Origin of the sequence: Delftia sp. K82, assembly GCF_002193035.1 — a bacterium.
Lineage (GTDB): Bacteria > Pseudomonadota > Gammaproteobacteria > Burkholderiales > Burkholderiaceae_C > Comamonas > Comamonas acidovorans.
Map to the genome: position 1 here is coordinate 1,404,182 of NZ_MYFL01000003.1, position 45,413 is coordinate 1,449,594.

At 68.5% G+C, this 45,413-nt stretch carries 37 protein-coding genes, 1 tRNA gene and 1 pseudogene; 21 read left to right on the forward strand and 18 right to left on the reverse strand.

The annotated features are described in order from the left end of the window. Positions 1–14: 14 nt before the first annotated feature. Together KDK82_RS23220 and pdxA are read right to left on the reverse strand one after the other, a co-directional pair. Entirely contained in the window at positions 15–2,210 is a 2,196-nt protein-coding gene (locus tag KDK82_RS23220; protein ID WP_256974533.1) for an SdrD B-like domain-containing protein, read from the reverse strand. Between the two features lie 1,146 nt (positions 2,211–3,356). Beyond that, positions 3,357–5,063, reverse strand: a complete 1,707-nt coding sequence (pdxA, locus tag KDK82_RS23225; RefSeq protein ID WP_256974534.1) for a 4-hydroxythreonine-4-phosphate dehydrogenase PdxA — start codon at positions 5,061–5,063, stop codon at positions 3,357–3,359. Between the two features lie 162 nt (positions 5,064–5,225). On the opposite strand from pdxA, the gene KDK82_RS23230 reads away from it, so the two are divergent. Further along, complete coding sequence (locus tag KDK82_RS23230; protein WP_063327993.1) at positions 5,226–6,128, forward strand: LysR family transcriptional regulator; 903 nt, start codon at positions 5,226–5,228, stop codon at positions 6,126–6,128. A gap of 17 nt (positions 6,129–6,145) precedes the next feature. Here KDK82_RS23230 and KDK82_RS23235 read toward each other — a convergent pair whose 3' ends face one another. Further along, complete coding sequence (locus KDK82_RS23235) at positions 6,146–7,057, reverse strand: LysR family transcriptional regulator (RefSeq protein WP_012203907.1); 912 nt, start codon at positions 7,055–7,057, stop codon at positions 6,146–6,148. Between the two features lie 142 nt (positions 7,058–7,199). Between KDK82_RS23235 and KDK82_RS23240 the strand changes: the two genes are divergently transcribed. From KDK82_RS23240 to KDK82_RS23260, 5 genes are all read left to right on the forward strand, one after another. Next, complete coding sequence (locus KDK82_RS23240) at positions 7,200–7,406, forward strand: DUF3311 domain-containing protein (RefSeq protein ID WP_012203908.1); 207 nt, start codon at positions 7,200–7,202, stop codon at positions 7,404–7,406. 13 nt (positions 7,407–7,419) lie between these two features. Further along, the gene (locus KDK82_RS23245; RefSeq protein ID WP_088166297.1) at positions 7,420–8,802 is read left to right on the forward strand and encodes a sodium:solute symporter; all 1,383 of its coding nucleotides are present in this window, start codon (positions 7,420–7,422) and stop codon (positions 8,800–8,802) included. Positions 8,803–8,815: 13 nt separating this feature from the next. After that, positions 8,816–10,480 carry an amidohydrolase gene (locus KDK82_RS23250; protein ID WP_088166298.1) on the forward strand — a complete coding sequence of 555 codons (1,665 nt, stop codon included), beginning with the start codon at positions 8,816–8,818 and terminating at the stop codon, positions 10,478–10,480. Further along, the gene (locus KDK82_RS23255; protein WP_088166299.1) at positions 10,477–11,487 is read left to right on the forward strand and encodes a GTP-binding protein; all 1,011 of its coding nucleotides are present in this window, start codon (positions 10,477–10,479) and stop codon (positions 11,485–11,487) included. Before KDK82_RS23250 ends, KDK82_RS23255 begins: the two co-directional genes overlap by 4 nt. A 75-nt stretch (positions 11,488–11,562) precedes the next feature. Beyond that, a tRNA-Gln gene (locus KDK82_RS23260) sits at positions 11,563–11,639 on the forward strand. A 46-nt stretch (positions 11,640–11,685) separates the two neighbouring features. Here KDK82_RS23260 and KDK82_RS23265 read toward each other — a convergent pair. After that, a complete protein-coding gene (locus KDK82_RS23265; protein ID WP_088166300.1) occupies positions 11,686–12,672 on the reverse strand; it encodes an NAD-dependent epimerase/dehydratase family protein in 987 nt (328 codons plus the stop codon). Between the two features lie 101 nt (positions 12,673–12,773). Here KDK82_RS23265 and KDK82_RS23270 point away from each other — a divergent pair, with 101 nt between their 5' ends. After that, positions 12,774–13,667 (forward strand): LysR family transcriptional regulator, encoded by an 894-nt coding sequence (locus KDK82_RS23270; RefSeq protein ID WP_088166301.1) that lies wholly within the window; start codon positions 12,774–12,776, stop codon positions 13,665–13,667. A gap of 19 nt (positions 13,668–13,686) precedes the next feature. On the opposite strand, the gene KDK82_RS23275 is transcribed toward KDK82_RS23270, so the two are convergent. The 4 genes from KDK82_RS23275 to xsc form a co-directional block, all read right to left on the reverse strand. Then, on the reverse strand, positions 13,687–13,896 hold the full coding sequence (locus KDK82_RS23275; RefSeq protein ID WP_256974535.1) for a hypothetical protein: 210 nt from the start codon (positions 13,894–13,896) through the stop codon (positions 13,687–13,689). A gap of 242 nt (positions 13,897–14,138) precedes the next feature. Next, the gene (locus KDK82_RS23280) at positions 14,139–15,185 is read right to left on the reverse strand and encodes a YeiH family protein (RefSeq protein WP_013803832.1); all 1,047 of its coding nucleotides are present in this window, start codon (positions 15,183–15,185) and stop codon (positions 14,139–14,141) included. Beyond that, the gene (locus tag KDK82_RS23285) at positions 15,182–16,153 is read right to left on the reverse strand and encodes a bifunctional enoyl-CoA hydratase/phosphate acetyltransferase (RefSeq protein ID WP_088166303.1); all 972 of its coding nucleotides are present in this window, start codon (positions 16,151–16,153) and stop codon (positions 15,182–15,184) included. The genes KDK82_RS23280 and KDK82_RS23285 overlap by 4 nt, the downstream gene beginning before the upstream one ends. A 189-nt stretch (positions 16,154–16,342) precedes the next feature. Beyond that, positions 16,343–18,154 carry a sulfoacetaldehyde acetyltransferase gene (xsc, locus tag KDK82_RS23290; RefSeq protein WP_065346922.1) on the reverse strand — a complete coding sequence of 604 codons (1,812 nt, stop codon included), beginning with the start codon at positions 18,152–18,154 and terminating at the stop codon, positions 16,343–16,345. 131 nt (positions 18,155–18,285) lie between these two features. Between xsc and KDK82_RS23295 the strand changes: the two genes are divergently transcribed. From KDK82_RS23295 to KDK82_RS23305, 3 genes are read left to right on the forward strand one after another with little or no spacing between them, the layout of a single operon-like run. Continuing rightward, on the forward strand, positions 18,286–19,113 hold the full coding sequence (locus tag KDK82_RS23295; RefSeq protein ID WP_012203918.1) for an IclR family transcriptional regulator: 828 nt from the start codon (positions 18,286–18,288) through the stop codon (positions 19,111–19,113). After that, a complete protein-coding gene (locus KDK82_RS23300; protein WP_034390945.1) occupies positions 19,106–20,083 on the forward strand; it encodes an AAA family ATPase in 978 nt (325 codons plus the stop codon). The genes KDK82_RS23295 and KDK82_RS23300 overlap by 8 nt, the downstream gene beginning before the upstream one ends. Further along, complete coding sequence (locus KDK82_RS23305) at positions 20,073–21,764, forward strand: cobalt chelatase (protein ID WP_088166304.1); 1,692 nt, start codon at positions 20,073–20,075, stop codon at positions 21,762–21,764. The genes KDK82_RS23300 and KDK82_RS23305 overlap by 11 nt, the downstream gene beginning before the upstream one ends. Before the next feature lie 94 nt (positions 21,765–21,858). Here KDK82_RS23305 and KDK82_RS23310 read toward each other — a convergent pair whose 3' ends face one another. Further along, positions 21,859–22,623, reverse strand: coding sequence for an alpha/beta fold hydrolase (locus tag KDK82_RS23310; protein WP_063327009.1), 765 nt, complete (start codon positions 22,621–22,623; stop codon positions 21,859–21,861). A gap of 103 nt (positions 22,624–22,726) precedes the next feature. Here KDK82_RS23310 and KDK82_RS23315 point away from each other — a divergent pair, with 103 nt between their 5' ends. From KDK82_RS23315 to KDK82_RS23330, 4 genes are all read left to right on the forward strand, one after another. After that, on the forward strand, positions 22,727–23,095 hold the full coding sequence (locus KDK82_RS23315) for a DUF2946 family protein (protein ID WP_088166305.1): 369 nt from the start codon (positions 22,727–22,729) through the stop codon (positions 23,093–23,095). 124 nt (positions 23,096–23,219) lie between these two features. Next, a complete protein-coding gene (locus KDK82_RS23320; protein ID WP_088166306.1) occupies positions 23,220–23,885 on the forward strand; it encodes an SCO family protein in 666 nt (221 codons plus the stop codon). Beyond that, positions 23,882–25,924, forward strand: coding sequence for a TonB-dependent receptor (locus tag KDK82_RS23325; protein ID WP_088166307.1), 2,043 nt, complete (start codon positions 23,882–23,884; stop codon positions 25,922–25,924). The genes KDK82_RS23320 and KDK82_RS23325 overlap by 4 nt, the downstream gene beginning before the upstream one ends. 139 nt (positions 25,925–26,063) lie before the next feature. Further along, positions 26,064–27,902 carry a diguanylate cyclase gene (locus KDK82_RS23330; protein ID WP_088166308.1) on the forward strand — a complete coding sequence of 613 codons (1,839 nt, stop codon included), beginning with the start codon at positions 26,064–26,066 and terminating at the stop codon, positions 27,900–27,902. A gap of 182 nt (positions 27,903–28,084) precedes the next feature. Here the strand turns inward: KDK82_RS23330 and KDK82_RS33295 are convergent, their stop codons facing one another. From KDK82_RS33295 to KDK82_RS23345, 3 genes are all read right to left on the reverse strand, one after another. Further along, on the reverse strand, positions 28,085–28,762 hold the full coding sequence (locus KDK82_RS33295) for a hypothetical protein (protein WP_256974536.1): 678 nt from the start codon (positions 28,760–28,762) through the stop codon (positions 28,085–28,087). A 269-nt stretch (positions 28,763–29,031) separates the two neighbouring features. Beyond that, positions 29,032–29,391 (reverse strand): hypothetical protein, encoded by a 360-nt coding sequence (locus tag KDK82_RS23340; protein ID WP_256974537.1) that lies wholly within the window; start codon positions 29,389–29,391, stop codon positions 29,032–29,034. 22 nt (positions 29,392–29,413) lie between these two features. Further along, entirely contained in the window at positions 29,414–29,878 is a 465-nt protein-coding gene (locus KDK82_RS23345) for a low molecular weight protein-tyrosine-phosphatase (protein WP_088166309.1), read from the reverse strand. On the opposite strand from KDK82_RS23345, the gene KDK82_RS23350 reads away from it, so the two are divergent. Continuing rightward, complete coding sequence (locus KDK82_RS23350) at positions 29,877–30,212, forward strand: hypothetical protein (RefSeq protein ID WP_256974538.1); 336 nt, start codon at positions 29,877–29,879, stop codon at positions 30,210–30,212. The two genes, KDK82_RS23345 and KDK82_RS23350, sit on opposite strands and share 2 nt — an antisense overlap. A gap of 121 nt (positions 30,213–30,333) precedes the next feature. Here KDK82_RS23350 and KDK82_RS23355 read toward each other — a convergent pair whose 3' ends face one another. The 6 genes from KDK82_RS23355 to KDK82_RS23380 form a co-directional block, all read right to left on the reverse strand. Then, positions 30,334–30,657: a hypothetical protein gene (locus tag KDK82_RS23355; RefSeq protein ID WP_034390963.1), complete on the reverse strand. Its 324-nt coding sequence runs from the start codon at positions 30,655–30,657 to the stop codon at positions 30,334–30,336. Between the two features lie 25 nt (positions 30,658–30,682). After that, positions 30,683–31,093, reverse strand: coding sequence for a GNAT family N-acetyltransferase (locus tag KDK82_RS23360; RefSeq protein ID WP_043823658.1), 411 nt, complete (start codon positions 31,091–31,093; stop codon positions 30,683–30,685). Between the two features lie 90 nt (positions 31,094–31,183). Continuing rightward, positions 31,184–32,788 (reverse strand): hypothetical protein, encoded by a 1,605-nt coding sequence (locus KDK82_RS23365; RefSeq protein WP_051940564.1) that lies wholly within the window; start codon positions 32,786–32,788, stop codon positions 31,184–31,186. A gap of 129 nt (positions 32,789–32,917) precedes the next feature. Next, positions 32,918–33,259, reverse strand: coding sequence for a nitrite reductase small subunit NirD (nirD, locus tag KDK82_RS23370; RefSeq protein ID WP_013803814.1), 342 nt, complete (start codon positions 33,257–33,259; stop codon positions 32,918–32,920). A gap of 48 nt (positions 33,260–33,307) precedes the next feature. After that, entirely contained in the window at positions 33,308–35,824 is a 2,517-nt protein-coding gene (nirB, locus tag KDK82_RS23375) for a nitrite reductase large subunit NirB (protein WP_088166369.1), read from the reverse strand. 242 nt (positions 35,825–36,066) lie between these two features. Then, entirely contained in the window at positions 36,067–37,074 is a 1,008-nt protein-coding gene (locus KDK82_RS23380) for an AraC family transcriptional regulator (RefSeq protein WP_088166311.1), read from the reverse strand. A 162-nt stretch (positions 37,075–37,236) separates the two neighbouring features. Between KDK82_RS23380 and KDK82_RS23385 the strand changes: the two are divergent. The 6 genes and pseudogenes from KDK82_RS23385 (at position 37,237) to KDK82_RS23410 (ending at position 44,996) form a co-directional block, all read left to right on the forward strand. Then, a pseudogene (locus tag KDK82_RS23385) lies at positions 37,237–38,085 on the forward strand (TauD/TfdA dioxygenase family protein). 29 nt (positions 38,086–38,114) lie between these two features. After that, on the forward strand, positions 38,115–39,173 hold the full coding sequence (locus KDK82_RS23390; RefSeq protein ID WP_088166312.1) for a 3-keto-5-aminohexanoate cleavage protein: 1,059 nt from the start codon (positions 38,115–38,117) through the stop codon (positions 39,171–39,173). A gap of 14 nt (positions 39,174–39,187) precedes the next feature. After that, entirely contained in the window at positions 39,188–40,156 is a 969-nt protein-coding gene (locus tag KDK82_RS23395) for a tripartite tricarboxylate transporter substrate binding protein (protein WP_063327991.1), read from the forward strand. Between the two features lie 39 nt (positions 40,157–40,195). Further along, a complete protein-coding gene (locus KDK82_RS23400) occupies positions 40,196–41,167 on the forward strand; it encodes a quinone oxidoreductase (RefSeq protein WP_088166313.1) in 972 nt (323 codons plus the stop codon). 20 nt (positions 41,168–41,187) lie between these two features. Continuing rightward, entirely contained in the window at positions 41,188–42,399 is a 1,212-nt protein-coding gene (locus KDK82_RS23405) for a porin (protein ID WP_088166314.1), read from the forward strand. 62 nt (positions 42,400–42,461) lie between these two features. Next, positions 42,462–44,996: an ABC transporter permease gene (locus tag KDK82_RS23410; protein WP_088166315.1), complete on the forward strand. Its 2,535-nt coding sequence runs from the start codon at positions 42,462–42,464 to the stop codon at positions 44,994–44,996. The last annotated feature ends 417 nt before the right edge of the window (positions 44,997–45,413 follow it).

The window sequence follows — 45,413 nt, forward strand, 5'->3', positions numbered from 1 at the left end:
ACTCACTCACTCACTCACTCACCCACCTTGACCACGGCAATCGACGCCGAGGCCTGGCCGCGCAGGGGCACGTGCACGCTGCTGGTGTTGTCGCCGGAGGCGCCCCAGGGCAGCGGTACGCTTTCCTGGGTGAGCGACAGCCGGTGGTGGCCCGTGGGCACCACCGGGAATTCGAACTGGCCATCGCGGTCGGTCACCGTGCGGTAGCGGCCGTCAAGCACCACCTCGACGCCGGCCACGCCCACCTCGCCCGCCTGCTGTTCGCCGTCGCGGTTGGCGTCGTAGAACACGCGGCCGGACAGGCTGCCGCCGCCCACGCCTTCGCCGGGTGCGCCTGCGGCCGCATAGGCCGTGCCCGCGCTGCCTTCCCAGCGCAGGTAGACATAGGCAGTCTTCTCGTCGCTGCGGTAGAGGTTGGGCAGGGAAGAGGGCGTGGGCAGCAGCGAGGACCGGGCCTGGTTGAAGTGCGCCATGACGCCCATGCGCCAGCCCCGGCCCAGCTCCTTCTCGGCCGACAGCGAGCCCGACAGGCCCCGGCTGGTGTAGAGGCTGCCGCTTTGCGAGGTGTAGCGCAGGTTGCCGGCCAGCTGCAGCCCGCTTTCCAGCCAGTAGCGCCATTGCAGCCCGGCCGTTGGATAGTTGCGCGACATGCCGCCGCTACGGTCGCGCGCATAGCCCAGCGTGGTGGTGAGCTCGGACCGCAGCGTTGCCTGGCGTGCACCGGCCCAGTCCTGCTCCCACTGCACCTCCTGGCCCGTGGCGGAGGAGTCGCCCAGCACGATGAGCTCGTTGCGCCGAACGGTCAGCATGAAGCGGCTGCGCGGCCAGTCGAAAAAGCGGGTCTGGTAGAACGCGCTGCCATAAAGGCTGCGCGATTGGCCGCCGCCTGCGGTACCCGCATCGTTGCGCGTCTGGTAGGCGCTGAAGCTGCCGCCCACGGCCGTGTGCCGGTCGAACTGGTATTGGGCGTTGCCATTCGCCCCCAGGCGGCGGTAGCCCGACAGTTGAAAGCCTGCATCCTGCGCCGTGGTTTGCGGCGTGCGTTCGTAGTCCAGCCCCGTGCCCCAGCTCAGGCGGGTGACATGGCGGTCCACGCGCCAATAGGCGCCGCGCGCCGCGCTGGACAGCGCGTAGTCGCCAAAGTGCAGCTGGGGCTGGGCTGCATGCAGGCCGAATTCATGGCGGTAGGCGCCCGCGCGCGCGCTGGCCTCGATGAACAGGCCCTGGGCGCTGCGGCCCTCCATGCCTGCGGTGCCTGCCGCTGGAGAGAACAGGGGCGCGCTGGTACGGCTGCCCAGCAGCGTGGTGCGGAGCCTGAAGTCGCCATCGCGCAGCACGCCGCGCCCGTAGCCCAGCGAGGCGGCCCAGCTGGTCACGCGCTTGCTGCCCAGGCCCAGGGCGGAGCCGGGGTCGTATTGCGTGTCATCGCCGGGGTAGTGCCTGGGACTGTAGTAGGCGGGAATATCGTCGGCCTGGTCCAGCTGGAAGGCGGCAAACCAGGGGCCATCCAGCCGCACGGTGGCGCCCAGCCAGCCCAGCGTGCCCCGGTTTTTCTCGAACCCGGGGTAGGGCCCTCCCGTGAGAAGGCCGCGCTGGCCGTAGCCCGCGCGCAGGTCCAGGTCCGGGCGGAAGATGCGCGCCGAGGCGCCGCGCACCGTGGTCGAGCCCAGCGACAGCCGGTAGTTGCGCGCCAGACCATCGGTCAGCTCGCTGTAGAGGTCGCCCACGGCCGTGTCGGCGAAGGTCTGCGTGGTCAGCGGAAAGGCAAGGTTGCGCAGCGTGAAGCGCTCGCTCGTGGCCTGCCGGGCATAGCCCAGGCCGCCAATGCTCAGGCCGCCAGTACTCAAGCCGCCCATACCCAGGCCATTGCCAAAGTTGTCGCCGCTCAGGTGCCGGCCTTCGGCCTGCAGGGTCAACTCGCCGTAGTTCAGTGTCTCGCGGCGGTATTCGAGGCGCTGGCCGATTTCGGTGGCGCGCTGGCGGCCATGGCCGGTGGTGCGGGATTCGCCCAGGCCCAGGCGGCTTTCCACCACCCAGGCGCGAAAGCCCTCGGGCTGCTCGGCTTCGGGCTCGGCGGCAGCGGACTGTGCGATCTCGTCCGGACCCATGAAACGGTCCTGGTAGGCGGGGGCGGCCCCTTCGGAGAGTGCCTTGAGCCGGGCCTGCTCGGCCTGGTCGCGGTCCAGGGATTCGATGCGTGCCTCAGCCATGGAGGTACCGGCAACGGCCGCCGAAGAAGGTGTTTGCGCCTGTGCGCTGCACAGGAAGACGGGAGCGGCTGCCAGGCTCCACCCAAGGCACGCGAGCGGCAGGCGCGACCAGACTCCAGCGGGGCCGGCAACGGTCCGCGGCAGCGTTCGAATCATCAACCAAGATCCCTGCTTTATTCATCGGATGCCAAGCCATCTGGCCAAAACAACTGATCACAAAACCGCGGAAAATGGCTGAATGCGTGCAGCCATCGATTGGGCCCTGCAAATACCGTCGCTGCACTTCAAAGACCGGCCGTTGTCAATGGTGTGCCGAATGAGAGGTATTCAGGGTGAATATCATCGTTCCCTAAATGGCATGGTTTATCCAGTAGGACGACATGCTGCCGGATGGTAGGGGAAAGGGTGATGCCATTCGATGTTCATCTGTGGAGCTGCGGTGCCTGGCTGGCATTGCCCAGAGGGCGGTTGGCGGGCTTTGCTTTTTGGCCATGGATGGGTTTCAGGTTTTCTATTGATATTAATGAATCATTTGTTTTTCATGCGGCAATAGAGGCTGCTGGGCGTTATCTCCGTATTCAGGCAATGCATCTGTTGGAAAACGAGGGTTCTCATCAGATTCCGGCTGCTGGAGAATCAAGGAATGGCGCAACTGAAGTGCGCCAGGTTCTGATTGGTTTTTGGACTGGTATCAGGCCAGGTTCATTGATGCAGGCTAAAGCACCTGCACCAATGCAAGCTGCCGCAATCATTTGCCCTGTCTTCATGAACTCTCAGGCGCATCACAGGCAAGGCCAACGCAGACCCCGGGCACCCTGGAGGGCGCTCGTGGTCATGGCGTTGGCTGTCGTTGTGACCCTGGTGGCAGGCCTGTGCCCCTGGAATGCCCCGCAGCATGGCAAGGCGGCAAGCCGCATGGAAGGCTTTGCAGGCGGCGCGTCCCTCATGACCAAGAAGCGCCAGTTCCATGTGGTCCAGCGGCTGAAGGCCCACCGCCTGGCCGAAGCCGAGCGGCGCCAGTTGCTGGCCCATGACACCGGCGCGCGGAATGTGCGGGAGGCGTGGCAGGCACGGGAGGTGCGAGAGTTGCGTGCGTTGTCAGAGTTGCGGGAGGTGCGGGAGGTGCGCGCGGTGGCCGGCCCGCTCTCAGTCCACCAGCGCCTGTATGGCCTGCAACTGCGCCGCCAGCCCGGGCCGCGCGGCTGGAAAAGTCTCCTCGAAGGCGGCGGTGCCTATCGTGAAACCCGCGGCACCGCTGGCAAGTACGGCCGCGATGCGTTCGCTGCGATCAATGGAGCCGGCCACGACCACGGGCTTGTCCACCGCATCGCAGACCGCCTTGATCAGGGCCGGCACGTCGCCCCGGAAACGGTAGGCCAGCAGGTCCAGGCCATGAACGCCCTCCAGCCCCGCGATGCGGCGCGCGCTGGCCACGATGTCCTCGGCCGGCCCTGAAAGCACGCTCGGATGCCCGCTGATCCTGCCGGGGAACGGATAGTAGGCAATGCCGCTGCCGCGCAGCACGGGCAGCACCGCCTCGGGGCGCGTGCCGCCCATGAGAACGTCCACACCGAGCTCGACCGCCGCGCGGGCCGAGGCCACCTCGCTGGCCTCGTCCAGGCTGACGACTTCCAGATAGACCCTGGCACCGCCCGCGCGGATGTCCCGGGCCAGCTCGCGCAGCTGTGGCAGGGGCAGGCCTATGTCCTTGAAGCCCACATGGCGCACGCCCTGGGCCAGCACTTCGCGCAGCCGCTCGCGCGCATCGGCAATGGTCTTGTCCTGCTGCGTGAGCATGAAGATGAAGTCCGGGCGCTGCGCCTGCCCGCTGGCGCCGGAGCGGCCCGCCTGCACCATGGCCGCCGCCTGGCGCAGCGCGCAGGCCAGGCTGGCATGGTCCGCACGGCCCGTGCCGGCGATGTCGAAGGCCGTGCCGTGGTCCACCGAGGTGCGCACGAAGGGCAGGCCCACGGTAATGTTCACGCCCTGCTCGACGCCCAGGTATTTCACGGGAATCAGCCCCTGGTCATGGTATTGGGCGACCACCACGTCGAACTCGCCCCGGCGTGCCCGCATGAAGACCGTGTCGCCCGGCCAGGGGCCGTTGGCGTCTATGCCTTCGGCCCGTGCGGCCGCAATGGCGGGGATGATCACCGAGCGGTCCTCGTCCCCGAACAGCCCGTTCTCGCCGGCATGCGGATTGAGACCCGCCACGGCCACACGGGGCCGGGCGATGCCGAACGCCCGGCAGGCCCGGTGCGCAAGGCGGATGGCACGCAATTCGTTGTCCGGCGTGACTGCGGCAATGGCCTGCTGCAGCGGCACGTGGATGGAGACCAGCAGCACCCGCAGCTCGTTATTGGCGAGCATCATGGCGAAGTCGCGCGTGCCCGAGCGCTCGGCCAGCATCTCGGTATGGCCGGGGTGGGGGCAGCCCGCCGCGCGCAGCGCCTCCTTGTGGATGGGGGCGGTCACCAGGCCTGCGACTTCGCCGGCCAGGGCCAGGTCGATGCCGCGCTGTATGTAGGCATGGCAGGCGGCCCCGGCACGCGCATCGATGCGTCCCCAGGCCAGGTCCTCGGGCAGCCGGTGCCCGGTCTGGAGCACGAAGAGGGTGGCGGGTGGCACGGTGGCGGGAACCTGGGCCGGCGTATCGATGGCGTGGATGCGCGGGTGCACGCCCAGCATGTCGGCTGCCCGCTGCAGCCGCCCCGTGTCGCCGATGACGAAAAAAGGCGCATGGGGCCGGGCAGGGTCCATGGCCAGTTTGACGATGATCTCGGGGCCTATGCCCACGGGATCGCCCATGGTGATGGCCAGGGGTGCGGGGGCGATGGCGGGGGCTTCATTCATGGTCATTGCTGAAAGCTCAATCGATGGAGGTACTTTGCATGAAAATCGCACTGCAGAAAATCGATATGGATTCAGTATTCAGTTGATCAAAAGTCAATTGAAATCTCTCCCCACTCCCTTTCTTCGATGTGTCCGATGTGCCCGATGCCGCCCTCCAGTCCCATGGCCCCACCCACCCATATGCCGCCGCTGTCCGCCCTGCGCGCCTTCGAGGCCACGGTGCGCCACGGCAGCGTTTCCAAGGCCGCGCGCGAGCTGCACCTGACCGATGGCGCCGTGAGCCGCGCCGTGCGCGACATGGAAGAGGCGCTGGGCTTTGCGCTGTTCCAGCGCAGCAACCGCAGCATCATTGCCACTCCCACGGCACGTGTGCTGGCCGAGGAGGTGGCCCTGGCGCTGGAGCGCCTGCGCGGCGCGCTGGGCCGAGCGCGGCAGGCCGCCGGGCCGGACCGGCCGCTGGTGCTGTCCTGCGAGCCCACCTTTCTGATGCGCTGGCTGATTCCCCGCCTGGGCGGTTTGCAGGAAGCGATCGGCACGCAGCGCGAGCTGCGCCTGGTGTCGGCCGGCGGCTCGGTGCCCTTTGCGCGTGAGGGCATTGATCTGGCCATACGCCGCGCGGATTTCGACATGGGCGCCGATGTGGTTGCCGAGCCCTTTTTGCAGGAGCACGTGGGTCCAGTCTGCAGGCCTGCACTTGCGAAGACGCTGGCACGCTCCGGGCCGCTGGGCGGCGTGCTGCTGCACACGGCATCGCGCCCGGACGCATGGCGGCATTGGAGCGAGCTGACCGGCGTGCCGCTGCAGCCCGGGCGCGAGGCCCGCTTCGAGCATTTCTACCTGAGCCTGCAGGCCGCCGTTGCCGGGGCGGGCATTGCCATCGGGCCGCTGGCGCTGGTGGCCGACGATCTGGCCAGCGGCACCCTGTGCGCGCCGCGCGGCTTTGTGGCCGACGGCTCGCACTACGTGCTCATGTCACCCAGGCCGGTGCATGACGAGGCCCGCTTCGCCCTGGTGCTGGAGTGGCTGCGCACGCAGACATTGCCGCTGGCGCGGGCCGATGCATGACTTGCGCCTGCCCGGCTTCACTGGTCGTGCTCGGACAGCTCCCGCCAGTGCGTGCGGGTGAATGCATAGACGGTTTCCAGCGCCGGTGACAGGCTGCGCGCGCCCATGCGCGCCATGCCGTAGCGGCCGCAGCGCCGGGGATCGGCGGGCAGGGGCACTTCGGCCATGGTGCCGCTGGCGCGCTCCTGGCGTGTGATGGACAGCACGCCGAACAGCAAAGTGTCCGTGGCCAGGGTCACGCTGCGCAGCAGTTCCAGGTTGTTGCAGTGCAGGGTGAACAGTTTGTCGGGCTCGGCGCCCTCGCCCCACAGCTCGGCCAGCTGCCGCGCCATGGCCGTGCTCAGCGTGGTGGTGGCCAGGGGGTAGCGGCGGATCTCGTCCATGCCGGGGTTTTGCAGCACGGGGTGGCCCGCGCGGCAGACCAGGCCGGCGGGCAACTCGCCCAGCAGCTCCATGTCCACGTCATCGGCGGCGCGCAGCACATAGGCGTCGCCGACGATGGCGTCTATCGACTCATTGCGCAGCAGCTCCAGCAGGGCGCTGGTGGCGCCCATCTCGGTGCGCACCTTGATGCGCGGATGCGCCTGCGCCATGTGGATCAGAAAGGGCTTGAGCAGCAGTGCCGCCGGGGCCGGCGCCACGCCTATGGCCAGTGCGCCCTCCTGGCCGCCGCGCAGCAGCTCCAGGTCGCGCCGCAGCTGGGTTTCCTCCAGCCGCATGCGGCGTGCGCGCTCGGCCACCAGTTCGCCGAAGACCGTCAGCCGGGCACGCCGCGCGCCCCGGTCGAACAGCTGCGCCCGGAGCTCGTCTTCCAGCGCGCGGATGCTGCGGCTCAGCGCCGGCTGGGTCAGGTGCACGGCGCGCGCCGCGTCTGAAAAAGTGCCGTGCTCGACGATGGCCAGCAAGTGCCGCAGCTTCTGGGTATCCATGCGTGATCCTCATGGTTTGTTGGCTAATTTCTCATTTGAATTATAGGTAGGCACTTCCTAAGATCGCATCCATGGACATTGAAACGTCCTATAGAGCGGCCACAACCGCCAACTCTTTCATCGGAGCAAAAGGAGACAAACCATGCTCAAGCTGTTCATCGGCATAGGCATCCCGTACATCGCGGTGATCGGCCTGCTTCCCTGGGTCGCGTCCGTCGATCGCCATCTGCTCGGCGTGCCCTTCATCTACCTGTGGATCTTCATGTGGTTCGTGCTGACGTCGCTGTGCATGCTCGTGTGCTGGCTGATGTTCGACCGCCACGAAGCCGACGACGTGCAGTCGGCCTGAAGGGAGCACCGCCATGACCACCACAGTCTTTCTGGGCTTCATCGCACTGTCCCTGTACCTGGCCATCCGCTCGCGCACGGGCAAGGGTGCGCAAAGCGTGCATGACTTCTTCGTCGCCTCGCGCCAGTTCGGCGCCTACCTGGTGTTTTTCCTCGCCGCCGGCGAGATCTACAGCATCGGCACCATGGTCGGCTTTCCGGGCGGCATCTACGCCAAGGGGCCGACCTATGGCGTCTGGTTCCTGGGTTACATCCTGCTGGCCTATCCGCTGGGCTACTTCCTCGGCCCCATGATCTGGAAGGCCGGCCTGCGCCACAACGCCATCACGCTGCCGGACCTGTTCAAGGGCCATTTCGGCAGCCGCGCGCTGGAGCTGATCGTGGCCGGCTCGGCCATCCTGTTCCTGCTGCCCTGGGGCCAGCTGCAGTTCACGGGGCTGGTGGCGGCGCTCAAGGGGCTGGGCTGGAACTTTCAGCCGCTGCACCTGCTGCTGATCTCGGCGGGCCTGGCCTTCACCTACATCGCCATCTCGGGGGTGCGTGCCTCGGCCTACATTGCCATCCTCAAGGACATCCTCATGGTGGTGGCCATCATCGCCACGGGCGTGGCCGTGGGCTGGCATGCCGGGGTGGGCGATGTGTTCGCCGCCGCCAGTGCCAAGGTCAGCAACCACATGACCGATACGCAGCTGCGCTTTTCCATGAGCACCATGCTGTTCCAGGCGCTGGGCTTTTACATGATGCCGTTCGCCGTGCAGAACTTCTTCACGGCCAAGAGTTCGCACACCATCCGCCGCACGCAGATCGCCATGCCGCTGTACATGCTGATGTACCCGTTCCTGGTGCTGGCCTCGTACTACGCCATCAGCCAGAACCTGGAACTGGCATCGCCCAACGAGGCTTTCTTCGCCGCTGCCGTTCGCCTGCTGCCCGACTGGCTGCTGGGGCTGGTGGCCGCAGGCGCCGCGCTGTCGGGCCTGCTGGTGCTGGCGGGCATCTGCCTGGCCATCGGCCCCATCGTGGCGCGCAACCTGCTGCCCGGCCTGCCCGAGGCCAAGCAAAAGCAGGGCGCCAAGGTGGTGATCGTCATCTACCTGCTGCTGTCCATCGTGATGACGCTGCTCACGCCCAACCTGATGCTGACCCTGATCAACACCACCTACTACGGCGTGACGCAGTTCTTCCCGGGAATGATGGCCATCCTGTTTGGCTGGCGCATCCGGCCCCTGGCCATTGCCCTGGGCATCGTCTGCGGGCAGGCGCTGGCCATCGTGCTGTACCTGCAGCAGCCGGACTTCGGCGGCATCAACCTGGGCTTCATCAGCCTGGCGCTGAACCTGCTGGTCACGGCCATCGTCCACTGCCTGCCGCGTGCGGCGCACGTCAAGACCGCCTGAGGGAAACATCCCCATGAACCACGAAACCAGCGAGCGCGTGCGCATCTTCGCGGCGCGCACCATCCTCACCATGAACCCGGCCCAGCCACAGGCCACCCATGTGGCCGTGCGGGGCAGCACGGTGCTGGCGGTGGGCGGGGAGGCCGACATGGCCGCCTGGCCCGAGGCCGAGCGCATCGACCGCTTGCGCGACAAGGTGCTCATGCCCGGCTTGATTGAGGCCCACAGCCACCTGATGGAAGGCGCCATGTGGGATGCGGTCTACCTGGGCTACTTTGACCGCCGCGATCCCGACGGGCGGCTGTGGCCCGGCCTGCGCACGCTGGACGCCGTGCTGGCGCGACTGGCCGAGGCCGAGCGTGCCCTGCCCGACGCGCAGGCCACGCTGCTGGCCTGGGGGTTCGATCCCATCCTCTTTGGCAGCAGCCGGCTGTCGGTGCGCGAGCTGGACCGCGTCTCTGCCACGCGGCCCATCGTCATCCTGCACGCCAGCGTGCACCTGATGAATGTGAACTCGGCCATGCTGGCGCTGGCCGGCATCGACGAGGACACCGATATCGACGGCATCCACAAGGACGCCGAGGGCCAGCCCACGGGCGAACTCCAGGAATTCGCCGCCATGTACCCCGTGCAGAAGGTGATCGGCAGCGCGCTGTCGCTGGCCGCTGCCGAGCAGCGCGAGGCGATCTGGAAGTTCGGCCGCGTGGCCCAGCTCGCGGGCGTGACCACGGCCACCGACCTGGTCAGCGATCTCTCGCCCCAGGGCCTGGCCGCGCTGCGCGAGGTGACGGGCGACGCGGCCTATCCGCTGCGCATCGTCCCGGCCTTTGCGCCGCAGCGCAACCCGGAAGGCGGCGCCGCGCGCGTGCACGCCGCTGCCGCATCGTCGGCCAGCGACAAGCTGCAGTTCGGCCCCGTCAAGTTCATCGTGGATGGCTCCATCCAGGGCTTCACCGCGCGGCTGCGCGCTCCCGGCTACGCGGGCGGGCAGCCCAACGGCCTGTGGCTGATTCCGCCGTCGCAGCTGCCCGCGCTGTTCGAGCCCTTCCACCTGGCCGGCCTGCAACTGCACATCCACACCAATGGCGACGAAGCCACCGAGGTGGTGCTGGATGTGATCGAGGACCTGCTGGCCAGGCACCCGCGCGCCGACCATCGCCACACCCTGCAGCACTGCCAGCTGGCCAGCAGCGCCCAGCTGCAGCGCGCCGCGCGCCTGGGAATGTGCGTCAACTTCTTCTCCAACCACCTCTATTACTGGGGCGATGCGCATGCCGGGCAGACCGTGGGCATCGAGTGGGCGTCACGCATGAATGCGGCGGGCACGGCGCGACGCCTGGGCATGGACTTTTCCATGCACTCCGATGCGCCCATCACCCCCATCAACCCCTTGTTCACCGCCTGGTGCGCCGTGCAGCGCGAAACCGCGTCAGGCCGCGTGCTGGGCGAGGCCGAGCGACTGTCGGTGGACGATGCCCTGCACGCCATCACCATGGGCGCGGCCCGTACCCTCAAGCTGGAGCAGCGCGTGGGCAGCATCGAGCCCGGCAAGCTGGCGGACTTCGCCGTGCTGGAGGACGATCCCCGCACGGTGGCGCCCGCCGCCCTCAAGGACGTGAAGGTCTGGGGCACCGTGCTGGGCGGCCGCATCTTCCCTGCGCCCGGGTCCCAGCCATGAGCACGCCGGCCGTCGCGGCGCAGCGGGCGCCCATTCCCATGGTCGTCGTGGGCGGCTACCTGGGCGCTGGCAAGACCACCTTGCTCAACCGGCTGCTGGAGCGCGCCGATGGCCTGCGCGTGGCCGTGCTGGTCAACGACTTCGGCGAGATCAACATCGACGCCGCCCTGATCCGCACACGCAGCAGCGACGTGCTGCAGCTGGAAAACGGCTGCATCTGCTGCTCCATCGGCGGGCGGCTGGCCGAGGCCCTGGCAGCCGTGGGCGCGCGGCCCGACCGCCCGGACCTGTTGGTCATCGAGGCCAGCGGCGTCTCCGACCCCGTGCGCATCGCCCAGGTCGGCATGCTCGACCCCGCACTGCAGCTCAACGCCATCCTGGTGGCGGTGGATGTCCAGGACGTCGATGAGCAACTGTGCGACCCGCTGGTCGGCGACATGGTCCGCCGCCAGATCGCCGGCGCGACGGCGCTGGTGCTGACCAAGGCCGACCTGGCCGGCGCGCCGATGATCGGCAAGGCAAGGCAGCGCCTGGCCGAGATCGCCCCGCACACCATGGTGCTGACCGCACAGTGCGGCGAGATTCCCTTGGCCGTCTTCCTGGATGCCGTACCCCTGCCACGACACCCGCAGCACCCGCAGCGCCTCCTGGGTGCGCTTGCGGGTGAAGGTGGCGCCTGGAAGAGGGCCGTGGATGGCACGGCAGGTCTCGCCGGGATGGCAGGAATCACCAGTTTCTCGTACACCACGCACCGGCAATTCGACAAGCAGCGCCTCAGGCAGGCACTGCGCACTCTGCCGGTGCCGCTGCTGCGGGCCAAGGGCATCGTGCGGCTGCGGGGGCCGCAGCCTTTGCAAGAAATCCATGTGGTGGGAGGCCGGCTGCGCGTGGCGGATCTGGGCGCGGCGCAGGTTGCCGGGTCCGCCTTTGTCTTCATTGGCTGCTTCACGGCGGCGGGGCAGCAGGCGATTCGTGGCCAGCTGGATGCCGCGTTGGCGCCGGAATGATTGAAGAACGTTTTGGACCAAATTTTCTGAATTTTGGATTTTGGTCCAAAAAACGTATTAGAATTTACGTCTTCTAGGGGAGTCGCCAAGTTGGTAAAGGCACCGGATTTTGATTCCGGCATGCGAGGGTTCGAGTCCTTCCTCCCCTGCCAGATAGACAAAAGCCCTGACAGTTCTGCTGTCAGGGCTTTTTTGTTTTCAGGCCGTGGCCCGCTGCGGGCTGGAGTTCACTGCTGAGCCCGAGCCCGCCCTGGCGGCATCCAGCGTGGCGCGTATGCCCTGGGCGTAGGGGGTCTTGGCTATGGGGCCCAGCAGGGCGTGCAGGGCCGAGTCGTCCATGATCAGCGGATCGGTCAGCAGGTAGTGCATCTCGGCCAGTTCGCGCATCAAGGGGCTGAACAGGCCGGCCAGGCGCAGCGCGGTCTTGCCCGCGATGCGCAGTTTCAACGGCCTGCCGCTCAGGCGTTCGATCTCCGAGACGATGTCGCGCTGCGTGGTCGCCCCCGCGCCAGCCAGGTGCCAGACCCTGCCGAATGCCTGCGGCGTGTCGATGAGGCGCGCCACGACGGGGCCCACATCAGGCACATAGACAAACTCGTGCGGCCTGTCCAGCGGGCCGATCATGTCGGCCCGGCCGCCGTGGGCCGCCGCCTCGAAGGCGCCGTGCAGCAGGCTGTTGTGCACTCCGGGGCCGTAGAAGTCGGGCAGGCGCAGCACGGTGGCCTCGATGCGGCCCTGTGCATGGGCTTGCAGCAGCAGGTCCTCCTGGGCTTTGCGCATGCGGCCCTTGAAGGTATGGGGCTCGCGCGGATGGTCTTCTGCCACGGGCAGGGTGCGGGCCTTTCCGTAGGGATAGACGGTGCCGATCAGCACGATGCGGCGCACGCCCGCGGCAATGGCGCCTTCCAGCGTCTTGCGCATCAGTTCGGGATGCAATTCAAACTGCCAGTAGTTCACGCCCACCAGGTAGATCAGCGTGTCCACGCCGTGGGCGGCAGCCTCGATGGAGCCGGCGACATCCGGGTTCCAGGTGGCAATCTCGGCCAGGGGATCGGCGCCGAAGGTCTGGCGCAGGCTGGCTGCGTTGCGGCCGACCACGCGATAGGCGCGGCCCTGTTGTCTGAGCGCGGCGGCCAGGCTCTGGCCGATGGCGCCTGCGGCGCCGAAAAGTGCAATGGATGGCATGGTGCGGGTCCTGTGGTGACCACGCCAGTGTCCGCAACACGCTGCAAAAGGAAAATTGCCTAGAATCTTCTGGTGTCCATGCATAAATGAATGGATCAGTGATGTCGGAACCCCATTGGGAGTGGTATCGCAGCTTTTTGCAGGTGCTGGAGTCTGGGTCGCTGTCAGCGGCGGGCCGGGCCATGGGCTTGGCACAGCCAACCGTGGGCCGGCACATCGACGGGCTGGAGTCGGCGCTGGGCCTGCAACTGTTCACCCGTTCGTCCGATGGCTTCGCGGCCACCGAAGCGGCCTATGAATTGCAGCCCTATGCGGCCAGCATGGCCGCGACGGCTGCCGCGCTGCGCCGCGTGGCGGCCAGCCATGGCGCGGGCGTGCGCGGCACGGTGCGCCTGACGGCCAGCGAGGTCGTGGGCGTGGAGCTGCTGCCGCCCGTGCTGGCGCAATTGCGCGCGGCCCATCCTGAACTGCGCATCGAACTGGTGCTGTCCAACGCGGTCGATGACCTGCTGCGCCGCGAGGCCGATGTGGCCGTGCGCATGTTCCGGCCGCAGCAGGAGGCGCTGGTGGCCCGCCATATCGGCGCCATCGAACTGGGGCTGCATGCCAATGAGAGCTATCTGGCCAGGCATGGCGTGCCGGCTTCGCTGCAGGAGCTGGCCGGGCACTCGCTGATCGGCTTCGACCATGAGAACGCCTTCATCCGCAGGTTTCAGCAGCAGTTTCCGATGTTCACGCGCGAGGCCATGGCGCTGAGCTCGGACAGCGACCTGGCGCAGCTGGGCGCCATCCGCGCTGGCTTTGGCATCGGCATCTGCCAGTCGGCGCTGGCGGCCAGGGACCCGTGCCTGGTGCGGGTGCTGCCGCAGGCATTCTCATGGAAGCTTGATACCTGGGTCGCCATGCATGAGGACCTGCGCAAGAGCGAGCGCTGCGCCGTGGTCTTCAAGGCGGTCGCGCAGGCGCTGACGGCCTATGCCAGCAGCGGTGGCTGACGACCCGGGCGCCTGTATTTCATTGGGCGTGCAGCAGGCAGCAGCGCGCGAGATGGCGCAGCGTGGACTTCCTGCGCTGGGATGCAACGAAAGACTGGCAGTTGTGGGCGATGTAGCCCGCCATGACCCCGGTCAGGCCGGCGACGGCCCACAGCGGGATGGGCACCAGGGAGTCCAGCAGCACGGCGCAGCCGGCCAGCAGCAGCAGGCACGGAAGCAGCCGCAGCAAGGCTGCTTGCAGGGGTTGTTGCCTGCGCAGGAGGGCGAGGACCTGGATGGCAGTCCTTCTGCGGAATCTGCCGGCTTGCTTGCGAAGAACGTTCACGGCTAGTGTCGGGCGTTGATGTGCGTCAAAAAATTGTGTGCAAATGTATCACCTCGATGCGCGAACATCAAATGCGCCGGTTCCATGAGAAATGAAAAGGGCCCGCGCATGGCGGGCCCTGGAAAACTGCCGTGTTGCGCCTGGGCTCACCGCATCTCGAACTCGATGGCGATCAGCACGAAGGCCGCCATCCACAGCGTCTCCACCACCAGCAGTGCAAAAGGTCGCCAGCCGGCCTGGGCCAGTTGCTGGAACGAGGTCTTCAGGCCCAGGGCCGCAATGGCCAGCACCAGGCAGTTGCGCGACAGGTCGCTCAACTGGTGCTGCAGGCCCGGCGGCACCCAGCCCAGCGAGTTGATGGCCACCAGCGCGACGAACACCCACAGGAACCAGGGCACCAGGCCCGGCTTCTTGCCGTGGTGCTGCTCGGCCGCAGCCTCGCGCTGGCGCTTGAACAGGGCCGAGACCATGACCACCACCACGGCCAGCATGGACACGCGAAACAGCTTGACGATGGTGGCGTAGTCCCCGGTGGCCTGGTCGATGGTGTAGCCCGCGCCCACCACCTGGGCCACATCGTGGATGGTGCCGCCGATGAACAGGCCCGCCAGCTCGGGCGGCAGATGCAGGGCGCGCGCCACCAGCGGGTACAGCACCATGGCGGCCGTGGACAGCACCGTGACCGTGACCACCACGGTCAGCGTGAAGCGGTCGCTGTCCTTGTCGCGCGGCAGCACCGAGGAGATGGCCAGCGCCGCCGAGGCGCCGCAGATGGCCACCGCGCCGCCCGACAGCACGCCCTGCGGCCGCGTCAGGCCCAGGCGCCGGCCCAGCAGCGTGCCGCACAGCAGCGTGGTGACCACGGCGGCGATGACGATCAGCGCCGTGGTCCAGCCCAGGCCCGCGATCTGCGTGGCCGTGATGCGCGCGCCCAGCAGGCCCACGCCCAGGCGCAGCACGCCGCGTGCACAGAACTCGATGCCCGGCTTGGCGCGCGCGTCCTGGCTCAGGAAGTGGAAGGCCACGCCGAAGAACAGCGCGAACAGCAGCTGCGGCCCGCCGTGCAGCGTGGAGACGAAGGTGGCTGCCAGCGCAATCACGCCCGACAGGCCTGTGCCGGGCAGGAGCTTCAGCCATTGCAGCATGCGCGGCACGGGCGGCTGTGCTGCCAACGGGGCTTGAACCTGGCTCATGGCTGCTCCTTGCCGCCCGCCGCATCGGCCAGCACGGCCAGCGCGCAGGACGCGATGCGGCTGGCCACCGAGTCCGAACGGCTGGTCAGCACGATGGGCACGCGCATGCCCAGCACCAGGCCCGCGCATTCGGCGTCGGCCATGTAGACCAGCTGCTTGTAGATCATGTTGCCGGCCTCCAGGCTGGGCACCAGCAGCACGTCGGGCTGGCCGGCCACATCGGAGACGATGCCCTTGTGATGCGCCGAGCGCAGCGAGATGGCGTTGTCGTAGGCCAGCGGCCCGTCGAGGATGGCGCCGCTGATCTGCCCCCGGTCGGCCATCTTGCACAGCGCGGCCGCGTCGATGGTGCCGGGAATGGCGGGGTTGACGGTCTCCACCGCCGAGAGCACGGCCACGCGCGGCCGGGCAATGCCGATGGCATGGGCCAGGTCGATGGCGTTCTGCGCAATGTCGCGCTTGTCCATCAGCGTAGGGAAGATGTTGACCACGCAGTCGGTCATCAGCAGCGGGCGCTCGAAGCCCGGCAGGTCCATCACGAACACATGGCTGGCGCGGCGGCTGCCGCGCAGGCCGGCCTCGCGCGCCACGGCAGCGCCCAGCAGCTCGTCGCTGTGCAGGCTGCCCTTCATCAGCGCGCGGGCCTGGCCGCTGCCGCACAGCGCCGCCGCCTGGCCTGCTGCCGCGCGCGGATCGTCGGCTGTGGAATGGATGGACGCGCCCGCCAGATCCAGCCCGGCCGACTGGGCCGCCGCCCGGATGCGTGCCTCGGGGCCCACCAGCAGCGGCGTGATCAGGCCCGCCTGCGCGGCCTGCATGGCGGCCTGCAGCGAGCCCGCATCACAGGGATAGGCCACGGCCACCGGAATGGGGCCTTGCGCCTTGGCCTGGTCGAGCAAGTGCTGGAGATGGGGGCGGTGCGTGGCGGGCGCATCGTCGGCGGCCACGGCAAGTGAAAGTGGGGGCATGGGAGAACTCCTGGCTGCAAGGCTGGAAACCCGCGTTGTGCGTGGAGAAGCCCGGGGGCAAGGCCCCGGGCCGTAAGCGCAGCCTGCGCAACCGGCGCGGCCCAGGCGCGAGACAGCGAGCAAGGGCCGCCCCGCCGCGAGGCTGTCGTCCCCCTTTCAGGGGGAAGGCGCGCAGCGCCTCAGGGGGTATCAGACGAAGTCTTTGTACTTTTCGAGGAAGCGCACGGGCTTGGCCAGCGCATCGCGGCGGAACGGGTCGCCCAGTTCGCGCGTGCACATCACCTCGATCACGCAGGTCTTGCCGTGGTTCATCTGCAGGTCGATGGCCTTTTGCAGCGCCGGGCCCACGTCCTCGATCTGGTCGACCACGATGCTCTCGGCGCCCATGGCGCTGGCAATCGCCGCGAAGCTCTCGCTTTCCAGTTCGCCGGCCACGAAGCGGCGGTTGTAGAAGTCCACCTGGTTCTTCTTCTCCGCGCCCCACTGGCGGTTGTGGAAGACCACGGCCGTGACGGGAATGTCATGGCGCACGGCGGTCATGATCTCCACCATGCTCATGCCCCAGGCGCCGTCGCCGGCGTAGGCGATGGCCGGGCGGTCGGGCGCCGCGCACTTGGCGCCGATGATGGTGGGCAGGGCATAGCCGCAGTTGCCGAAGCTCATGGGCGCGAAGAAGCTGCGCGGCTCGTCGAAGCGCAGGTAGCTGTTGGCCACGGAGTTGATGTTGCCGATGTCGGTGGAGACCATCACGCGCGGCGGCATGGCCTTTTCCAGCTCGCGCAGCACCTGGCGCGGGTGCAGGTACTGGCCGCCCGTGGGCGTGCGCTCGCCCTTGGCCTCTTCGATCATGTCCAGGCTGTAGGGGTCGCGCTCATGCGTCCACTCATCCAGCTCCTTCTCCCAGGCCGCCTTCTCGGTGGCGATGGTGTCGGCGCGCGCGGCCTTGGTGGCGTCGCAGGCCAGGGTCTGGCCCTGCAGGCGGCGGCCCAGCTCGCGTGCCACGGCCTTGGCGTCGCCGTGGATGCCCACCGAGATCTTCTTGACCAGGCCCAGGTTGGTGTGGTCGGCCTCGACCTGGATGATCTTGGCGTTCTTGGGCCAGTAGTCCATGCCGTGCTGGGGCAGGGTGCCGAAGGGGCCCATGCGCGAGCCCAGCGCGATCACCACGTCGGCCTGGGCGATGAGCTTCATCGCGGCCTTGGAGCCCTGGTAGCCCAGCGGGCCGGCCCACAGCGGGTGCTTGGCGGGGAAGGCGTCATTGCGCAGGTAGCCCGTGACCACGGGGGCGCCCAGGCGCTCGGCCAGCTGCCTGCACTCCTCGACCGCATCGCCCATGACCACGCCGCCGCCGGCCAGGATCACGGGGAACTTGGCCGTGGCCAGCAGTTCCGTGGCGGCCTGCAGGCTGTTTTCGCCGCCCGAGCCGCGCTCCACGCGCATGGGCTTGGGGATTTCGCACTGCACTTCGCCGTAGAAATAGTCGCGCGGAATGTTCAGCTGTGTGGGGCCCATCTCGGAGATGGCGCGGTCAAAGCAGCGGGCCGTGAACTCGGCCATGCGCTTGGGGTTGCAGACATGGCCCTGGTACTTGGTGAACTCCTGGAACATGGGCAGCTGATTGGCTTCCTGAAAGCCTCCCAGGCCCATGCCCATGGTGCCGGTCTCGGGCGTGATCATGACCACGGGGCTGTGGGCCCAGTAGGCGGCGGCGATGGCGGTCACGCAGTTGCTGATGCCGGGGCCGTTCTGGCCGATCACCACGCCATGGCGGCCCGAGACGCGCGCATAGCCGTCGGCCATGTGGGCGGCGCCCTGCTCGTGCACCACGGGGATCAGGCGGATGCCGGCGGGCGCGAAGATGTCCATGGCATCCATGAATGCCGAGCCCATGATGCCGAACATCTCCGTGACGCCGTTGGCCACGCAGGTCTCCACAAAGGCTTCGGAAGGGGTCATCTTCTGGACGCCTTCGACCACCGTACGATTGTTGGCTGCAGTCATGTTGTCTCCTTGAAAATGGAACTTAATGTTCCGAAAAAAGAAATTACGGCGCAAGTCTAGGACTGACTTCGCCTGGATGTCAAACAAATTTCTTTTTTCGGAACAAATTGACTCGAAAAATTGAAAAACATATGATGACCAACACCATGAACACCCGTGACCCCATCCCTGCCCGTATCGATGGCGACACGCCCAACCTGCGGCTGTTCGCCCTGCTGGAGGCCATTGCCCAGAAGAACGAGCCCTTCACGCTGCAGACCATGGTCGAGGAGACAGGCCTGCCCAAGCCCACCATGCACCGCATGCTCCAGCAGCTCGAGGGAGCGGGCATCCTGCAGCGCGAGGGCAATGGCCGGCACTACGGCACAGGCCGGCGCCTGATGCGGCTGGCCGAGAGCGTGCTGCTCAACAACACCACGCATGGCGCACGCCATGCGGTGCTGGCCCAGCTGGTGCGCGACATCGGCGAGAGCTGCAACATCACCGCCTTCTCGGGCAGCGAGGTGCTCTACCTGGACCGCGTGGAAACGCCCGCGCCGCTGCGCTTTTATCTGCACCCGGGCTCGCGCGTGCCGGCCCATTGCTCGGCCACGGGCAAGCTGTTCCTGAGCCAGATGGCGCCCGCGCAGCGCAGGCGGCTGCTGTCGGCCGTGCCGCTGGAAGGCTTCACGGCCAACACGCTGACGGCCTTTGACGCGCTGGACGCCGAACTGGACCAGGTGCGCGCCCAGGGCCATGCCTTCGACAACGAGGAATTCCTGCCCGGCCTGCTGTGCCTGGGCGTACTCGTGCCCTCCATCCAGGGCGGCCCCTCGAACATGGGGCTGGCCGTGCAGGCGCCCATCATGCGTTTCACGCGCGAGCGGGCGCTGTCCTTTCTTCCCCAACTGCGCGCGGCGGCCGAGGCGATTGCGCGCATCAACGACGAAGTCCCCCCGGGAGCCCCTGACGATGACTGAGCTGACCCTGATGCATCCCACGCGCACGCTGGCCGTGCGCGAGACCTTCGGCCTGGACACCGACATGCAGGTGCCGGCCTTTGCCGAGCGCAGCGAGCATGTGCCGGCCGTGGACCCGGCCTACCGCTTCAACCCGCAGGCCACGCTGGCCATCCTGGCGGGCTTTGCGCACAACCGGCGCGTGGTCATCCAGGGGCTGCACGGCACGGGCAAGTCCACCCACATCGAGCAGGTGGCGGCGCGGCTGAACTGGCCCTGCGTGCGCGTCAACCTCGACGGCCACATCAGCCGGCTGGACCTGGTGGGCAAGGACGCCATAGTGCTGCAGGAGGGCCGCCAGGTCACGCAGTTCCAGGAAGGCATCCTGCCCTGGGCACTGCAGCGGCCCGTGGCCCTGGTCTTCGATGAATACGACGCGGGCCGGCCCGACGTGATGTTCGTCATCCAGCGCGTGCTCGAACGCGAGGGCAGCTTCACCCTGCTGGACCAAAAGCGCGTGCTCCAGCCGCATGCGCAGTTCCGCCTCTTCGCCACCATGAACACCCTGGGCCAGGGCAACCTCAGCGGCCTGTACCACGGCACGCAGATGCTCAACCATGCCCAGCTCGACCGCTGGAACCTGGTCACCAGCCTGGACTACCTGGCGCCGGCCGAGGAAGCCGCCATCGTGCTGGCACGCGTGCCGCAGTTGGCCACGCCGCAGGGGCGCGAGCAGGTGGCCGCCATGGTGGCGCTGGCCGCGCTCACGCGCAAGGGCTTTGCCGTGGGCGACCTGTCGTTGCTGATGTCGCCGCGCACCGTCATCACCTGGGCCGAGAACGCGCAGATCTTCCATGACCTGCGGCTGGCCTTCGAGCTGTCCTTCCTCAACAAGTGCGAGCCGGCCGAGCGGGCCATCGTGGCCGAGTACTTCCAGCGCTGCTTCGGCCAGGAACTGGCGCTGCGCGACGAGCCCGCCCATGCCTGCTGAGGCATCCCCCTCGCTGGCGCGCATGGAGGCCTGGGGCGGCGCGCTGCTGCGCGCCATGGCGGGCGATGCCTCGCTGCAATGGAGCGGGCAGACGCTGTACCGGGGCACGGCGCCCGTGGTGCTGGCAGCGGCCCACCAATCCGATGTGCCAGCCCGATTGGCCGACCAGCGCGGCCTGCTCGACGGCGCCAGCCTGCGCCTTCGCCTGAGCGATGCCGCGCTGCACGCGCGGCACCTGCCCGGCGACCCGGTGGAGCGGCTGGTGTTCGAACTGCTGGAGCAGTTGCGCGTGGAAAGCCTGGCGCCCGAGGAATGGCCGGGCGCACGCGCCAACCTGCATGCGCGCTTTGTGCACTGGAGCCAAGCCTTTGCCGATTCGGGCCTGACCGAAAGCAGCCTGGGTATCCTGCTGTTCACTGTGGCGCTGACCGCCTGGAGCCGCCTGAGCGGCCATGAGCCGCCCGATGCCCTGGCCGACCTGGCCGAGGCCACGCGCGCCGGCCTGTCGGCGCAACTGGGCGCGCAGTGGGCCCTGCTGCGCCGCCACCGGCAGGACCAGCAGGCCTTCATTGCGCCGGCCCTGGCCATCAGCCGCTGGGTGGGCCAGGCCGTGCGGTCAGCCCAGGAAGAGGCGCCGCGCGGCGCTGCCGGGCCGCGCCGGCGGGGCAGCTTCGCGCTGCCGCTGCACTTTGAATCGCAAAGCCTGGATGCGCCGCCCGTGGCGCTCAGCGGCGACAGCCGCGCCTGGGCCGGCTCGGCCCACAGCTACCGCGTGTTCACGCGTGCCTATGACCGCGAGGCGCAGGCGGCCGAGCTGATCCGCGCAGCGCAACTGGCCGAGTTCCGCGGGCAGATGGATGAGGAACTGGCGCGCAGCGGCTTGCACGCGGGCCGGCTGGCCCGCCACCTGCAGCAGCGCCTGGCCGTGCCGCGCCACGACGGCTGGCAGTTCGGCCTGGAGGATGGACACCTGGATGCAAGCCGGCTGGCGCAACTGGTCAGCGATCCGCAGCAGCGCGCCATCTTCAGGAACGAGCTGCCGCACCCCGTCAGCGATGCGGCCGTGGCCATTTTGCTGGACTGCTCGGGCTCGATGAAGGCCCATGCGCGCCCGCTGTCCCTGCTGGTGGACCTGCTGGGCCGCGCGCTGTCCATGGCCGGCGTGCCGGTGGACGTGCTGGGCTTTTCCACCCAGGCCTGGAACGGCGGCCGCGCCCGCCGCGACTGGCAGCGCGCGGGCCAGCCCCACATCCCGGGCCGGCTCAACGAGCGGCTGCACATCGTCTTCAAGGACGCCGCCAAACCCTGGCGCCACGCCCGCCACGGCATTGCCGCGCTGCGCAGGCCCGACCTGTTTCGCGAGGGCGTGGACGGCGAGGCCGTGGAATGGGCCTGCGAGCGGCTGCTGGCGCGGCCCGCGCAGCGCCGCATCCTGCTCGTCATCTCGGACGGCTGCCCCATGGACACGGCCACGCACCAGGCCAACGACGAGCACTACCTGGACCAGCACCTGCGCCAGGTCATCGCCCGGCACGAGCGCGCGGGCGACGTGCAGATCCGCGCGCTGGGCGTGGGGCTGGACCTGGGCGTGTTCTACCGGCGCAGGCTGGCGATGGACCTGCGCGAGCAGATCGATGAAGCCCTGCTGACGGACGTGGCGGAGTTGATCTGCCGGCCGTGATGCCGGCCCTGGTGCCGGCCGTGGCGCCCTCCGTGATGTCCTCCACGATAGCGACTTCGCTCAGCCCCCATCCCGCCCGGGTGGGACTGCAGATCTAGCGGACCTGCGCGACAAAGTCGCTCACCAACTGCGCAAACTCCACGGGCATTTCCACGGCACTCAAATGCGCGGCGGGCAGCGACACCAGCTGCGCGCCCGGAATCTGCGCCTGCATGTCCTCGGACAGGGCAGGCGGCGTGGCCTCATCGCGACTGCCCGCAATGAGCAGCGCGGGGCAGGCGATGCGCCGATTGCTCTCGCGAAAATCGATGCCGCCCACGGCCGCACAGGCCGCCGCATAGGGCTTGGCCGCCAAAGCCTCCAGCCCTGCGCGCAAGGAGGCCACGCGGGCCGCCTGCCCGGTGCGGAACTCGGGGGTGAACCAGCGCTGCATGGCGCCGTCGGCAATCACCGCCACGCCCTGGTCGTGCACGGTGGCAATGCGCGCCTGCCAGCCTGCGCGCGCGGCCTCGTCGTAGTAGCTGGCCGAATTGGCGATGGTGATGCTGCGCACCAGCGCCGGATGGCGCACGGCCAGGGCCTGGGCCGTCATGCCGCCCATGGACAGGCCCACGAAGTGCACCGGCCCCTGGCCCAGCGCCTCGATCACGCCGGCTGCGTCGTCTGCCAGGTCGTTCATGTCGAAGGCCTCGCCGATGGCGGGCGAGCGGCCGTGGCCCCGGTGGTCGTAGCGCACCACGGTGAAGCGGTCTTCCAGCGCCTGGGCAACGCCGTCCCACATCTGGAGGTCACAACCGAGCGCGTGGCTCAGAACGAGGGCCGGGCCTTGGCCCTGCTGCACAACATGGAGTTTCGACATGGCGGTCACTGCTTGGGGAAAAGGCGATTATGGGATGGCCCATGCGGGCGGGCGGCTACGGATACCACGCATATCCGGCATCTCAGCCCCATAATCCCCAGCCATGCACGCCCTGCGCAACTCCGTCTCACTGGCCCGCCTGGTCATGGCGTGGTTCGCGTTGACGCTGGGCCTGGCCATTGCATCGCCCCTGGTGCACCCGCAGGCCATGGAACTGGTCTGCACGGCTGGCGGCAGCGTCAAGCTGGTCGTGGTCAACGGTGAAGAAGGGCAGGCGGTGTCTGCCCAGCATTCGCTGGACTGCCCGCTGTGCCTGGCGGTGACGCTGCCGCCCGCGCATGTCTCCCCCTCCTGGGCGCAACCGCAGCCGCTGGGCCGCGCGCTGCAGCCCATCGTCTCCGCCCGCATTGCCTCCCTGGTCGGCGCGCCGCTGCCGCCGCGTGGGCCTCCCTTGCTGCTGCTGATCGCCTGAGCCCTCGGCTGCTGTGCAGCGCTGTCCCGCGCTGTCTGGCCGCTGGCCTGTCTCAGAACATTGCCGCACCGGCCGGGCGCTGCCTTGGCGCTGCGGCTTCGCCAAGATTCCACGCAGGGAAGCCATGTTCCGTTCCGATTGCCATGTGGCGCCGCAGCGCGCCGCCGATTTTTCTTCGACCCTCCCATCCGTTGCTTGCGTTGCCCTGTCTCGCCGTGCCTGCCTTGGCGGCGGCCTGGCCGCACTGGCGCTGCTGGCCGGCTGCAAGCCCGCCACCGTGCCGTTCAAGGGCATCGACCTGACCGGCGCGCAGTACGGCCGGGACTTCCGCCTGCGCGATGCCGATGGTCGCGAGCGCACGCTGGCCGACTTCAAGGGCCAGGCCCTGATGGTCTTTTTCGGCTTCACCCAATGCCCCGATGTCTGCCCCACGGCGCTGACGCGCGCGTTGGAAATACGCGAGCTTCTGGGAGCCGACGGTGCCCGCCTGGCCGTGGCCTTCATCACCATCGATCCCGAGCGCGATACGGCCCAGGTGCTCAAGGCCTATGTGGGCGCCTTCGACCCCGGCTTTGTCGCGCTGCGCGGTGACGAGGCGCAGACGGCCGAGGTCGCCAGGGAATTCAAGGTCTTCTACAAGAAGGTGCCCACGGGGGCGTCCTACACCATGGACCACTCGGCCATCACCTATGTCTTCGATCCCGAGGGCCGGCTGCGCGTGGCGTTCCGCCATGAGCAGGACGCGCAGGACTGCGCGGCCGATCTGCGCCAGATCCTGGGGGCTGCATGAAGAGTTTTGCACTTTCTCTGGCCGGCGCCGCAGGCCTTTGCGCGGCATCCTCCGCCCTGGCCCAGGCAGAACCTGTTCTTGCGGATGTGGAGGTGCGCGCCCGCGGCGCCGCCGCCACGCCCGAGGCCCGCGCCGCGCAGGCCGTGCAGGCTGCGCGCGATGAACTGTCGCAGCGCGCAGGCGGCACGGCCGTCATCGATGCAGCCAGCTACGCGGCCGGGCGCGCCAGCACCGCCGCCGATGCACTGGCCTACGCGCCGGGCGTGCTCGCACAGACGCGCCACGGCCCGGAGACGCGGCTGTCCATCCGGGGCTCGGGCGTGCAGCGCGGCTACCTGATGCGCGGCATACAGCTGTACCAGGACGGCATACCGCTGAACCAGGCCGATGGCGCGGCGGACTTCCAGTCCATCGACCCCATGGCGGCCCAGCATGTCGAGGTCTGGCGTGGCGCCAATTCGCTGGAGTACGGCGCCAGCAGCCTGGGCGGCGCGATCAACTTTGTCTCGCCGACCGGGTTGACGGCGCCTGCCGCATCGCTGCGGCTGCAGGCCGGATCGTTCGGCCAGCGGCAGGCACAGGCCCAGCTGGCGGGCCGTGGCGAGCGGGTGGATGGCCTTCTGAACTTCAGCCGCAGCGAGCAGGACGGCTGGCGCGAACAGTCGGCCTGGCGCACGCAGCGCCTGTCCGGCAATGTGGGCCTGCAGCTCACCGATACGCTGGAGCTGCGCGCCTTCCTGTCCCATGTGGATGCCGACATGCAGATGCCCGGCAGCCTCACGCGCGCGGCCATGCTGGCCAATCCGCGCCAGGCCGCGCCCGGCTATGTGGCGCAGGACGCCGGCAACAACTACCGCCAGACGCGCGGCGCCCTGCGCATGGACTGGCAGCCGCGCGAAGGCCTGCGCTGGACCACTTCGCTGTTCGCGGCGCAGCGCGACCGCTTCCACCCCATGACCATGGGCATCGTCCAGCAGGACATGCGTGACACAGGCCTGGACTCGCGCCTGGTGGCCGAGCTGGGGCAGGGCGGTGGCCTCACGCGCAGGCTGGTGCTGGGCTTTTCCAGCGCGCAGCTCGATGGCGATGAATGGCGCTACACCAATGCGGGCGGCGCGGCCGGCACGCCCACGGGGCGCACGCGCGTGAAGGCGCAGCAGGACGTGGTCTATGGCGAATACAGCCACGGCCTGAGCACCCGCTGGACGCTGCAGGCCGGCCTGCAGTTCGTGCGCGCCCAGCGCCGCCAGGACAATCTGCTGGCGCCCGCCGCCAGCTACGACGTGGATTTCAGCCACACCTCGCCCAAGCTGGGCCTGCTGTTCGCGGCCACGCCCACGTCGCAGTGGTACGCCAACATCAGCGGCAGCTTCGAGGCACCGCCCATTGGCGAGCTGGTCTACCAGCCTTCGCTGCCGCTGGGGCGCGCGCAAAGCGCAACCACGGTGGAGGCCGGCTGGCGCGGCCACGGCGAGGTCCTGGCCTGGGACGCCGCCATCTACCACTCGCGCGTGCGCCGCGAACTGCTGGCGCTGACCGACGCCAGCGGCGCGGCCCTGGGCACCACCAATGCCGACCGCACCATCCACCAGGGGCTGGAGCTGTCCATGCAGGCACGGCTTGCGCCGCGCTGGTCGCTGCGCACCCAGTACCTCTACAGCGACCTGCGCTTTGACAACGACGCCGTCTACGGCCGCCGCCGCCTGGCCGGCATTCCACCGCACCTGTTGCGGGCCGAGCTGCAGTGGAAGGCCACGCAGCAGGTCACGGTCGCGCCCGGCCTGGAGTGGCTGCCCTCGCGCACCTGGGTGGACCATGCCAACACCGTGGCCTCCGATGGCTATGCGCTGCTCAACCTGCGCTTGAGCGGGGCGCTGGGCGATGGCTGGAGCTGGTTCGTCGAAGGCCGCAACCTGACCGACCGGCGCTATGCCGCGACCACGGCCGTACAGGCCAATGTGCGCGGCGTGGACGGTGCCTATTACTTTCCCGGAGATGGCCGGGCCGTGTACGCGGGCCTGAGCTGGCGCATGCCCTGAGGGGGCCGGGCGCAGCGCCGAAAGGCGCCGCTGCCATGGCGTGCGACCTGGCATGGAGTGCTCCTGCCTTGTGCTAAAAATGGGCCGGTCCATCCACCCCGATGCCCATCCAGCAAGTAGGAAAGGGACACCCGGCGCCATGAAGAGGCTTCTTTCCGACAAGGTGCTCCGGCGCCTGGTGCTCGGCAACCTGCTGGTGGCCGGCCTGCTGGGCCTGGCCACCTGGTTGAGCCTGCGCGCCAACCACCAGGCCGACCTGGACCTGGGCGTGGCCGTCACCCGGAACCAGGCCCGCAGCCTGAGCCTGGAACTGAACGCCGAGATGCGGCTGGTGGACAACGCCCTGGCCACCGTTGCGGGCCGCTACCGCAGCCGGAGTCTGGAGGGCTCGGACGTGGCGGCGCTGGCCCTCTATGAAATCCTGCAGGAGCAGCGCGCCCTCGTTCCCTTCGTCACGGCGCTGCGCGTCACCGACGCCAATGGCCAGGTCCTGCAGAGTGCGAACGAGGAGGAGCCGGCATTCTCCGTGGCCGAGCGAGGCTACTTCGACCGGGCGCGCAACACCGACCGCATGGTGGTCTCCGACCCGCTGGTCAGCCACTCCTTCAAGAAATGGGCCATCGTGCTGGCGCGGCGGCTGCAATCCGGCGACGGGGATTTCCAGGGCATCGTCTACGCGGTCGTCGCGGCCGAGCATTTCCAGTCGCTGTTCCGCCGCCAGGCCTTCGGGCCCGACAGCGCCATTGCGCTGCGTTCGGACAAGGATCTGCTGGTGGCCCGCTACGCGGCAGGCGATCCCCAGCCCATGGCCGGCATCGGCGGCTCGGAAGTCTCGGGCGAGTACCACCGGGCCCTGGCCGATGACCGGGAGCTTGGCTGGTACATCACGCCCACGCTGCTCGATGGCGTGGAGCGCATCACGGCCTACCAGCGCCTGGCCGGCTATCCGCTGACCGTCTTCACCGGCCTGGGCACGGAAAGCTACCTGGCGGGGTGGCGTGCATCGGCCTGGCGTGCCTGGGCGCTCACGGGCCTGAGCATCGCGCTGATCGCGCTGGGCTCGGTCAGCCTCTATCTGCTGCAGCAGCGCGAACGCGTGGCGCGCATCCGGCTCGCCGAGCTGCTGCGCCAGCAGGAACTGTTCATGGACAACGACCTCATCGGCATCGCCCGCCTGCGCGAGCGCCGGCTGCTGTGGACCAACCAGGCCCTGCAGCGCATGCTCAAGCGCCCGGCCGGCGAGCTGCTGGACCACTCGGCGCGCATCCTCTACCCGGACGAGGAAACCTACGAACGCTCCGGCGAGCTGGCCTATGGCGCACTGCGCTCCAGCGGCAAATGCCATGCCCAGATGCAGCTGCAGACCAGCGATGGCAGCCTGCTCTGGGTCGATGTCAGCGGCGCAGGCCTGGCCGATGGCGAATCGATATGGGTCTTCGTGGACATCGACGCCCTCAAGCGCGGCGAGCAGGTGGCCCAGCACCAGGCATTGCACGACGTGCTGACCGGCCTGGCCAATCGCCGCGCGCTGCAGGCGCGGCTGCAGCGCGCGCTGGCCCAGGCCAGCGGCCCCGGCCAACTGGCCGTCTGCTTCATGGACCTGGACGGCTTCAAGCAAGTCAACGACACCGAAGGTCACGACGCCGGCGATGAAGTGCTGCGCATCATCGCCCGCCGCCTCACCACCCAGGCCCGCGAAACCGACTGCGTCGCCCGCCTGGGCGGAGACGAATTCGTGCTGCTGCTGGACGAACTGGCCTCGGCCGACGACGCCCTGCAGATCATGCAGCGCTGCCTGGCCTCCATCCGCCAGCCCATCCGCCTGCACAGCGGCGCCACCGTGCAGGTCGGCGCCAGCATGGGCATCGCCCTCAATGCCTCCCGGGAAGATGCCACCCAGCTCCTGCAGCGCGCCGACGAGGCCATGTACGCGGCCAAGCGTGCGGGCAAGGGGCGGATTGTGGTGGCGGGCGGGTAGGGATTTGGGGGCTATGCCGCCGTTGTGATTGCGGCAGTTGTCCGGGCGAAAGGGGCCGTGGACTCAACAAGGCAAGGCCTTGAATGCCGAACCAAAAGTCACCGCCGGGGCGGTCACCAAAGGCCGGGGCGGCAGACCCGGCCTTTTCTTTTCTTGCATTCGTTTTTCAGCGCTCGGCCTTTTCAATCCATATCCGGATCCTCGTCGCAGCCCGAGCCATTGACGGAGCACATGGAGCCTATCTTGATTTTCCGCATGGGCTGCTTGGCCAGCCTTTCACAGCGCGACATTTGCTCGGCATACATATCGTCCATGTGCGTGCCGTCAATCATGATCACCCCATTGCGAATGATGGGCTTTGCCTGACCATCGGCAAGGGCGAAGGCCACTTTCCTGAGAAGAAAACCGGCATGGTGGCAAGGGCCCAGGGTCATGGCAATCCTGGCCATTTCAGGATCAGGAACGCGATTTTTGGCCTGCGTCAGGCTGTCCATCTTTTCCATGAAAGCCCCGTCGTTCTGCGCGATCTGTCCCACCAGCTTGGTCATGCCCGCCTGATTGCGCTTTTTCACAAGATCCGCGATCTGGTCCTCCAGGCGTCTTGCCGCAGCGGCATCACCGAATGCGGCCAGAGAGGCAGATAGTGCATCGTTCTCGGCCGCCGATACTCCGTTCGGCACATACAGTACAGCGCTCGCAGCCAGAAAGGCGGCCATGATCCGGCGAGTCCGGATTGCGCCTTGCGGCCGCAGGCGTCCTCCCAATGCAATGGTGTTCATGTTCTTTGAAGATGGATTGAAATGAAAAATCTCCATTGCGCAGGCGCAGTGGATAAGAGGGGCTTGGGCGGGAATGGCCAAGCCGCCGAACTCTATCTCAATATGCGAATGGATATCCAGGCATCAGCCGTTCAATTGCTTTGTCGCACCACCAGTTCATACCCCAGATCCAGGCTTGGCGATTCCCCGGCCTCTGCGCGCATCCATTGCCGCAGCATGCGCGCACTTTCGGTGCCGACGCGGCCAAGCGTGCGAGCAAGGGGCGGATTGTGGTGGCGGGTGGGTAGGGCTATGGAGGCCGTGCCGCTGCTGTGATCGGGGCAGTTGCCGGGGCAGGTGGGGCCTTGGGCTCAACAAGGCAAGACCTCGAATGCCGAGCCAAAAGACGACGCAAGGCCGTTGATGGCCCGTGTGCACACGCGTGCCCGGTTGAATGCGATGTCGCACAGCAGCGCGATGGCAAAGGCCAGATAGGCCATGTAGGCCAGGCCGATGTAGCTGCCAAACACAATGGTGTGAAGCCAGTCCTGTGCGAACAGATACAGCATGGCAGTCACAGCCGAGGCGGTCACCAGCACGATGGCGGGCAGTGCCAGCTGCAGCCCCGCCCGCCTGCGTCGCGCCGTCACGCCGGTCAGGGCCAGAAACACCAGCGCATTGGACGCAGTGAAGATCCTGAACTCCCGCACCAGGCTGGCCGTGGTTCGCATGCGCAAGCGGTGCCGTGGCTTGTCAACCCTTGCGCGGCGCCATGCCCAGCGTGGCCAGCAGTCCCGCGCAGGCGTCCTCCACCAGGTCCAGCACGTCCTCGAAACCCCGGTCGCCGCCGTAGTAGGGGTCGGGCACTTCGCGCGCGGTGTGCTCGGTGCAGAAGTCCGTCAGCCGCTGTACGCGGTGCCATTCGGACTCGGGGCAGATCCTGCGCGCTGCAGATTCGTTGGCGCCATCCATCACCAGCACCTGGTCGAATGCCGTGAAGTCCTCGGCCCGCAGCTGCCGCGCGCGCTGCTGCGAAAGGTCATAGCCGCGCCGTGCGGCATGGGCCTGGGAGCGGCGGTCGGGGGCCTCGCCCACGTGGTAGTCGTGCGTGCCTGCGGAGTCCACTTCGATGCGGTCAGCCAGGCCCGCGTCGGCCACCATTTTCTCGAGCACGCCGTGGGCCGTGGGGCTGCGGCAGATGTTCCCTGTGCAGACCATGAGGATTCTTTTCCTCTTTGTGGCTGGCCTGCTGCCAGCTGACCGTTCCCGAATCTGTTCCATAAACCTCCTTGTGGGTAACGGGCTTCACGACATCTCGATGGCCTGCGATGCCAAGGCGTTCGCCGGCATTTTCCACGCCCCGCACCTGATCTGCCGGGCCGCTTATGCTGCGCCCATGGTGGAACTGCTTTGTTTCTGGATGGCCCGGGTGGGTGCGGCCCTGCTGGAGTTGCGGTTGCTGCGCAGCAGCGACGGCGGCTTCAGGGTGATGCTCATCACGGCGGCCATCGTGGTCATCGTGTGCTTGGTGTTGCTGTCCTTTTACGCCTGAGCCCGCAGGTCGGGCACGGGCAGGCGCCCTGTCGGGCGGATTTCATGGTGCCGCGCCGCCGGCATGGGACGTGGCTGAACTCAATGCAGCGCCATCTTGCACGCCAGTGCGGATTCTTCGATCACGGCGGAATCGATGCATCAATCATGTGCGGCCCGGTGATCTTCTGCGACGGGATCCATACCAGATAGGACCTCCACATGCCCCGATCATTGCAGTACACAAGGTACTCGCCTGGGTCCAGGCGGCTCTCCCGGTATTGGAATTGCACGCAGCCGATAGCTTGGTTCTTGCCCAGCGCGATGGCGATGTCTCGGCTGAAATCAGTTCTCCACGGACCGGGATAGCGCTCGGTGAGCGGCACACTTTTCGGCGCAGGCACAAGGAAGGCCACGGCCAAAAACGCTGCGGCGATCACTGCCGCTGCTCTCAGTTTGTTGTTCATCTCTGTCTTGATCGGGCCTCTGCAGTCAAACAATGCGCAAGGACATGCCCGCCTTTTTGGGCAGCAGGGAGGGTTCGAACCCATAGCGGCGATAGAACTCCGGCGTGCCGTGGTCGGCCATGAGGCTGACATAGGCCGTGGGCAGGGCATTGCCGTGGATGTACTGCATCAGGCGCTGCATGATGAGGTGGCCCAGGCCCTTTTTCTGGTGCTCGGGGATGACGGCGATGTCCACGATTTCGAAGAAGCACCCGCCGTCTCCGATCACGCGGCCTATGCCAACCGGCGTTGCATCGGCATAGACGACCACGCTGAACAGGCCGTTTTTCAGGCCGATGGCGGCCGCCTCGGGCGACTTGCGGCTCAGGCCGGCAGCCAGCCGGATCTGGATGTAGTCCTGGACGGCGGGGACGTGGTCTTCAATGCGGTAGTTCATGGATGGTGAGGGCGCCAGGGGCATTTCGGAGGATCGGCGGAGCGCCATCATAGGCAGGCGTCTGCCGAGAGGGAGGGCGGATCGCCGTCCTCAGTCCCAGCGATCGATCGTGTAGGCCTGGGTCCATCCATTCGAGACGACTCGCAGCGATGCGGGATAGGCGTTGCCCTGGTCGCGCAGGTCGATGCCCACGGCAGAGCCTTCGGCCAGGCCGGCCATGGTGACTGCGTTGGAGTGCGCCTCCACCGTGGCGCGCACGCCGTGCAGCTCGGCGCGCAGCAGGCTGGGGAACAGCGCGGCACCCACGTTGCGGGTTTCGCGCGCGCCGTCCAGCAGCAAGATGATGCCGTCGCCCTGGTGCTTGAAGCGTTCGCCGTCATCGTCCCAGCGGGCCGGCAGCCGGGTGATACCCGCCACGCTGACCCAGCCTTCACTCAGGCCGAACTGGGCCGCGGGGGAGCCGCCGCTCCACACATACCAGGAGAACGGATGGTCCCACTGGAACAGGCGCGGCGCGTCTTCGTTCACCGCCGTGGTGATGCCGATGAAGGGGTTGGCCGTGGCGCGGATCTGTACCTCGATCTGCTCGGCCGTGGGGATGATGGTGCGCACGAATTTCTGCAGCGTCATGGTGATGGCGGGCGTGGCCATGCCTGACTTGGGCTGTGCGGCGCCCTTGGGCAGAACATGCGCAAAAAGACCGCTGCCCGTGCGTGGGGCGGGCTCGCGCCTGCGCGGCGTCCAGGTCTTGGGCACTTCCTCGAATCGGGCCATCCGGCGCGGCAGGGCAGGTGCCAGGCCCAGCTGCTCGAACACTTTCTCTGCCTGCGCAATGCCGCCGGCGGTGGGTGCCGCCTGCGGGCGCTGGTAGCGCAGCGGGTGCATTTTTGCGGCGAACGCGCGCGAGACGTCGGCGTAGCTCTTGCCCGCCGCGATGTCTTCCAGCAGCGTGCCGATCATGGAGCTGCGCGGATGGCAGAAGCCGGCCGGCGCCGAGGCAATGGCGCGCCAAAGAATGTTGTCGGCTGCCTGCGGGCTCCTGGCCTGGGCGCGGTCCGTGTGCAACTGGTGCAGGAACTCGGCCTGGCCCAGCACCCGTTCGGCGCTGTAGAGCTGGTCGGAACGCAGCAGCTGCAAGGCGGTGGCCACATGGGCGCTGTGGAAGTCGCCAAGGGCGCGCTCCATGGTGCTGAAGTCTTCACGCCTTTCCGCCATCTTCTGGCCTGCGGTCAGCAGCGTGCGCTTGAATTGCAGCGCCTGCGGCACCGTGACGTGCATGTGCGGATGCCCGCCCGCCTGGGGCCGGCCCCACACGGCAGGGGTGGCGAGGAAGACGCCACGCACGGTGGCGCGGCGCACGGCGGCGGCCATGGCCGCCACACCGGCACGGTGGATGCCGGGCGCATCATCGCCCCACAGCAGCGGCGTCTGGCGGCCGTCGGCCGCAAGGGTGACCAGGCCGCCAAAGCGGCGCACGAAATTCTGGCAGCAGCTGCAGGTATGGCGCTGGCGCAGTTCGGCAGGCAGGGCGGCCAGATAGTCGTCGAACAGGCCGGTGGCCGTGGTGTCGAAGACCTGGTCGCCGCCCTCCTTGAGTCTGGCCTCGAAGCGGGCCTGCAGGCCGTGGAGAAAATCTGCGTAGCTGTGTTCGTCGCCCGCGTTGTGGGCTGCGGCGTCCGGATTCCCTGCGTTCATATCCACCCTCATGCATCTGTCGAGGCGGCAATGATGCCCGACCGGCAAAGGTGGAATGCAAGGCAGATGGTTCTACCGCGCCATCACGGGACGCGGGGAACCCCTCCCCATGTTGATCTGACCGAGATCTCAGTGCAGCGCCACCATCAACTGCCCGTTCTCATTGCGCACCGCATGGGCGCGCACGGAGTGCTCGGGCGCCTCCAGGCATTCGCCGGTGGCCAGATCGAAGTGGTGCTTGTAGATGGGCGAGGCGACGACGACGCGCTCGCCCAGGCTGCCGACCAGGCCGCGCGCGAGCACGCTGGCGCCGCAGCGCGGGTCCACGTTGTCTATGGCGTAGAAGCGGTCTTCGCCAAGGCGAAAGACCGCCACATGCCGGCCTTCGACCAGGGCGCAGACCCCCGTGTCGGGGACGATGTCGCGGGTGGCGCAGACGGGCATCCACTGTTCTTGGGCGGGGTGTGTCATGGCGGTGCCTTGTCGGTGGTGTGGGTGCGGGCCGGGACCAGGCCTGGATCAGGCCAGGGCCTCGCTGCGCTCTTCGCTGCGCGCCGGGCGGATCTGGCCGCGCTCCTGCACGAAGACGATGTGCTCGTCGGGCTGGTCGCTGTTGATGAAGCTGCGAAAGCGCTGGCGCACTTCGGGCGTGGTGACGGCGGTCTTCCACTCGCACTGGTAGGTGTCCACCACATGCTGCATCTGGGCCTCGAGTTCGGCGCCCAGGCCCAGGCTGTCGTTGACCACCACGTCCTTGAGATAGTCCAGGCCGCCTTCCAGGTTCTCGCGCCAAGTGCTGGTGCGCTGCAGGCGGTCGGCCGTGCGCACGTAGAACATCAGGAAGCGGTCGATGAGCTGCAGCAGCCTGTCCTTGGACAGGTCGGAGGCGATCAGCTCGGCATGGCGCGGCTTCATGCCGCCGTTGCCGCAGACGTAGAGGTTCCAGCCCTTGTCGGTGGCGATCACACCCACGTCCTTGCCCTGGGCCTCGGCGCATTCGCGCGTGCATCCCGAGACGCCGAACTTGATCTTGTGCGGCGCGCGCAGGCCCTTGTAGCGGTTTTCCAGCTGCACGGCCAGGCCCACGCTGTCGTCCACGCCGTAGCGGCACCAGGTGGAGCCCACGCAGCTTTTGACGGTGCGCAGCGACTTGCCGTAGGCATGGCCGGACTCGAAGCCGGCCGCGATCAGCTCCTCCCAGATCAGCGGCAGCTGCTCCACGCGCGCGCCGAACAGGTCCACGCGGGCGCCGCCCGTGAGCTTGGTGTACAGGCCGTATTTCTTGGCCACCTGGCCGACGGCGATCAGGCCGTCTGGCGTGACTTCGCCGCCGGGCATGCGCGGCACCACGGAGTAGCTGCCGTCCTTCTGGATATTGCCCAGGTAGTAGTCGTTGCTGTCCTGCAGGCTGGCCAGCTGCGGCTGCAGCACGAATTCGTTCCAGCACGAGGCCAGGATGCTGGCCGCCAGCGGCTTGCAGACATCGCAGCCCAGGCCCTTGCCGTGGCGGTGCAGCAGCTCGTCGAAGGTCTTGATGCCGCCCACGCGCACCAGGTGGTACAGCTCCTGGCGCGAGTGCGGGAAATGCTCGCAGACATGGTTGTTGACGGCCATGCCGCGCCGGGCCATCTCGGCCTTCATGACCTGGGTGGCCAGGGGCACGCAGCCGCCGCAGGTGGCGCCGGCCTGGGTGCAGGACTTGAGCTCGGCCATGGTGCAGGCGCCTTCGCCCACGGCCGTGCAGATCTGCGCCTTGGTGACGTTGTTGCACGAGCAGATCTGCGCCGTGTCGGGCAGGGCGTCCACGCCCAGGCCGGGCTTGGCCTTGCCGTCGCTGGAGGGCAGGATGAGGAACTCGGGCTCCTCGGGCAGGGCGATGCTGTTGAGCGTCATCTGCAGCAGCGTGCCGTACTCATCGGCATTGCCCACCAGCACGGCGCCCAGCAGCTGGCGGCCGTCCTCGCTGACCACGATCTTCTTGTAGACCTGCTTGCGCTCGTCGATGAACTGGTAGTTGCGGCTGCGCGGCGTCTTGCCCTGGGCGTCGCCGATGCTGGCCACATCCACACCCATGAGCTTGAGCTTGGTGCTGAGATCGGCCCCGCCGAAGGCGGCCTCGGCCTCGCCCGCAATGTGGCGGGCCGCCACGCGCGCCATGTCGTAGCCGGGTGCCACCAAGCCGAAGGTCTGCTCGCGCCAGGAGGCGCATTCGCCAATGGCGTAGACGCTGCGGTCGCTGGTGCGGCAATGGTCGTCCACGGCCACGCCGCCGCGCGGGCCTATGGCCAGGGCGCATTGGCGCGCGATCTCGTCGCGCGGGCGGATACCGGCGGAGAAGACGATCATGTCGGTCTCCAGGTGCGTGCCGTCGGCAAACACCATGCGGTGGCGTGCCGTGGCGCCGTCGGTGATCTCCAGCGTATTGCGGCCCGTGTGCACCTGCACGCCCAGGTCCTCGATCTTGCTGCGCAGCACGCGGCCGCCGCCGTCGTCCACCTGCACGGCCATCAGGCGCGGGGCGAACTCCACCACATGGGTCTCCAGGCCCAGGTCGCGCAGGGCCTTGGCGCATTCCAGGCCCAGCAGGCCGCCGCCCACCACCACGCCGGTCCTGGAGCGTGCGGCCGAGGCCTGCATGGCCTCCAGATCCTCGATGGTGCGGTAGACAAAGCAGTGCGGCCGGTCGCGCCCCGGCACGGGCGGCACGAAGGGCGCCGAGCCTGTGGCCAGCACCAGCCGGTCGTAGGCGATGACTTCGCCATCGGCCGTGGTCACGGTGCGCTCGCGCCGCTCCACGGCTGCCGCCCTGGCCGCCAGGCGCAGCGTGAAGCCGCTGGCCTCGAAGAAGCCAGGCTCCACCAGGCTCAGGTCCTCGGCGCTTTTGCCGGAGAAGAATTCCGACAGGTGAACACGGTCGTAGGCGGCGCGCGGCTCCTCGCACAGCACGGTGACGTTCGCGTCTGCCACGCCCAGGGCATGGAGCTGCTCGAGAAATTTGTGGCCCACCATGCCGTGGCCGATCACAACGATGTTCATCTGGCGTCCTGCGTTGCGCATCCAGTGTTTTGCGGGCCGCAGGCCAGGGCCGGCGGGTCAGGGCAGCCAATGCAAGTGCCGTGCCAGCACCGCGGCGCGGTGCCTGCCCGTGGTGCACGCTGTCTGGTGCGCAGACAGCGTGCACCGCAATGCGCCCGCCGCACCGTGCAGGGGCGGGGTGCGCCGTGGTGGTGCGTCAAGTGCGATCAAGTGCGCCAGGTCCGCCAGGAACGCCCGGTGCGTCAGGCGCGAGGCAGCCCCTGCGCGCGGCTGCGCCAGGCCTCGGGCGCGCAACCGAATTGCGCAGCGAACCAGCGCGTGAAGGCGCTGTGGCTGGCATAGCCGAGCATGGACGCGATCTGGCCCACGCCGTAGTGGGGATGGTCCAGGTAGCGCAGGGCCAGCTCGTGGCGCACTTCGGTCAGCAGCTCGCTGAAGCTCAGGCCTTCGCGGTCCAGTTCGCGCTGCAGCGTGCGCAGGCTGCGCCCCATGCCCTGCGCCACGCCTGCGCAGGTGGCGTTGCCCGAGGGCAGCAGCAAGTAGATGACCCGGCGCGCCTGATGCCCCACGGAGGCGGCACGGTGGGCCGGCATGGCCTCCACCAGCCGCAGCGCATAGCGCGCCAGCGCGGGGTCGGCCAGCGGGTTGGGCTCGTCCAGGTCGGCGGCGCGGCAGGCGATGCCGTTGAACTCGGCGCCGAACGTGATGCGGCAGCGGAACATGCGGCGGTGTTCGGACAGGTCGGCCGGTGGCGCGTGGCTGAAGCTGACGCCCTGCGGCCGCCAGCGCTCGCGCAGCAATGCCTCGCACATGCGCCACAGCACGCCCATGGCCAGCTCCACGGACTGGCGCATGGCGCCGTGCAGGACGAAGTCCTCGCGCAGGATGACGATGTCCCCTGCATCCTCCAGGTGGATCAGCAGCGATTCGTTGACCAGGTGCATGTGCGCGACCAGCGTGTCCAGCGCATGGCGCAGCGTGGGCTGGTGCAGCAGCAGCAGGCTCACGGCGCCGAAGCTCGACAGCTGGCGGTGCCGGGCCATGCGCAGGCCCAGGGACTCGCAGCCCGTGGACTGGGCCGCGTCTTCCAGCAGGCGCGCGACGATGGCCACGTCGATCAGCTGGTCCTGCTCGCGCAGCAGCGCGGGCCGCAGGCCGGCCTGGCGCAGTGCCTTGTCGGGGTCGCCGCCCAGTTCGCGCATGACGTCCGAAAAATGGGTCAAGGCCGCCGCGCGCACCATGGTGACCATGCTTGCCCTCCTGTCAGTCCGTGGCCCGGTGGCACGAAATGCAAAGAGGATGGCATGGCTTGCATAGTCCGCGGAACCGGGTTTTCCTACATTGCAGAGACCGGCCCCACGCCGGGCGGACCGTGCCGCCACGGGCCTTCACAACAATGACAGGAGACAGGCATGCGCATAGAGCCCATGACATGCGCCATCGGCGCCGAATTGCTCGGCGTGCGGCTGGCCGACGCGGTGCGCGACGACGCGCTTTTCTCGGAGATCCGGGCGGCGCTGCTGCGCCACAAGGTGCTGTTCCTGCGCGACCAGGGCCTGGCGCGCGCCGAGCACGTGGCGTTTGCGCGGCGCTTCGGCGAGCTGGAGGACCATCCGGTGGCCGGCAGCGACCCCGAGCATCCGGGCCTGGTGCGCATCTACAGGACGCCCGAGCAGCCCAACGACCGCTACGAGAATTCCTGGCACTGCGACGCCACCTGGCGCGAGGCGCCGCCCATGGGCTGCGTGCTGCACTGAGTGGAATGCCCGCCCGTGGGCGGCGACACCCTGTGGGCCAACATGGCGCTGGCCTACGAACGCCTGCCGGACGCCGTCAAGGCGCTGATCGCGCCGCTGCGCGCGCGCCACAGCATCGAATGCACGTTCGGCGCGGCCATGCCCATCGAAAGGCGGCTGGCGCTCAAGGCCCAGTACCCCGATGCCGAGCATCCCGTGGTCCGCACCCATCCCGAGACCGGCGAGAAGGTGCTGTTCGTGAACGGCTTCACCACGCATTTCACCAATTTCCATACGCCCGCCAATGTGCGCGTGGGCCAGGACTTCACGCAGGGCGCCTCCGGCCTGCTGCAGTACCTGATCGGCCAGGCTGCCATTCCCGAGTACCAGGTGCGCTGGCGCTGGCGGGCGGGCAGCGTGGCGATCTGGGACAACCGCGCCACCCAGCACTACGCGGCCATGGACTACCCGCCCAGCCACCGAAAGATGGAGCGCGCGGGCATCGTCGGCACGCCGACCTTCTGAACCACGATCACGACACAAGGAGACACGCCATGAATTTTCTCGACGGCCACCTGTTCCCCGAAAACCAGCAGCCCCTGATCATCACGGCCGCGCCCTATGCGCCCTCGTGGCTGCCCTCGGACTTTCCCGGCGAGATCGCCGTGACCATGGACGAGCAGATCCAGAAGGCCGTGGACTGCTACAACGCCGGCGCCACCGTGCTGCACCTGCATGTGCGCGAGCTGGATGGCAAAGGCAGCAAGCGCCTGTCCAAGTTCAACGAGCTGATCGCCGGCGTGCGTGCGCGTGTGCCCGAGATGATCATCCAGGTGGGCGGATCGATCAGCTTTGCTCCCGAGACGGACGGCGCGGCCGCCAAGTGGCTGTCCGACGACACGCGCCACATGCTGGCCGAGCTGGAGCCCGTGCCCGACCAGGTCACGGTGACCATCAATACCTCGCAGATGAATTTCCTGGAGCAGTTCGATGCGCGCGACATACGCGGCACCTCCATGGAGGACCCGGCCGTCTTCAATGCCTACAGGGAGATGACCGTGCCCGCCCAGCCCGGCTGGGCCGAGGAGCACATCCGGCGCCTGTCGGCCGCCGGCATCCAGAGCGCCTTCCAGTGCTACAACATCAACAGCTTCGAGTCGGTGGAGCGGCTCATGCGCCGCGGCATCTACAAGGGCCCGCTGGTGATGAACTGGGTGGCGATTGGCGGCGGCATGGACGCGCCCAGCATCTACAGCCTGGCCAACTTCGTGCGCGCCGTGCCCGACGGCGCCGTGCTCACCGTGGAAAGCTCGGTGCTCAACGTGCTGCCCGTGAACATGATGGGCATTGCCATGGGCCTGCATGTGCGCTGCGGCACCGAGGACAACCTCTGGAACCAGCGCCGCACGGCCAAGATGGGCACGGTGGCGCAGATCGAGCAGCTGGTGCGCATCGCAGGCGAGTTCGGCCGCCCCATCGCCACGGCGCAACAGGCGCGGGAGATCTGCCGGATCGGCCAGTTCTACGGCACCGTGGACGAGACGCTGGCGGCCAACGGCTTCGCGCCCAACCGCAACGGCGGCCAGCAGGGATTTCTGCGCAAGGCCGCCTGAACCGGGAGCCCACGATGCAACGCATGCCCCCCTGGACTGCCATCGCCCTGGCCGCCTCGCTGCTGGCCGGTGGCGCCCACGCCTTCGGCGACAAGCCGGTCCGGCTCATCGTGCCGGCGCCGCCCGGCGGCACCATCGATGTGTTCGCGCGCATCATCAGCGACCAGCTGGCGCAGGAGATACGCCAGCCCGTCATCGTCGAGAACCGGCCTGGTGCCGGTGGCGCCATCGCCGTCAAGCACATGCTGTCCCAGCCGGCCGACGGCAGCACGCTGCTGGTGACGGTGACCAACATCCTCACCGAGGTGCCCCATGTGCTCAAGGTCGGCTTCGACCCCATGAAGGACGTGCGGCCCGTGGCGCAGATGGCGCGCTCGGTGATGCTGTTCATCGCCTCGCCGCAGTTTCCCGCGCGCGACGGGGCCGAGGCCATCGCCTACGTGAAGGCCCACCCGGGCACGCTGTCGTTCGCCTCGTACAGCCAGGGCACGGCCTCGCAGTACGCGGGCGCCATCCTCAACAGAAGAGCCCACCTGGACATGGAGCATGTTGCCTTCCCGGGCTCGGCGCCCGCGCTGGCCCAGGTCATGGGCAACCAGATCCCGCTGATGTTCGACGGATCGGTCACCTCCAAGCCGCTGATCGCGGGCGGCAAGGTCAGGCTGCTGGCCGTGGCCTACAAGAGCCGGCTGCCCGACTACCCGCAGGTGCCCACGCTGGCCGAGCTGGGCTATCCCGAGGTGGATTTCAGCAACTGGAGCGGCGTGTTCGCCTCGGCGCAGACGCCACGCCCGCTGCTGGAGAAGATCCACGGCGCGCTGGCCCGGGTCAACGCCCGCAAGGCCGTGCGCGAACGCTATGCGGGCACGGGCTTCGAGCCCGTCGAAGGCGATCGCTCGCTGGAGCAGATGTCCACCGACCTGCGCGCCGAGTTTGACCGCAATGCCGAGATCGTCCGGAACTTCGACATCCGGCTCAACTGATGCAGGGCGCCCCACCCAGGCGCGACACAAGGAGACTCCATGGCAAAGGCCATACGCTTTCATACCACCGGCGGCCCCGAGGTGCTCAGGCTGGAGCATGCCGAGGCCGGCGCGCCGGGACCCGGCCAGGCGCGCGTGCGCCACAGCTTCATCGCCGTCAACTTCATCGACATCTATTTCCGCACGGGCCGCTATCCGCTGGCCCTGCCCAACGGCCTGGGCTCGGACGCCGTGGGCGTGGTCGAGGCCGTGGGGGAGGGCGTGACCGAAGTGCGGCCCGGCGACCGCGTGGGCTACCTGATGGGCCCGCAGGGCGCCTACAGCGATGTGCGCGTGATGCCGGCCGAGGTGCTGATCCCGCTGCCCGACGGCATCAGCGACCGCACGGCGGCCACGCTGATGATGAAGGGCATGACGGCGCAGTACCTGTTCCGCCAGGTCCATCCGCTGCAGGGGGGCGAGACCATCCTCTACCACGCGGCGGCCGGCGGCGTGGGGCTGATCGCCTGCCAGTGGGCGCGTGCCCTGGGCGTGACCATGATCGGCACGGTGAGCACCGACGAGAAGGCCGCCGCCGCGCGCGCCAACGGCTGCGCCCACGTCATCGTGACCTCGCGCGAGAACACCGTCGCTCGCGTGATGGAGATCACGGGCGGCAAGGGCGTGCCCGTGGTCTATGACTCGGTGGGCAAGGACACCCTCATGGATTCGCTGGACTGCCTGCAGCCGCGCGGCCGGCTGATCAGCAACGGCACCTCGTCGGGCTCGGTGGTGGTGGACTCCCAGCTGCTGGCCTCCAAGGGATCGATCTGGATGACGCGGCCCGCGATGGTGCACTACATCCAGCCGCGCGCCCACATGCTGGAGATGGCGAGCGAGCTGTTCGACCATGTGCTGGCCGGGCGCATCGCCAGCGAGCCCCAGCAGAGCTTTGCGCTGGCCGATGCGGCCCAGGCGCACCGGGTGCTGGAGTCGCGCCGCACCACGGGCGCGACGGTGCTGATTCCCTGAGCGATGAACAGGAGACCTCCATGCCCCGTCTTCACCCTCCCTTCCCCGGCCTGTGCGCTTTCTGCGTGGCCGGCGCGGCCGCCGCCCAGGCGCCCACCTCGGTCACGCTGTTCGGCGTGATGGACGCCGGCATCAGCCGCTACAGCGTGCGCAGCGAATCCTGGGACGCGGGCCCCGCGCGCTCGGCGCGGCAAAGCACCTGGGCGCTGTCGCCTTCGGGCAACCTGGCCAGCCGCATCGGCATACGCGCCAGCGAGGACCTGGGCGGCGGCCTCATGGCCGGCCTGTGGCTGGAGGCGCCGGTGGCCAATGACACGGGCGGCGGCGCGCTCAACTTCGGGCGGCGCGCCACCATCAGCCTGTCCGGGCGCCTGGGCGAGCTGCGCATGGGGCGCGACCACACGCCTTCGTTTCTGAACGACTGGGCCTTCGACCCCTTCACCGTCAACGGCGTGGGCACCAACCTGATCGCCGTGGTCAACAGCAACCTGGCCATCGCCCGCGCGCTGGCCACGGGCGGCCTGCTGGGCGGCGGGCTGTCGGCGGGCACGGACACCTATCTGCGCGCAGGCAATTCCATCGGCTACTTCCTGCCGCCGGGCCTGGGCGGCGTCTACGGGCAGGCCATGTACGCCTTTCCCGAGAACAGCTCGAAGCGGGGGCGCTACGCGGGTGCCCGCATCGGCTGGGCCATGGGGGCGGCCGATGTGGCGCTTGGCTATGGCGAGAACACTCTGGGCACCTCGGGCGCCGGCGCGGAAAAGATCCGCTCGCTGAACCTGGGCGGCTCCTATGACTTCGGCCCGGTCAAGCTGTTTGGCGAATGGTCCGGCGTGCGCAACGAGCGGCGCGACGCCGGAACGATGGCCGCCATCAACGACCGCTACCTGGGCGTGCTGGCCGGCGTGAACATCCCCGTGGGCCAGGGGGCGCTGCGCGCCTCCTATGCACGTGTGCAGTTCAGGAACGGCCAGGGCCTGGCCGACGGCGATTCCTCGGTGAACAAGCTCGCCCTGGGCTATGTGCACCCGCTGTCCAAACGCACGGCGCTGTACGCCACGGTGTCGCGCATCGGCGTGGGCAACGGGCGCAACAACCCGGGCGTGATGGGCGTGACGCCGCTGGTGGTCAGCAACCCGGCCATCCTGCCCCAGCCCGGCTACCTGACCACGGGCGGCATGCAGCCGGCCGGGGCGCTCGGGCTGGACCTGGGCCTGCGGTTGATGTTCTGAACGGCCGCGCCAATAGCCGTGGCGTCCGGGTGCCCATCTTCGCCTGCGCTAATCTGCGCGGCATGAATGGATCTTCTGCATGGACCCTGGGTTGGCGCACCCTGTGGCGCGACCTGCGCGCGGGCGAGTTGCGCCTGTTGATCGTCGCCGTGATGCTGGCCGTGGCCGCGCTCAGTTCGGTGGGCTTTTTTGCCGACCGGCTGCAGGCGGGGCTGCAGCGCGATGCACGCCAGCTGCTGGGCGGCGACGTGGTCGTGGTCGGCGACAACCCCACGGCGCCGGCCTTTGCCGAGCGCGCACGCGCCGAAGGGCTGCAGGCCTTGGAGACATCCAGCTTCCCGACCATGGCGCGCGCCAGCGACGCGCAAGGCGGCATGAGCCGCCTGGTGGCGCTCAAGAGCGTGCCCGAAGGCTATCCGCTGCGCGGCAGCCTGCGCGTGGCCGATGCGCCCGGCGCGGCCGACCGGGCCACGCGCGAGATACCGGCGCGGGGCGAGGCCTGGGTCGATGCGCCGCTGCTGGAGTCGCTGGGCATAGGCGTGGGGGACATGCTGCTGCTGGGCGACGCCCAACTGCGCGTGGCGCGCATCATCTCCATCGAGCCCGACCGGGGCGCGGGCTTCATGAACTTTGCGCCGCGCGTGATGATCACCTCCGCCGACCTTGCCGCCACAGGCCTGGTGCAGCCGGCCAGCCGCATCACCTACCGCCTGGCCGTGGCCGGCGCGGGTGATGGCTCCGAGCCGGCCGTGCAGCGCTACCGCGTCTGGGCCGAGCAGCAGGCCAAGGCGCCCGGCGTGCATGGCGTGCGCGTGGAGTCGCTGGACAGCGGCCGCCCCGAGATGCGCCAGACGCTGGACCGCGCCGAGAAATTCCTGAGCCTGGTCGCCCTGCTGGCGGCGCTGCTGTCGGCCGTGGCCGTGGCCCTGGCTGCGCGCGGATTTGCCAACAGCCACCTCGACGCCTCGGCCATGCTGCGCGTGCTGGGCCAGAGCCAGCGGCGCATTGCAGGGGCCTATACGGTGGAGTTCGTACTGGTCGGACTGGCCTCCAGCGCCGCGGGCGTGCTGCTGGGCTGGGCCATCCACCATGTGTTCGTGCTGCTGCTGGCCGGGCTGGTGGAAACCGCCTTGCCCGCACCGGGCCTGTGGCCTGCGGCCTTCGGCGTGGGCATGGGGCTGACCCTGCTGCTGGCCTTTGGCCTGCCGCCCGTGCTGCAGCTGGCGCGCGTGCCGCCGCTGCGCGTCATGCGCCGCGACCTGGGCGCGCTCAAGCCTGCCTCGGTGGTGGTGCTGGCCGTGGGCGTGGCAGGCTTTGCGGCCTTGCTGCTGGCGGCCAGCCGCGACATCAAGCTGGGCCTGATCGCCGTGGGTGGCTTTGCCGTGGCCGTGCTGCTGTTCGCGGCCCTGGGCTGGCTGGCCGTGCAGGTGCTGCGCCGCCTGGTGCACGAGAGCACGGCGCCGCGCTGGCTGGTGCTGGCCACGCGCCAGATCGCCGCGCGCCCCGCCTATGCCGTGGTGCAGATCAGCAGCCTGGCCGTGGGGCTGCTGGCGCTCATGCTGCTGGTGCTGCTGCGCACCGACCTCATCGGCAGCTGGCGCCAGGCCACTCCGGCCAACGCGCCCAACCGCTTCGTCATCAACGTGCAGCCCGAGCAGGCCGACGGTTTCCGCGCGGCGCTGGACAAGGCTGGCGTCACCTCCTATGACTGGTTCCCCATGATCCGGGGGCGTCTGGTCACCGTCAACGGCAAGCCGGTCAGCCCCGACGACTTCAGCGAAGACCGCGCCAAGCGCCTGGTGGACCGGGAGTTCAACCTCTCCACCACGGCGCAGGCGCCCGCACACAACCTGATCACGGCGGGCACCTGGACGCCTGGCGCCAAGGGCGAGATCAGCGTGGAGGACGGCATTGCCGAGACCCTGGGCCTCAAGCTCGGCGACACGCTGGGCTTCGACGTGGGCGGCGTGCCCAGCGAGGCGCGCATCACCAGCCTGCGCAAGGTGGACTGGGGATCGATGCGTGCCAACTTCTTCGTGATCTATCCCGTGGACCACCTGGACGACGTGGCCGTCAGCTACCTGGCCGCCTACCGCGCGCCCGACGTGGCGGGCTTCGACAACGCCCTGGTGCGCGAGTTTCCCAACATCACCAACGTGGACCTGAGCACCACGCTGGCCCAGGTGCAACGCGTGCTGGACCAGGTGATACGCGCGGTGGAATTCCTCTTCGGCTTCACCCTGGCCGCCGGCCTGGTCGTGCTCTTCGCCGCCGTCACCGCCACGCGCGAGGAGCGCGCCCGCGAGTACGCCATCATGCGCGCCGTCGGTGCCCAGGCCCGGCTGCTGGCGCAGGTGCAGCGCGCCGAACTGGCTGGCGTGGGTCTGCTGGCGGGCTTCCTGGCCAGTTGCGCGGCGGGGGCGGTGGGCTGGGCCCTGGCGCGCTGGGTGTTCGAGTTCAACTGGACCGTGCCCTGGTGGGCTCCGCTGGCGGGGGCTGTTGCCGGGGCCTTGCTGGCCTGGATGGCGGGGTGGTGGGCGTTGCGGGAGGTGTTGAGGAGGCCTGTGATGGATACGTTGAGGCAGGTGGCTGAGTAGTTTGGGGCTAGGTCCGGGCCTGGTTTTTGACCCTGCCGGGTGGTTGTTTTTCGAGGCCGGGTTTCGGCCCGGCGGCCGACTCCCTTTCTTATCGCGCGATAAGAAAGGAAGCAAAGAAGCGCGCCCCAAACTGTCCACGACCCTTCGCTTCGCTGCGGGCGACCTGCGTTGGGCGGGATGCGGGGTGCGCCGTGAAACTCGTTACGCGCTGCGCGCTTCACTCAAACATCACGGCGAGTCAGATGACGAAGCAGCCCTGTCCTTCGGCAGGGCTGCCACCCCGCATCCCGCCCAACGCAGGCGTGGGCAGAAGGGGGAGGCTGGGGACAGCCAACAGCCAACAGCCAACAGCCAACAGCCAACAGCCAACAGCCAACAGCCAACAGCCAACAGCCAACAGCCAACAGCCAACAGCCA

Excerpts from the sequence above, each read along its gene's own strand:
- KDK82_RS23250 (WP_088166298.1), top strand. The coding sequence starts at position 8,816 with ATGAACCACGAAACCAGCGAGCGCGTGCGCATCTTCGCGGCGCGCACC.
- KDK82_RS23315 (WP_088166305.1), top strand. The coding sequence starts at position 22,727 with ATGCACGCCCTGCGCAACTCCGTCTCACTGGCCCGCCTGGTCATGGCG.
- KDK82_RS23395 (WP_063327991.1), top strand. The coding sequence starts at position 39,188 with ATGCAACGCATGCCCCCCTGGACTGCCATCGCCCTGGCCGCCTCGCTG.
- KDK82_RS23285 (WP_088166303.1), bottom strand. The coding sequence starts at position 16,153 with ATGCCCCCACTTTCACTTGCCGTGGCCGCCGACGATGCGCCCGCCACG.
- KDK82_RS23410 (WP_088166315.1), top strand. The coding sequence starts at position 42,462 with ATGAATGGATCTTCTGCATGGACCCTGGGTTGGCGCACCCTGTGGCGC.
- KDK82_RS23300 (WP_034390945.1), top strand. The coding sequence starts at position 19,106 with ATGACTGAGCTGACCCTGATGCATCCCACGCGCACGCTGGCCGTGCGC.
- pdxA (WP_256974534.1), bottom strand. The coding sequence starts at position 5,063 with ATGAATGAAGCCCCCGCCATCGCCCCCGCACCCCTGGCCATCACCATG.
- KDK82_RS23240 (WP_012203908.1), top strand. The coding sequence starts at position 7,200 with ATGCTCAAGCTGTTCATCGGCATAGGCATCCCGTACATCGCGGTGATC.
- KDK82_RS23325 (WP_088166307.1), top strand. The coding sequence starts at position 23,882 with ATGAAGAGTTTTGCACTTTCTCTGGCCGGCGCCGCAGGCCTTTGCGCG.
- KDK82_RS23265 (WP_088166300.1), bottom strand. The coding sequence starts at position 12,672 with ATGCCATCCATTGCACTTTTCGGCGCCGCAGGCGCCATCGGCCAGAGC.
- KDK82_RS23280 (WP_013803832.1), bottom strand. The coding sequence starts at position 15,185 with ATGAGCCAGGTTCAAGCCCCGTTGGCAGCACAGCCGCCCGTGCCGCGC.
- KDK82_RS23320 (WP_088166306.1), top strand. The coding sequence starts at position 23,220 with ATGTTCCGTTCCGATTGCCATGTGGCGCCGCAGCGCGCCGCCGATTTT.
- KDK82_RS23295 (WP_012203918.1), top strand. The coding sequence starts at position 18,286 with ATGATGACCAACACCATGAACACCCGTGACCCCATCCCTGCCCGTATC.
- xsc (WP_065346922.1), bottom strand. The coding sequence starts at position 18,154 with ATGACTGCAGCCAACAATCGTACGGTGGTCGAAGGCGTCCAGAAGATG.
- KDK82_RS23220 (WP_256974533.1), bottom strand. The coding sequence starts at position 2,210 with ATGGCTGAGGCACGCATCGAATCCCTGGACCGCGACCAGGCCGAGCAG.
- KDK82_RS23305 (WP_088166304.1), top strand. The coding sequence starts at position 20,073 with ATGCCTGCTGAGGCATCCCCCTCGCTGGCGCGCATGGAGGCCTGGGGC.
- KDK82_RS23245 (WP_088166297.1), top strand. The coding sequence starts at position 7,420 with ATGACCACCACAGTCTTTCTGGGCTTCATCGCACTGTCCCTGTACCTG.
- KDK82_RS23390 (WP_088166312.1), top strand. The coding sequence starts at position 38,115 with ATGAATTTTCTCGACGGCCACCTGTTCCCCGAAAACCAGCAGCCCCTG.
- KDK82_RS23355 (WP_034390963.1), bottom strand. The coding sequence starts at position 30,657 with ATGAACAACAAACTGAGAGCAGCGGCAGTGATCGCCGCAGCGTTTTTG.
- KDK82_RS23270 (WP_088166301.1), top strand. The coding sequence starts at position 12,774 with ATGTCGGAACCCCATTGGGAGTGGTATCGCAGCTTTTTGCAGGTGCTG.
- KDK82_RS23235 (WP_012203907.1), bottom strand. The coding sequence starts at position 7,057 with ATGGATACCCAGAAGCTGCGGCACTTGCTGGCCATCGTCGAGCACGGC.
- KDK82_RS23400 (WP_088166313.1), top strand. The coding sequence starts at position 40,196 with ATGGCAAAGGCCATACGCTTTCATACCACCGGCGGCCCCGAGGTGCTC.
- KDK82_RS23360 (WP_043823658.1), bottom strand. The coding sequence starts at position 31,093 with ATGAACTACCGCATTGAAGACCACGTCCCCGCCGTCCAGGACTACATC.
- KDK82_RS23350 (WP_256974538.1), top strand. The coding sequence starts at position 29,877 with ATGAGGATTCTTTTCCTCTTTGTGGCTGGCCTGCTGCCAGCTGACCGT.
- KDK82_RS23345 (WP_088166309.1), bottom strand. The coding sequence starts at position 29,878 with ATGGTCTGCACAGGGAACATCTGCCGCAGCCCCACGGCCCACGGCGTG.
- KDK82_RS23405 (WP_088166314.1), top strand. The coding sequence starts at position 41,188 with ATGCCCCGTCTTCACCCTCCCTTCCCCGGCCTGTGCGCTTTCTGCGTG.
- nirB (WP_088166369.1), bottom strand. The coding sequence starts at position 35,824 with ATGAACATCGTTGTGATCGGCCACGGCATGGTGGGCCACAAATTTCTC.
- KDK82_RS23255 (WP_088166299.1), top strand. The coding sequence starts at position 10,477 with ATGAGCACGCCGGCCGTCGCGGCGCAGCGGGCGCCCATTCCCATGGTC.
- KDK82_RS23380 (WP_088166311.1), bottom strand. The coding sequence starts at position 37,074 with ATGGTCACCATGGTGCGCGCGGCGGCCTTGACCCATTTTTCGGACGTC.
- nirD (WP_013803814.1), bottom strand. The coding sequence starts at position 33,259 with ATGACACACCCCGCCCAAGAACAGTGGATGCCCGTCTGCGCCACCCGC.
- KDK82_RS23340 (WP_256974537.1), bottom strand. The coding sequence starts at position 29,391 with ATGCGAACCACGGCCAGCCTGGTGCGGGAGTTCAGGATCTTCACTGCG.
- KDK82_RS23330 (WP_088166308.1), top strand. The coding sequence starts at position 26,064 with ATGAAGAGGCTTCTTTCCGACAAGGTGCTCCGGCGCCTGGTGCTCGGC.
- KDK82_RS23310 (WP_063327009.1), bottom strand. The coding sequence starts at position 22,623 with ATGTCGAAACTCCATGTTGTGCAGCAGGGCCAAGGCCCGGCCCTCGTT.
- KDK82_RS23230 (WP_063327993.1), top strand. The coding sequence starts at position 5,226 with ATGGCCCCACCCACCCATATGCCGCCGCTGTCCGCCCTGCGCGCCTTC.
- KDK82_RS23365 (WP_051940564.1), bottom strand. The coding sequence starts at position 32,788 with ATGAACGCAGGGAATCCGGACGCCGCAGCCCACAACGCGGGCGACGAA.